A 46,451-nucleotide genomic window follows, 5' to 3' on the forward strand; every position below is an offset into this window, starting at 1 on the left:
CCACTGCGTCAAGCGTTCCCGCGTATTCAGGCATACATGCTCCGCAACGGGGTTTATACGGCGGATTGCGCGTATTTTACGCACGACGGGCAAAGGTTGCGCAGGTTTTGCCCGTGCGCGCCCGCTGACAGACAGCGCGCTTTGCGCTACCATATATAAATGAGCAACACGTTCAGCACTCCCGCAGATATCCAGCGCCATCTGGACAGCCTGGGGCTTTTTCATATGGATATGGGCCTGGGCCGCATGCGCCGGGCCTTGGCCGCCCTTGACCTGACTCGCCCGCCCTTTGTGGTGGCTCAGGTTCTCGGCACCAATGGCAAGGGATCAACATCGTCCTTTCTGGCTTCCCTTGCTCTTGCTCACGGCTGCCGGGTGGGCCTCTACACCTCGCCGCATTTTGTCAGCCCCACAGAGCGCATCCGCATTGGCGGGCCCAATGATGCCGCCTGCGCCCCCTGGCCTGCGGATGATTGGGTTGAGCCAGCCAATCAGGTCATGACTGCCGCGCCCGATCTGACCTACTTTGAATTTCTTACAGTACTGGCCCTGCTGGGTTTTGCCCGCAAGGGCGTGGAGCTGGCCGTGCTTGAGGCTGGCCTTGGCGGCAAACACGATGCCACAACCGCCGTTGCCGCCGACCTCATGTGCTATGCGCCCATCGCTCTTGACCACAAGGACATCCTTGGCCCCACACTTGCCGACATTGCGGCAGACAAGGCCGCAGCCATACGCAGCGCCGCGCCCGTGTGCAGTGTTGCGCAGTTTCCCGAAGCCGCAAAAATCCTAGAGCGCGAGGCCCGCAGCCATAACGCGCCCTTCATCAGGGCTTGTCCCGTTGCCGCCGATACCCGCCTTGGCCTTAGTGGCCCCCACCAGCGCGCCAACGCAGGTCTGGCGCTCACAGCATGGCGCGAGCTTGCCCCCATGCTGGGCAAAAGTGCAGACGACACGAAGGCGCAGGCTCAAGGGCTGGCGCAAGCCTTTATGCCAGGCCGTTTGCAGCGGGTGCCGGGTACAGATCAGTACCCTCCGCTGCTGCTTGACGGCGCCCATAATCCGCACGGCATGGCCGCGCTGATCAAGGCCCTACGCGCCGAAGGCCTGCAACCCGCCGGAGCGGTATTTTCCTGCCTTGCAGACAAAGACTGGCTGCCCGCCGCCCAGATGCTCAAGCACTATCTGGGCGAAGCCCCCATGTTTGTGGTCACGCTGGGCAACCACCGGGCCGCAGCGGCGCAAGACATAGCCGCCGCCTGCAATGCCCTGCCCCCGGCCACGGCGCAGGCCTTGTCCGAAGGCCCTCAAGGCTTGGCAAAGGCGCTTGAACTGGCGCGCGCCCTGCCCGCCGCCACCGAAGCCCGCCCGGTGCTCATGACGGGTTCGCTGTACCTACTTTCAGAATTTTTTACGCAGCACCCCCAATGGCTGCTGCAACCGCAGCTCCAGTAGGCGCAGGCAAGCCCGCCGCTGGCCCTGCTGACGACGCTGCATGGCAGACAAAGCCCAAGCCGCCGTGCTCGCGCATTTTTTATTTTTTGCGGTAACCGCAGTATAAAGGACGCCCATGCAAAATCTTTTTCGCGCCATTCCCGCCGTAGACGCCAGCATTGCCGCACTGCACCGCGCGGATGCCGCACTGGGCGACAGCCAGCAAACACCGCACGCGCTGCTACGCGATCTTGTGGCCGCTTATTGGGACATTCGGCGGGATGACATCCGCGCCGGGCGCTGCACCGCCCCCGAAGACCTGCATCTTGAACGCCAGTTGCCAGGCCTGCTGGCCTTTGTGCAGCGCGGTCTGCGCCCCCGTTTCCGGTCGGCGCTCAACGCCACGGGCGTTGTGGTGCATACCAACATGGGGCGCTCCGTACTTGCCGAAGAAGCCCGAGAGGCCGTGCTGCGGGCAGCTACCGGCTATTGCAATCTGGAACTGAATCTCGCCACGGGCGGCCGGGGCAGCCGCCACGCGCTGGTGGAAGAACTCATCTGCCGCGTCACCGGGGCCGAAGCAGCCCTTGTGGTCAACAACAATGCCGCCGCCGTGCTGCTGGTGCTCGACACCTTCTGCAAAGGCGGCGAGGTTATAGTCTCGCGCGGGGAATTAGTTGAGATTGGCGGCAGCTTCCGCATTCCTGAAGTAATGGAAAAAAGCGGAGCCACCCTGCGCGAGGTGGGGGCCACCAACCGCACGCATCTGCGCGACTACCGCGCCGCCATCAACGAAAATACCCGCGCCCTCATGCGCGTACACACGTCCAACTACCGGATTGTGGGCTTTCATGCCGCCGTGGCACTGCCCGAACTGGCGGAACTGGCGCGCGAGCACAACCTGCCGCTCATTGAAGACCTCGGCAGCGGCAGTCTTATGGATTTTTCTTCCTGCGGCCTTCCCAACGAACCCACCGTGCCGGAAGTGCTTTCGCAGGGCGCGGATATCGCAACTTTTTCGGGTGACAAAGTTCTTGGCGGCCCTCAGGCTGGCATCATCACCGGGCGCAAGAGCATGGTGGAAAAACTCAAAAGCAATCCGCTCACGCGGGCGCTGCGCTGCGACAAGCTCTGTCTCTCCGCTCTTGAGGCCACCCTGCGCCTGTACCTTGACCCGGAAAAAGCCCGCAAGAGCGTGCCAACCCTGCGCATGATCACCTGCCCGGCCGATGAATTGGCCAAGGCAGCCCGCAATCTGGCAAACCGCCTCCGCAAGGGGCTTAATGCAGGCAGTACCCTGTGCGAGATTGGCTTGCGCGAGGATGTGTCACGCGTGGGCGGCGGTGCGTTTCCGCAATACGACCTGCCCACGACCCTTGTACGGCTCAGGCCCACGGCATGCAGCCCCACGGCCCTCAAGGCGTCCCTGCTTGAAACGGTTCCTCCGCTCATTGGGCGGCTGGAAGACGACGCCTTTTGCCTTGACCCGCGCACACTTGATGTCAAAGAATACCCCGAGGTACTGCGCGTACTGCGTCAGGCGCTGAACGCTGCAATCCCTCAACAGGCATAATACGCGAAACATAAAGCGTGAGATAAAAGGAACAGCATCATGGAAAAAAATCTTGCCTACAAGCCCAAAAGCATCTGGGACAACGCCGACGCCAAAACCCGCAAGGAAATGGAAGCTCTGGCCCAGCGCTATATTGACTTTATCACCCACTGCAAGACAGAGCGCGAAACAGTGGAATACGTGCGCCAGCGCCTTGCCGAGCATGGTTACACGGAAGATTTCAGCGGCGACCGCGTTATGCGGTCCCTGCGCGGCAAGGCCATCTTTGCGGCCCGCAAGGGTGCGCTGCCCCTGAGTCAGGGGCTTTCGCTGCTGGCGGCCCACGCCGATACCCCGCGCCTTGATTTCAAGCAGCGCCCGCTTATTGAGCAGCCCGGCGTTGCCCAGGCCAAGACCCACTACTACGGCGGTATCCGCAAATATCAGTGGCTTGCGCGCCCCCTTGCCCTGCACGGCGTTATCGTGCGTGAAAACGGCGAAACCCTCACGGTGACCATTGGCGAAAAGCCCGGCGAGCCAGTGTTCTGCATTGCCGACCTTTTGCCCCATCTGGCCCAGAAGCAGGTTACCCAGCCGGTCAGCGAAGCTTTTGAGGCCGAAAAACTCAATATCATTCTGGCCCACAGCACGCCCAAGGCTGGCAAATCCAGCAAGGACGATGCGCCCAAAGACCCCATCAAAACCCAGCTGCTTGAACTGTTGCACAAAAAATACGGCATCTGCGAAGAAGACTTCATCACTGCCGAGCTTCAGGCTGTGCCCGCTGGCCCGGCCCGCTTTGTGGGCTTTGACAAGGCCATGATCGGCGGCTACGGGCAGGACGACCGCATCTGCGTGTTTACCGCGCTGGAGGCCCTGCTTGAGGCCGAAGCCACAGGCCGCAGCATGGCTGTTATTTTCTGGGACAAAGAAGAAATCGGCTCGGACGGCGCATCTGGCGCAGCCTCGCGCTTTATGCAGTATTGTGTGGAAGACCTCGCCCGTGCGTGGGAAAAGGATGTTCAGCCCTCGCATGTGCTGCTTGAAACCCGCGCCCTTTCTGCCGACGTTTCCGCAGCGCTGGATCCCGATTATCAGGATGTGCACGAGAAACAGAACGCCGCCCTGCTGGGCTACGGCCCGGTATTTTCCAAGTTCACCGGTTCACGCGGCAAGTACGGAGCCAGCGAGGCCGACGCCGAATTTTTCGGCGCGTTGCGCGGGCTTTTCAATGGCAAGGGCATCGCATGGCAGAGCGCCGAGCTTGGCAAGGTCGATCTTGGCGGCGGCGGCACAGTGGCCCTGTTCCTTGCGGCCTACGGCATGCAGGTTATTGACCTTGGCCCTGCCATCCTGTCCATGCACAGCCCCTTTGAACTGGCAAGCAGCGCTGACCTCTTCGCCACCAAGCAGGCCTTCCGCGCATTTCTGGAATCCCAGCTATAGCCGGGCAGGCCTGGGCAGCGGGCATCTGGGCAAAACAGATGCTTCCCGCCCCGGCTGCATAAAGCTACGTAGATAACAGACTGCCCTTGCAGACTGGCGAAAAAATCAGCCAGCCCGCAAGGGCAGTCCCTGTATGGCGATTGGGAATGCGCTCTATTTTTTATGCAGGCTGCGCAGCGCTCTTTTGCAGATGCGCGCGGTCGCCTTGCCCGGATTTTGCGCAAGCCAGGCGTCGCAGAGCGCGCTCACCCACTGCGGTTGCGATTTTGCAGCGTCATTGAGCCAGTTGCCCACGCTGTCCTGCACATAGGTGGAGGGGTCGGCCTGCAAGGGTTCAAGAACAGGCAAGCCCAGAGCAGGATTCTCCTTGAGGATATTCAGATGGGCGCACCACACGCCGCGCGGGCGGGTGCTTTCACTGGCAAAACGGCGCACCCTTTCCGAGGGGTCGGCGGTCCAGCCTGCGAGGTGGCGCAGGGCGTGTTCCGGCTGCTTTGCCAGATGAGGCCGCACGGCCATCCATACCCATTCGCGCACACCAAAATGCGCATCATCCGCAAAAGGACGCACGGCTTCCAACAGATTTTCCAGCGGCTCCGCCGGAGAATGCAGGGCATGCTCGTGCGCCAGAGCATAACATATCCAGCCCCGGACAGTATCCGACCTGTGCGCAGCAAGCCTTGCCAATCCCTGCGCGCCCACGGCCCGGTACACCAGCTCGCCAGCCAGCAGCATGCGCTTTGAAATCCCAAGGGATGCGGCAGCACGCATTTCGTTCAGCAAGGCGGCATCAGCCTGCGGCAAGGCCGCAGCCATGAGGGCGGCAAAATCCACCGCCAAGCCCTCTGCCAGATTTTTTGAAGCGTCCTGCCCGCTGTTGAGCTGGGCCAGACGCGTGGAAGGTATGGTCATGGCACTCCCGGCGACACCATTGCTCAAGGTATGCAAAGACCTGCGTCAAGCTGACGCAGGTCTTTGCATACCAAACTTATTGTTGCAACAACCAACTGTATGATGCAGCCCTGTTGCCCCAAACACATGCTGGCAAAAAACAACTGACCTTAACCCGACATGCACAGGGCTGCTTTGGGGCAGGCCTGCCCCATTCAGTAAAACGATTCATCAGTCTACGCGCTGCGCCCCATGCCCTCAGCCCGGGATACCAGCTTGCCAATGTCCGAAACAATATGTTGCAGCGGGCACTTGTCGGGCGTTCTCGCATAAATGCTGCACACGGCCCCACGGTCTTCATCATAGGGGAGCAAAAACTTCGGGCCGAGGCCTTTTTGCACCCATTCGGGATTGATGCCTTTTTTCTTCAGCAGGCTGAGCAGCCACTTGGACGGGATGGCCAGCCGCTTTTTGGAATCAGAAATACATGATTGCGAGACATCAAAAAACTGCGCAAGTTCCTGTTGGGTTCTGCATTGGGTGACATTCTTGATGCGATCCATAATGGCCATATACTCAAACACTTTTCCACTCATTGGAAGAGCCTCCTCTGTACGCTATAGGCGTGCAAAATGCCCGGAATTATCAACGTCTTGAAACGAAGGAACCGGGTGCGGCGAGCGGATGCTCTGATGCGCGTTTATTGTGCTGGCCTGGAATGGCAAACCCATAAAACGGACGCGAGGATGCTTTTCTGAAAGGGAGCGGTCTGGACAGTGGAACAGGCCAACGGATTGCTGCACAAAGAATAGTGCAACAGCCGGGAGAGCTGACATAGACTCCGTGCAGCCATCACAGTTGCCTAAAAAGCCGTGACAATACGCCAACGCTTCATAGCCCTGCAGGTCGCAACCGGGTTGGTGGGGCAGAAATAAAATTTCAGCCCCGAGGGGGAGAGTAGGGGGAACCCACAAGCGGCTCCCGTACACATTGAGCCAAACCAGCGGAACAAAATTATCGCAACTCTGGAGAGTCTGCCTGTGTACGCTTCAAGAAATACCCACAACATGAGATAAGTCAAGGAGTTTAATTATCAGGTATGCGTGTTTTTGGTCGCGCGCAGGGCTGAGACGTCCGCCAAACAAGCAAGCCTGCGTGTAAAATTAATAAGATATGAAAGAAAAATATCTGACAACAGAACAATAATAATAATACACGGTTTCAAAAATAACCGTGCAGACCAGAAAGACCGAAGCGGCTTTCAACCACTCCGGCCTCATATGCTTCTGAAATTTTCAGCCACGTTCGTCAGTCCGTCAGCCTGCTGCTGACGGTAAAAGGCCTGTTAGTCCTAGCGCACCAGCAGCACCCAGGCAGGGCCTTTGGCGTCCAGATGGCTTGCCACGTAGTTGGCGCGCTGGTCGCCGCCGCAGAAAATATCTATGCGGTTACGCTTGATGGCTCCACCCACGTCCTGGGCAAGGCCGATACCACGCAGGGGCATCTTGCCCTTGGTTTCATCCGGAATATTGACGCCGTAGGCCACGATGGAGCCAAGCGGGATAAAGCCGCGGTCTGTGGCAAGCGTCAGCCAGTCGTCCACCTGATAGCCCATGGCCCCGGTGGGGCCGCGCATGCCGTATTTAAAGAAGACATAGCTCGGGTTATCATTGAGAATTTCGCGCACGCGACCGGGATTGTCTTTGAACCACTCGCGCTGTTCAAAAATATCGCCGCGTTTGAGCAGGCCTTTTTCGCGCATGATGCGGCCAGAGCTTTTGTATTTGTGCCCGTTCTGACCCGCGTAGTTGACATAGGCCTGAGTGCCGTCGTCAAAAATCAGGCGGCCAGACCCTTGGATTTCAAGAAAAAACACATCAACAGGGTCTGCGGCCCAGGCCAGTTCCAGCCCCTTGCCCGCCAGCACCTGCTTTTCTTCGATGGTGCGGCGGTCATAGTACTGACCACGCTTGGCAACCACCTTGTTCAGATCCGGGGGCAGACCATAGATGGCCTGGGTGTACCCCGGTTTGCGGGTACGGCTGGCGGGGACGGCTGGCTCGTAGTAACCGGAATAGTTGATGCCGCCCGTCACTTCCGCCCAGCGGAAGTTGGCCAGCAGCAGTTCCGGTTCTTTGTCCAGTCGGGGCAAAAGTTCCTGTAAACGCTCAAGCGTACGCGACATATCGCCCCACGTCACGGTCAGGCCGGGGCGCTGCACAGCGATGGCGTCCTTGGGCTTGCTGTTGACGTAACGCAACGACTTACGCACACTGGGGGCCATATCCTTCCAGCTTGTCAGATCCTGACCGGCAGGGATGAGATTGCTCACAAAAAATTCCGGGCTTTCAAAGCCCACCGGCGGCAGGGTTCTTTCCACCACTGGCGGCGGGGCCTGCTTGGCGCAGGCAAACAAAGCCATTGTGACCGCCAGCAGTAGCAACAGGCGCAACATGCCGCCTGCACGGTTTGCAAATCCGCTGCAACAACGCCCGGAAAACGCGTAACAAGGAGCCGTTTCGTGCATGACCAATTTCCCACCCCTGATATTTGGATGCCGCACCGCGTGTCGTATGGTGAAACAGACACGATGGGCGTGCTTTATTATGCGGAATATCTGCATCTCTTCGAGCGGGCACGCAGCGAATACATTCGCCGTTGCGGCATGAGCTATGCGGAAGTTGAAAAGAAAGGCCTTATCCTGCCTGTGCGCGAGGCCCAGTGCCGTTACCGCTCATCCGCCCGCTATGATGATCTTGTACTTGTGCGCGCTGGCATTGCCGAATGGGCGCGCGCATCCCTGCGCTTTGTATATGAGATACGGAACGAGGACAAGACGAGACTTTTGGCCACGGGCATGACCCAGCACGCGCTGGTCAATCACGAAGGTCGCCCCGTTCCTGTACCGGACTGGTTCCGTAATCTCACCTTTACGGAGTAACCGCCAGCCCTCTCCCCTGCCTGCGATGATGCCGCGTTATTCCGCCGCATTTGTGCCAGCATGATCTGCCGCCGCAATCACATGCGGCGGCAGAAAAATATTTTTTCTAATGCCTTAGCGATGCCTGCTCCCGGTGGGGCCGGGATTGGCCCGCAGCTGCTTGCGCGCTGCACGGGCATCCTCCAGCCGCCGCAGCCTTTCGAGACGGCCCTCCTCCTCGTCATGCCGCACCACAGGCAGTCGCTTCTGCCGCACAGGTCGCGCGCTGCTGAAACGCCGCGCAAGATGCGGCAATTCAGGCGGCACATCGGCTGCAGGATCCCCCAGAGGACAATACGGGGCGCTGGCGCTCTCACCACCGCCAAGATACACCGCCAGCCTGGCGCTGAGCGCGCGCATGAGCGGCACGAGGTCTGTATATTCCTCATTCAGGCCCAAACCGTTCAGGTGCCACCGCCCACGCCCGTGAACAACCTTGCGCATCCCTTTAAGCTCCCGCTCGCGCATGCTCAGGCTGATGCGCACCTCACCCTCGGGCAAGTGCAGCACAAGGGCCTCGCCCTGCGCTTCGCCCTGTCCCCTGGCTACAGACTCAAGCCGCATGCCGGGTGGATTGCCAGCCAGCCGCAAAAGATCTTCCAACCCGGCGCGGGCTACGCGCAGGTGTTCGCTGGAAGCCATGTTTTTTTGATCTTCCTGAATTTTTTCTTCCATCTGGCGAATGCGCTCAAGGCATTGGGCGCGCTCGTCCTCAAGCGTGGTCAAACCACGCTTCATCAGCCGCACGCAAAAAACCACAGCCGCCAAAAAAACCGCACCAGCGCCGGCCCATTCCCATAGCGCCATGGTCGCTCCCTCCGCCTGCTCCAATATATATCCGACTAACTGTCACAGTGGCGGCCTCTGCTGTCAAGCGTTAAGCCTTACATTAAAAGTCGCGGCCCCTTTCCTTTTTTGCCACAAGCCTGTAACGTGGGAACCAATAGCAGATGGAAGACTTGTTCCTTTCCCTAGTTTCGTTCACCAGGCCGCCAAGGGCGCGCCATATCGCTTACGAAGGGAGAAAACCATGCCTACTCCACTGGAAATGCAACGCACGTTCGCCATCGTCGGAACCGGCGGTTGCGGCAAAACATCCCTGGCAGAGATGCTTCTCTACAAGGCCGGGGCGGTGAATCGCCTGGGGGCTGTAGAAGACGGCACCACATGCCTTGACTACGAACCTGAAGAAACCCGCCGACGCGGCTCCGTTCAACCATCCTGCGCCACATATCTCTGGAATAAAAACCGCCATTTCCTCCTGGATATCCCCGGTGACGGCAACTTTACAGGCGACATGGAATGCCTGCTCAAAGGCGTGGACAGCGTTGTTTTTGTGCTGGACGCCGTGGACGGCGTGCGCCCCCTTGCCAAAAAGTTCTGGAATCTGGTTCGCGCAGCCGGATTGCCCTCCATTATCGTAGTCAACAAGGTTGACCGCGACCGCGCCGATTTTCAGATGGCCCTTGACGGGCTCTCGGGCCTGAACGTCAAGCCCGTTGTGCTGCAATTGCCCATTCGCCAGGGCGAATCCTTTGTGGGTGTTGCCGATGTGCTGACGGGCAAAGCCCGCATGTTTGGCGAAAACGGTGCCGCAGCAGAGGCTGAAATCCCCGCTGCCCTGGCTGACGATGTCAGCCTGCTGCGCGATGTGACCGTAGAAAATATCGCAGAAAGCGATGAAGAACTCATGGAAAAGTATCTGGAAGAAGGTATTCTTTCAGAAGATGACCTCAAAACAGGCCTGCGCTCGGGTGTGCTCAAGGGTGAGCTTACGCCGGTGCTGGCCTGCTCGGCCCTTGAAAACAAGGGCGGCGAATCCGTGCTGGTCGCCATTGAAGCCCTGCTGCCCTCGCCCCTTGATCGCCCGCCCTTTGCGGGCCGCGATGGCGCAGAACGCGCCGCTGCCCCGGATGGGCCGGTGGCCTGCTTTGTTTTCAAAACCTTGGCCGATCCTTTTTCGGGGCAGCTTTCCCTTTTGCGGGTTCTTTCCGGCACCATCAACGGAGACGCCACGCTGAAAAACTCCCGCACGGAAGAAAACGAACGTCTCGGCAACCTGTTGTACATTCAGGGCAAAACGCAGACCCCCTGCAAGGAGCCCATTGGCCCCGGCGCCATCGTGGCCGTTGCCAAGCTCAAGAACACCCGCACGGGCGACACCCTCTGCGATGAAAAAGCCCCCTTTGCCCTGCAAATGCCCACCTTGCCCCCGCAGCTCATCACCTATGCCCTCGCCCCCAAGGAAAAAGGCGAGGAAGACAAGGTCTACGCCGCCATGCAGCGGCTGCTGGACGAAGACATCACCCTTCGTCTGGGGCGCGATGAAGAAACCGGCGACATTCTGCTTTCCGGCATGGGCCAGTTGCATATCGAGCTTTCGGTCGAAAAGGCCAAGCGCCGCTTCAAGGTGGATATCATCCTCAAAACGCCCAAGGTTCCCTACCGCGAAACCGTGCGCGGCAAATGCCAGGTGCAGGGCCGCCACAAAAAACAGTCCGGCGGGCGTGGGCAGTTTGGCGACTGCTGGATCGAGATGGAGGGCCTGCCGCGCGGTTCCGGCTATGTGTTTGAAGACGCCATCGTGGGTGGCGTTATCCCCCGCCAGTATGTTCCCGCCATCGACAAGGGCGTTCAGGAAGCCGCCGCGCGCGGGTTTCTGGCCGGATGCCAGGTGGTGGACTTCCGCGTCAAGGTCTACGATGGCAGCTACCACACGGTAGACTCGTCAGAAATGGCCTTCAAGGTGGCTGGCTCCATTGCTTTCAAAAAAGCCATGGAAGGCCTCAAACCCGTGCTGCTCGAACCCATTGTGCTGCTCACTGTTTCCGTGCCCGATGAAAGCATGGGCGATGTCATCGGCGACCTCTCCTCCCGCCGTGGCAAGGTGCTGGGTTCTGATTCACAGGGCGGCAGCACGGAAATCAAGGCCCATGTACCCATGAGCGAAGTGCTGCGCTACGCGCCCGACCTGCGCTCCATGACCGGCGGGCAGGGATTCTTCACCATGGAATTTGCCCATTATGAAGAAGCTCCGCAACCCGTGGCGGAAAAGGTCATTGCCGAGCACCAGAAGCACAAGGCTGCCGAATAACCACTGAGGTGGGGCAGACCACCTTTTCCTTTTATTATAGATGACAAACCGGCTGTTTTCTGTAAAACAGCCGGTTTGCGCGTCTTTGCCGCAAGCAACGGAATACGGAAAATCATGGAACGCCCGCTCACAATACTCTGCACGCCCTTGCCCGCTGGCTCCAGTAAAGAGCTGGAAGGCTGGCGCTGTGCGCTTGAAGCGGTGCTGGAACCGTGGCTGGACGAGAGGCAGCTTGCCCACGTGCACCGCTTTGGCCGCTCGCCCAACGGGCAGGCCGAGACGCCGGAGACGCAACAGGTCGTGCTGCGGACGGCTCTGTCGCGCCTGTTTGCGCGAGCCCAACTGGTGACGCATGCCGCGCAGCAGACCATGGCGGCAAATTCACCCCTCGCAAGGCCGCTGCCGCAACTGGGCATGGATACTCAGGGCCGCCCCCAGTTCCCCGGTTGGCATGCGGCCTTCAGCCACAGCGGCGAGGCAGCCTTTTGCGCCCTTTGCCCAGCCCCGGCAGGAGCCGCCGTACCCCCTCATGCACTAGATGCGGAGTCGTTGCTTTCCCCGCCGCCAGCCCCCAATGCCTTTGCCCCGGCAGAACTGCCACGGCGCAAAAACGGCCTTTCGCAACAGGGCATCGACCGCGAAGCACTGCGTCGCTGGACAATCAAGGAGGCCCTGCTCAAAGCCTCCGGTCTGGGGCTGGGCATGGATCCCGCCAGGGTTCCCACAGGCGTTTTTGGGCAACGGGCCGGAATCTGGCACGGGCCAATGGATATATTTTACTGGTGCAGCCTGCCCTGCCCCGGCCACTGGCTTTGTCTGGCACAACAGGTGAGCGCAAAAGCAGACTTTCAACCAGAAATTTTACGGCCACTGGTGCTCCGCCAGAGCCCGACCAGCCTGCTGCGCGCCCTTTCCGCCCCACGCCCGCGCGGCTGATCGACCCGACAGACATTTCCTTGCAAGGCGAACGTTTTTACGGCACTCTCCGCCCATGCCGCGTTTTCACCTTGTCACGCTTTTTCCCGAATTTTTCGAGTCGCCCCTGTCCACCGCCCTCATGGGCCGTGCGCGGGAGGCTGGCATTGTGGAATGCAGCCTTCATGATCCCCGGCAGTTCAGCACCGACAAACACCGCCATGTGGACGACCGCCCTTACGGCGGCGGCCCCGGCATGGTCATGCAGGGCGAGCCTCTGGCCCGCGCCCTGCGCTCCATTGAGCGGCCCGGTCGCATGCTGTTCATGGCCCCCGGCGGCCGCCCGCTGACGCAGGACATGGTGCGTGATCTTGCCCGCGAGGATGACCTGACCATTGTTTGCGGCAGGTACGAGGGCATTGACGCGCGGCTGTTGCAGCTTTTTCCGCTTGAACCCGTGAGCGTGGGCGATATTGTACTCAACGGCGGCGAAAGCGCGGCTCTTTCCGTGCTGGAGGCCGTGGCCCGCCTGATGCCCGGTTTTATGGGCAAGGAAGAATCCGGCGACGATGAAAGTTTTTCTCACGGGTTGCTGGAATATCCGCACTACACGCGGCCAGAATCCCTGGAAGGCCTGCCGGTTCCCGAGGTGCTGCAAAGCGGCGACCATGCCCGCATCGCCCAGTGGCGCAGACAGGAATCTGTGCGCGCCACCTTGCGCATGCGCCCGGAAATGTTGAATGAAGCGCCGCTCTACCGCGAAGACGTGCAAACGCTGGCTGAAACCCCGCGTGACAGGCCCGGACGCAACCTTTCGTTCTGCCTTGTTCACTACCCGGTTTCCCTTGGGCCAAAAAAAATCGGCGCTTCCTCTTTGACAAATCTGGACATACACGATATAGCCCGAATTTCCCGCAGCTATGCGATGGGTTCCTTTTATCCGGTGACCCCTCTTCGCGACCAGTTGCGGGTGCTGGAAGAAATTTTGCGTCACTGGACGCGGGGGCCGGGCGGTACAGGAAACGCCGACCGCGCCCAGGCCCTCGGCCTGGTGCAACCCGCGACTTCGCTTGAAGAAGCGGTGGCGCATATGACCGCGCAGCATGGAACGCGACCCAGACTGGTGGCTAGTTCTGCCGTCTGGCCTGCCAAGGGCAAGGCATCCCAACCGGGACGCATGCCCATGACTCCGCGTGACGTGCGGCGCTGGTGCGACCAGGGGCCGGTTATGCTCTGCCTGGGCACGGCGCAAGGGCTTGCGCCGGAGGTCCTCGAACAGTGCGAAGGCACTCTGAGGCCGGTGCGTTTTTTGGGCTACAACCATCTTTCGGTGCGCAGCGCGGCCGCCATTCTGGCCGACAGGATATTAGGCGACTACTACTGACGCAACACGGCGGCCTGAGCGCATCGGCGCCGCTTTGCAACGACGCAACAATCCGCCCGGATTTGCAAGGAGTTCACGATGGACATCATCAGGAAAATTGAACTGGAAAACCAGCGCATGGATCTTCCCGCGTTTCGCTCCGGCGACACGGTGAAAGTGCACCTGCGCATTGTGGAAGGCGAAAAAGAACGTATCCAGGTCTTCCAGGGTAACGTTATCCGCATCAAGCGCGGCACCACCAGCGCCACCTTTACGGTGCGCAAGGTTTCCGACGGCGTGGGCGTGGAACGTATTTTCCCGCTCAACTCGCCCTTTATCGACCGCGTTGAGCTGATCACGCAGGGCCGCGTGCGCCGCAGCCGCCTGTACTACCTGCGTGCCCTCAAGGGCAAAGCCGCGCGCATCAAGCCGCGTGGCCGTTTCTGATCCTTTTTTAGGCATCAGAATCGCAGCGAGCGTTTTTACGGCGCGCCAGGGCATGCAGGCAACTGCAAAATCCCTGGCGCGCTGTTCGCGCGTCTTTAGAACATTTGCATCTGAAATGCTCGCCTACGGCAGGCAAAACCTGCCTGCTCACCTTTCGTGGCAAGTATTTTCGAAAAAATCCTTGCGGAGCAGTCACCTCATTTTATGCGTACACTGGTCTAGACCGACGCGCTGACCATCGCGCATTGACCATTGGGTCGCGGCCCTTGCTGCGCAGCGGAGAGATCATGGGCAGAGAAGCAATGAGCCGCCCGGCAAGGCCGCGCAACCAGCAGACACAAGCGAGCCTTGTCCAGCTGGTGGGCCTCCCGAGCGCCCCGCTGCCTCAGGATGATTCTCCCCTTTTGCAGACAAGCAGCCAGACCGTTCAGCAAATTTATACCGCAGGCATAGACGAAGCTGGCCGAGGCTGTCTGGCCGGGCCGGTAGTAGCCGCTGCGGTCATATTGCCGGAATGCTACGACCTGCCGGGCCTCAACGATTCAAAGGCGTGCAGCGCCAAAACCCGCGAAATGCTCGCCCCGCGCATACGCCAGTGCGCTGTGGCCTGGGGCCTGGGCGTGGTGTGGCCTGCCCGCATTGACGCCATCAATATTTTACAGGCCACCTTTGAAGCCATGAGCAGGGCCGTGCGCTGCCTGCGCTGCGCCCCGGCGCATCTGCTCATTGACGGCAACAAGACTGTGCCCGGCGAGGTATTTGCCTTCCACTGGCGCAAGGGGCATACAGCCCCCCTGCCATCGCAGCGCAGTATTATTGGCGGCGACGCCAGCGAACCTGCCATTTCAGCCGCGTCCATCCTTGCCAAAACATACAGGGACAAACTCATGACCCGGCTGGAAAAACGCTGGCCCGGCTACGGCTTTGAAGCGCACAAAGGCTACGGCACAGAGGATCATTACGACGCCCTGCGACGCCTTGGCCCCTGCCCGCAGCACCGCCTGACCTTTCGTGGCGTTTTGCCCGAAAAGCCAACTCCGCAGCAGGGCAGCCTGTTGTGAAGCCGCGCTGGCTACAAACGCTTTTGGGCGGCAAGGATGAACCAGTCGTCGCCCCGGCCCATCTGAATCTTGGGCGCAAAGGCGAGGAAGCCGCCCGCAAGCTGCTGCAGCGCAGCGGCATGGAACTGCTGGACTGCAACTGGCGCAGCGGCAGGCTTGAACTGGATATTGTCTGCCGCGATGATGACACCATTGTTTTTGTCGAAGTAAAAACCCGCAGCGGTTCAACCTACGGCGGCCCCGCCGCCGCACTGACCCCTGCCAAGCAGCGTACCCTGTGCCGGGCGGCCAGGGCGTGGCTTGCGGCCCACGATGCATGGAGCAGCCCCTGCCGGTTTGATGTGGTCTGCATTGTGCGCGAGGGCGATACCCTGCACCTGGAGCACTGCCGCCATGCCTTTGAATGCGAACCGTCTGTGGATAGTGGCAACGCCACTTGGCAACCCTGGTGATCTTTCGCCCCGAGCGCGCGAGGTGCTGGCCAGCGCCGACCTTGTGCTGGCCGAGGATACCCGCCGCACTGCCCGCCTGTTGCGCGAGTGCGGCATTGAAGCCCGCCGCCTGCTGAGTTTTTACGATCACAACGAGGCCGAACGTCAAGAGGGCGTATTGCGCATGCTGCGTGAAGGCCAGACCGTTGCCCTGGTCTCCGATGCCGGAACGCCGCTCCTGGCTGATCCCGGTTATCGTCTGGTGCGGGCCTGCCGCAAGGAGGGCCTTGCCGTATCCCCCCTGCCGGGGCCTTCGGCTCCCGTGACGGCCCTTTCCGCCGCTGGCATTCCCCCGCTGCCGCACAGTTTTCTGGGTTTTTTGCCGCGCGATGCCGCAGGGCGCGACGCCCTTTTTGCCGCCTTTGCCCATGTGCCGGGCGCACTCATTTTTTTTGAGCGCAAGGATCGTCTCAAGGAAAGCCTCGCTCAGGCCGCGCGCATTCTTGGCCCCCGCGAGGTGGCCGTGTGCCGGGAATTGACCAAGGAACACGAGGAATTTATAGTAGGTCGTCTGGAAGACAGCGAGCTGCTGTCCGATGAACTGCTGGGCGAAATCACCGTGATTGTCGGCCCGCCGGAACATGCGGAGCGCACCCCAAGGGAAGAGGTGCTGCTGCTGGCCCAAAAGGAACTTGCCCAGGGCGGCAAACCCCGTCAGGTTGCCCGCAGAGTGCAAGATGCCGTGCGCGGCTGGTCGGGCAAGGAAATCTACGCTTTGCTGACGGGCACAGAACAGGCGGAGCCGGAAGCTTAGGGGCGGTCAGAGTGGTCGCTGGCAGCCCCGGCAAGACGGCTTTGCATCAGGCCAGCAGTTGCGCACGCTGCGGAATCATTTTGCGGCAGCAGTTCGTGGCTGAGTGATCGTAAGGCGGCGCTTTCCTTTTGAACGCGCCCTCGCCGCAACTGCCAAACCGGCATGCCACGGGGTTGCCATGTATCCCACACGCGTTGTACTTGCCTGCCTGGCGCGCACAGGCTGCATCAATGCAGCAATGACCGCCCGGGGGATGCAGCAGATAGGTCTGGCCTACGTGCTGGAGCCTGCCCTGCGCGAGCTGTATCCCGAGCCGCAGACCTTTGCCCGCGCCATGAGCCGTTATGCGGGGCACAGCAACACCCACCCCTTCATGATTCCCCTTTTTGTGGGCATCCTGCTCTCGCTTGAGCAGGCCATTGCCAAGGGGGCACTGCCGGAAGGCGCGCTGAATTCCGTGCGCGAAACACTGGCCACAACCCTTTCCGCCCTGGGCGACTCATTTTTCAGCGGCACATTGCTGCCCCTGTGGTCGCTGCTCAGCATCAGCCTGCTGCTGGCGGGCTTTACCAACATTGCCATGCTGCTGGCGGTGATCCTGTTTGGTTCCCTGTTGTTGTTCAGGTCCATCTGTTTTGTTTCCGGTCTGCGGTACGGGCTGACCACGCTCGCCCGCCTGCGCAAGCTCAACCTTATCAACTGGGTGGACAGGCTCAAGATGGTCAATGCGGCGCTGGCGGCACTGGTTATCTGGCATCTGCCCATCAGCACCATGAAGCCCTTTCCCTGGACTGCCTATGCCATGGGCGCCGCAGCGGTGCTTGCCGCCGCATGGCTCGTGGGGCGAATGCGCCTGCCAAGGCTGCTGCTTTGGATTGTGACAACAGGAGCCCTTATTCTCGTGGACTTGGGCTTCATAGGCATGTAGAATATACGTGTTTTTCGGTAGTGGACACGCTTTGTCCCCCTTTGGCCGATAAAACGCTCATAAGGTAGGATGATGGAAGAAGCCATAGAACAAACGCCGCGAGGGCTGGCGCTAAGGGTATGCATTGGCCTGCGCAACGGCCTGCACGCCCGACCGGCGGCCCGGCTGGCGCAAGAGGCGCAGCGCTATGCCTCTGACATACAACTTGTCAGCGACACAGGCGAGGTAGACGCCAAAAGCATGCTCGACATACTTTCTCTTGCGCCCCCCGCCAATGCGGAACTGACCCTGGTGGCTCAGGGTGACGATGCCCGCGAGGCCCTTTGCGGTCTGGCACAATTTTTAACCAATTTACAGGACTGACATGGCCCGCGCGGTACTTTTCGGCACACCTGTTTCGCCTGGCATAGCCATAGGCAGGGTGCGCTTCATGCACAAGGCACGGCAGGATGACGAGCGCCGCATCTCTGCCGCCGAAGTGGCTGCGGAGCAGGAGACCCTGCGCGCCGCCGCTGAAAGCGTGCGCGCCTCGCTGGCCGCGACCATGGAAAATGTGCCGGAAGACCTTTCGGAATACCGCGACGTTATTGCCGCCCAGATGGAAATGGCCCGCGACCCCAAGCTGCTCAAAGCCGCGCTGGCCCGCATAGAAAGCAACCTTGTGTGCGCCTCGTGGGCCCTCAAGCTCACGGTGGATGAACTGTGCGCGCTGTTCAGAAGCATGGACGACGCCTACCTGCGTGACCGCGCCCAGGATATTCGCGCCGTGGGCCTGCGCCTGCGCGAGCATCTGGCGGCAGACCCGGCCCACAGGGGCGAGGATGAAACCCCCGGCGTGCTTGTGGCAGAAGACCTCTCCCCCGCCGACGTCATGGAACTCAACCTTGACCGGGTGCTGGGCATTCTGACCGCAGAAGGCGGCCCCACCTCCCACACGGCCATTTTGTCGCGCGGGCTGCACATTCCCTGCCTTGCGGGCGTTACCGGGCTTATGGACATTGCCCGCGAAAACGAGACGCTGGTTGTGGACGGACTCGGCGGCAGCGTGCTGCTGAGCCCCGATGAGGCTGACGAAGCCCGTTTCGCGGCCCGGCGCGAGGAATATACGGCGTGGGAAGACCTCACGCTCAAATCTGCCCGCTGGCCCGCAGAAATGTGCGACGGCGTGCGCGTGGAAGTGCAGGCCAACCTTGAAGGCACCAATGAACTGTCGGCCCTTGCCCAATGCGGAGCCGACGGAGTGGGCCTGTACCGCACCGAATTTGCCTATTTTACCGACCGCCTGCCGTCGGAAGAAGACCTGCTGGCAGAATACGCGGCGGTGGCCCAACGGGCCGCGCCGGACCGTGTGGTTTTTCGCACGCTTGATGTGGGCGCGGACAAAATGCTCCACGCGCAGGCAGTGCTCAAGGAGCCAAACCCGGCGCTGGGGTTGCGCGGCATTCGCTTTTGCCTGCGTCATCAGGGCATTTTTCGCACGCAGTTGCGGGCGCTCATGCGCGCCGGGGCCATGGGCAACGTAGCCATCATGCTGCCCATGATTTCCTGCCTGGATGAAGTGCAGCAGGTGCGCCGCATCATGCAGGAGCTGCATCAGGAGCTTGCGGCGCAAAATCTGCCCCATGCCCCCCTGCTGCCCCTTGGCGTCATGGTTGAAACCCCGGCTGCGGCCCTTATTTGCGACGCCCTGGCGCGGGAATGCGACTTTTTCAGCATCGGCACCAATGACCTTATCCACTACATAATGGGCATTGACCGCAACAACCGCCATGTGGCCTACCTCAACGAGCCGCTGCATCCGGCTATCGTGCGCTCGCTCAAGCACATCATTGACGCCGCCCACCGCGAGGGCATAGGTGTTTCCGTCTGCGGCGAGCTTGCTTCTGATCCCTTTGGCCTGGCCCTGCTGCTGGGCATGGGCGTGGACACTGTGTCCGCCGCCCCCCGATTTGTACCGGGCATGAAGCACCTTATACGCCAGTTCAACGCCCAGACCTGCATGGATCTGGCCAACAGCGTGCTGCTCAGCACCGATGTGGCCGCTTCCAAGCGCATGGTGCGCGAAGCGTTGCAACAGTCACTGGGACAGGAACTGGCCTTTCACACCACAAGCCTTTTCACATACAGTCACCCATGAGCCAGAAAACACCCCCATCCACTGTGGCCCTGAACAAAAAGGCCCGCCACCTCTATGAACTTTCCGAGTTCACCGAGGCGGGCATTGTACTGACCGGCCCGGAAGTCAAAAGCATCCGCGCGGGCAAGGTCAACTTTATCGACAGCTACGTAGACTTTCGCCAGGGAGAAGCCTGGCTTGTTTCGCTGCACATCGCGCCCTACGCCAACGCGGGCTACGTGTCGCAGGAGCCAGACCGCGCGCGCAAACTGCTGCTGCACGAGCGGGAAATTTCCAAATTCGCGGGGCTGGTGGCCCAGCAGGGCCTGACGGTTGTGCCCGTGCGCCTCTACTTCAAGAGGGGCAAGATCAAGGTAGAAATTGCCCTCGGCAAGGGCAAAAAACTGCACGACCACCGCGAAACACTCAAACGAAGGGCGGAGGAACGGGATATGGCCCGGGAGCTGTCCTAGGGGCTGCTTCTAAATAATTCTTTTGGCCGATCACTGCGTCATCCAGCATTTTTTACTCCAGTCATGGACAGAAAAAGTCCACTCCTGTCGTAAAAAATACTGTTTTCCTTGTCCTTGGCGCAAAATTTTTTATTTAGAAACAGCCCCTAGATGCAAATTTCCTTCGAAAATGTGCATTTTCAAAGTTTGCAAGACACCCGCTTCGGCGTTTAGCAGCGCAGATAAACTGCGATTGCGTGAGCAGGTGCTCTTGCTGCAAGGGCGCGACACCTCACATCTCTCCCAAGGCTCTTCATGCGGCACCCTCCATTGCAAGCCCCCCTGCTCTGGCAGACGTATCTGGGCTTCTGGATAGCGGGCATTACCGCGGCCCCCTGGCCCCTGCCCTCGCTTTGCTGCGCCGTGCTGCTGTTTTTTGCGGATGCCCGCCTGTGGCGCGCCGCGCGCACGGCTCTGGCCTCCTTGTGCCTTTTGGCGGGATTTCTGACAGGATACTGGCAGCTCTATGGCTGCCCGTGGCAAACACTGCTCACAACAGAGGAGCAGGCAAGGCAAACGGGCCAGCCGCTCCAATGGCTGCACGAATCTGCCCAGCCGCCGCGCGTGTGCGGCATTGTGCGCGATATGCAGGGCCTGCCCGACAATCGCCTGCGCCTGCTGCTGAGCGATGTGCGCCCCGCATATGCAGACGGCAGAGGCAGCCTGACCGCTGCCTCTGATGCTGCCGCAATACCGCCAGACGCCGCAAATCCAACGGTTCGCCCCCTGCCCGGCAAACTGGCCTGGACATGGGAAGCCCCCGCTGCCTCCATAGCCCTTTCTCCTCCGCTCCCCGGCCAGGCAGTCTGCCTGACGCGCCGCCCCATGCCCGCGCAGGGCTTTGCCAACGAAGGCCAGACCGACTGGGGCCTGTGGCTGGCGGCTCAAGGTGTGCGCTGGCGCATGTGGACTCTGGGCAATCAGGGAGAGCCGCGTATTTCCGGCCAGCCGTCCCTCTCCGCCCGCTGGCGCGAATCCTTGCGGCAGGATTTTGTGCACGCGCTGTTTCCGGCCCAGAAGGCGGCACAGCCCCATGTGGGAGGGCCAGACGAAACCATAGCGGCTGGCGCTTCCCCTCCGCCATCCCATAACAAACCCACGCCGTACAAGCTTTCGCAGGGCAAGGCCATCCTGCTGGCTCTGCTCTTTGGCGACAGGCAATACCTGAACCAGCAGACACTGAACAATTTTGCCTCGGCCACGCTTGTGCACAGTCTCGCCCTTTCCGGCCAGCACCTTACCGTGGCGGGCCTTGTGGGCCTGCTCTGCGTACTTGCCGCCGCGCGGGTTCGCCCCGGCATCTACCTGCGCCGCCCCCGCGCCGTCTGGGCGCTACTGGCAACACTGCCGCCAGCACTGGCCTACCTGTGGCTGGGCGATGCCCCGGCGTCATTGCTGCGGGCTGCCGTCATGCTGCTGCTTCTTGCCGTCTATTTTTTGCGCGGGCGGCCCCACACAACACTTGATGTGCTCTGCGCCGCCCTGCTCTGCATCAGCGTGGTCTCCCCGCTGAGCATGCTGGACACAGGCCTGCAACTTTCCGTGCTGTGCGTGGCGGTTATCGGCATGAGCCTGCCCTGGCTGCGGGTGCTGGCCCCGGAACCGGATACGGCTGCGCAAATGCGGCAAACCGGTGGTTTTGGCAGACATGTGAATCAGAGGCTCCGGCGGGGAACCTGGGTATTAACGCGAATATTTCTGGTTTCCCTGGGCATCCAGATTGCCCTGCTGCCTCTGAACATGCTGCTGTTCAACAATATGGGGCACTGGTTCTGGCTCAATGTGCTCTGGCTGCCAGTAGCCGACATGCTGGTGTTGCCCGCCTCGGTGCTTGGCCTGTTTCTGTCCGCGCTAGGCCTTGACCTTGCGGCGCGGGCAGTGCTGGACATGGCGGCTCTGCCCTGCCAATGGCTTACAGACTGCCTTGCGTGGCTGGCTGGCGCAAACCTGTTGCTGCCCCCGGCCCTGCTGCGTCCGCACTGGACAGCCCTGCCGGCTTTTGCGGCCTTGCTTGGGGCGCTGGCGCTGAAGGCGGGGCGCGCAGACCTGCCCCGCGCGGCGCAACGTCTGCTGCTGGCCGGGGCGCTGCTGTTATGCGTTGGCCCTATCCTGCGCACTGTAGAGCGCCTGTCAGACCACATTCGCCTTGATGTGCTGGATGTTGGCCAGAGTCAGGCCCTGTTGCTGCGTCTGCCGGGGCATGTGCGTCTGCTGCTGGACGGCGGGGGCAGCGCCTCGCCGCGTTTTGATCCGGGGCAGGCGCTGGTGGCCCCGGCCCTGACCTATAATGACGCGCCGCACATGGCCGCCGTGCTCAACACCCACCCAGACCTTGACCACATGGGCGGATTACTGCACATACTGCGCGTTTTTCGCGTGGATCACCTGCTGGACAATGGGCGCGAAGGCAAGGGCAGCTGGGGCGAACAGTGGCGTGCGGCACGCACGGACCACCACAGCCGCGGCCTTGTGCGTGGGGATGTTCTGATACTGGGCAAACCGTCTCTGGGGCTGCGCCTGGAAGTTTTGCACCCGCCAATGAACGAGTGGGACGCATGGCAAGGCAACGATGCCTCGGTGGTGGCCCGGCTGACCCAGCATGGCCGTGGTCTGGCCCTGTTTCTGGGCGATGCGGAACGCCCGGTGCTGCGCCGTCTGATTGATAATGGCGATGACCTGCGCGCCGAGGTTGTTGTTGCGCCGCACCATGGTTCTGCCACAGGGTTTCTGCCGGAATTTTATGAGGCGGTGCAGCCCGGCGTCGTGGTCGCCTCATGCGGATTTGAAAACCGCTACGGCTACCCTTCGCAATCGCTGCGCGCGTGGTGCGCTGCCGCGAGCGCCCCGCTATATTACACAGGACGTGACGGCGCAGTGCGGATTATCTGGCCCTCGCGGGGCGACAGCCTTGGCCCGCCAGCCGTACATTCCGCACGCCCCTGAACGCATACACCCCGGCGGCCTTTGCAGGCAACCGGGGTGCATCAGGAGGAACAACAGCGCCTCTTGCAGGTATCGATTATTTTTTAAGCCAGGCTTCTACCATCTGGGGATTTTCCTTTATAAAGCGGCGGGCGTTTTCCAGAGGATCTGCGCCCTTTTCCTGATTCCAGTTCATGAGCCTCTGGAGCTGGCTTGGATCTTCGTACCGGAAGTTGGTCAAAAAGGCCCAGGCATCAGGATGATCCTTTTTCAGCCCTTTGCGGCCAACCTTGAAGATGCCTTCTTCCTTGCCCAGGCTGCCCAGCGGATCATCCAGATAATGCATCTGCCAGCGGCCAAACATCCAGTGGGGCGACCATGCCGTCACCACAATCCACTCCTGCTTGCGGATGGCCTCAGCCAAGCTGGAGGTCATGATGGTTCCACTGCCCTCCACAAGCTGCAACTGCTTTATATCATAATCTTTCAGAGCTTTTTCCGTAAGCTGCATCAGGCCGGAACCCGGATCAATGCCCACAATGCGCCCCTTGAACTTGTCCGCATTGGCGTCCAGTTCATCAATGGACTTGAGCGGCACATAGTCCGGCACGGCCAGCCCCAGACGCGCGCCGCCCACAAGCTTGCCCAGCATTTCCACCTGATTTTTCACCTTGCCGTACATGGCGGCGTGGGTGTCGGGCAGCCATGCCGTCACCATGGCATCGGCATCGCCGGTAGCAATACTTGTCCATAATATTGGCTGGGTAACGGGCAGCAATTCCACCTTGTAACCGAGCTTGTCTTCCAGCACGGCCTTGGCAAGATTGCTGGAGGCAGTGGCGCAATCCCATTCTACATAGACAATTTTAAGGGTTTTGTTTTGCTTGCTGCTGGCAGCGGCCTGAGCAGGCCACGCCCACAAAACCATGATGGCAAGAACCATTATAAAAAGTCTGCGTGTCATTGCGTCCTCCCGTCTAGTTTTGTCCGGCGCATTTTTGCGCCAACGCACGAAAGAGGCGATCAAGTGTGATTGCCACGATAACAATTCCAAGCCCGGCTTCAAAGCCATTTCCTATCTGCAATCTCTGGATTGCTTTCCAGACTTCGCCGCCAAGACCGCGCGCGCCGATCATGGCGGCAATGACCGCCATGGAAAGTGCCAGCATGATCGTCTGGTTCACGCCTGCCACAATGGTGGGCATGGCAAGGGGCAGCTCAAGCTTGCGCAGGCGCTGCACACGCGTGAGGCCAAAGGCCTCGGCGCATTCCACAAGATCAGCAGGAATCTGCCGGATGCCCAGACAGGTTAGGCGAATGGCTGGCGGCACGGAAAAGACCACCGTTGCCACAACGGCGCTTACCTTGCCGATGCCGAAAAAGGGAATGGCGGGGATAAGATACACAAATGCGGGCATGGTCTGCATAACATCCAGCACGGGCATGATGATCTGCCTGCCCCAGCGCGACACAGCCGCCAGAATGCCGCAGGGAACCCCCAGCAACACGGAAAGCAAGGTTGCGGAAAGCACCAGGGCAAGCGTGCTCATGGTCGGTTCCCACAAGCCAAGATTCCACAGCAGGGCAAAGCCCAGCATGGAAAAGGCGGGCAGCTTGATGCTGCGCGTAGCCCACCAGCACACAAGGCCCAGCAGGAGGATGAAAAGCCAGGGCTGGGGCAGCATGAGCAGGTTTTCAAACCCGTCCAGCAGCGTGCCCATTGCCGCAGAACCAGCGCGGGTAAAATCCGAGCAGGTTTCCACCAGAAAATCTACGGAGGCGTCAATGCTTTCGGCCAGGGGGATTCTAGGCAGCATTTTGACCTCCCGCTTCCATGCCCTCCACCATTGCCGCCAGCAGCAGGCCGCGCACGATGACGCCCTGGAGCCTCTGTCGTTCGTCAACAACGGCCAGCGGATAAGGAAGTTCAGCCATGATGGGCATTACGTCTGAAATGGGTGTCGAGGGCGCGACGGTTGTTATGTCGCGCTGGGTGATGGCGGCAATGTCCGTCTTACCTTCGGCCACCATGCGCTCGGCATCGGCGGCATACAGAATGCCTGCAAATCGCCGCTGCCCATCAATGACAAAAAGGGAGCTTATGGAATGCGCGGCCATCTTGCGCAAAACGGAATGCGGCCCGTCAAGGCCCAGCACGGCCCAGTCTTCTGACCTTTTCATGATGCCGCCCGCCGTGAGTACATGGGTGACGTCGGCGGAGGCCACAAAACGGGCCACATGATTGTTGGCAGGCGATTGCAGTATCTGCTCCGGCGTGCCGGTCTGCACCACCGCGCCGTCCTGCAACAGCACTATGCGGTCGCCAAGCCGGAAGGCCTCGTTCAGATCATGGGTAATAAAAATGATTGTCTTGCGGATATCCTGCTGGAGCGTCAGGAGCTCCTCCTGCATTTCCTGGCGGATAAGCGGATCAAGCGCGCTGAAAGCCTCGTCCATCAACAGCACTTCCGGCTCCATTGCCAGGGCGCGGGCAAGGCCCACACGCTGTTTCATGCCGCCGGAAAGCTGCCGGGGATAGGCGTTTGCCCATTGGGAAAGGCCAACGCGCTCAAGCACCTCGCCGCTTTTTTTCAGGCGCAGAGCCTCGTCCATGCCCATGGCCTCAAGGCCGAAGGCCGCATTTTGCAGCACTGTGCGATGTGGAAAAAGGGCAAAATTCTGAAAAACCATGCCAAAGCAGCGTTGCCGCACGCGGCGCAGCTCGCGCAGTTTCATCTGCATGATGTCCTGATCATCCACCAGCACGGAACCAGCCGTGGGCATGATGAGGCCGTTAAGGCAACGCAGCAGTGTAGACTTGCCGCTGCCGGAAAGCCCCATGACCACAAGCAGCTCGCTCTCTGCAATATTGAGGGAAACATCACGCAAGGCAATGGTGGAGCGTGTCTGCCGCAAAATATCTTCGCGGGAACGCCCCTTGGATGCCAGTTGAAGGGCATGTTCCGGGTTTGGCCCAAAGACCTTGAACAGATTCTTGACGGAAATCTTCGCCATATACTCTCCTTCTGCCGCAGCAGAAAACCGCCGCGGGTGTAGCCCCTGGGGAGGGACGAGTATATGGAAGCACGGCCCCAATATGGCCGTCAAAACGAACGGGCTGGAGTCATCAGCGCAGACAACACCAGCTCTTGAACGCCTCCTCGGTTACTACCGAACTTCCATAATGTTAGGACAAAATCGTTAAACAGCCACAACAGAAAAAATCACAACTCTACACATAGCATGTCATAACAAGAGTCCATGATATTTGTAATTTCTGCACCAATGATGATACCGTACTATAAACTAGAACTTTGTGCAAATCCTGGATCTTGCTGCGATGTAATACAAAATAAATAATGTGTTGCATCATAAATTTATGCAAAATATGCAAAGCGCAAACAGCACTTGCACCATGACGAGCAGATACACTCAAGGGGCGGGAAATTGAAGAGTGAGGGGGAAAAGGCGTTTTCAGCAGCGGGCAAGCGGGAGCTCATCCCAGCAGGTTGTGAGGCGGGGGGAGCGGTGTTCCTGCCGCATATGCCAGGGAGCATCGCCCATGCCCTGCGCGCCAAAAATAACGGTATCGCGGCCAAAACGGTTATTGATGTTGTCCAGTGAGCGCATGAGGCTCTGCCGCCGCCCGTCGCCGCCGGATTCAAGCCCGGCCGCAAGGGCCAGCAGACTGCCTTGCACAGCATCAGCCCGCTCAAGGCCGTAAAGCATCACCCCGGCCTTGGCATAGGCAAAACCGGGCAAAAATATGCGCTCCAAACCATCCAGCGCCGTGCGGATGAACATCTGGCTATCAGCCGTAGGCATGGGCAGGGGGCACTGGGCTGACTGGTCGTAGAGCCGCTCCCCCGCTGCCGCCTGACCGGGCCGCGCCGTGCGGATATGAACGCCAAGCCCGCTGGCCACAAGGCCCTCGCGCCGCAGCCGCGTGGCCGCCCGCACGGCAAAGGTGGAAAGCGCCTGTGCCAGCATGGCCTTGTCGTGGATGCGCTGCGCAAAAGAACGCGTGGACATGAGTGTTTTGCGCGCCACAGGAGCAGTCTCGTTGCCGAGGCAGGGAACGCCGCGCAATTCCAGAGCCGTGCGCCAGCCCGTCACGGTGAGCAGACGGCGCAGCATGATGTCGTCAGCATTTTTCAGATGCAGGGCCGTGCAGATGCCCTCGGCCCACAAGCGCCGCGCCTGCCGCCGCCCCACGCCCCAAACATCCTCAACGGGCGTACCGGCAAGTATGCGGTCGATGTCGCGCTCTTGCCGTGCCAGGGAAAACACGCCCCCGTAGGACGGATGCTTTTTGGCCACATGTGTGGCAATCTTGGCAAGGGTGCGCGTTGCTCCAACCCCGACGGAAACCGTGATTCCCGTCCAGCGCTGGATGCGTTGACGCACATCGCGGCAGAATTCGGGCAGATTGGCCCGCTGGGGGGCCTCAAGCCGCAAAAAGGATTCATCAATGGAATACGGCTCCACCAGAGAGCAGCACTGCTCAAGGATGCTGATTACCCGTGCGGAAATATCGCCGTAAAGAGCGTAATTGGAGGAGAATACTGCCACGTTCAGCGCGCGCAACTGGGAACGCAGCTTGAATTCCGGCGCGCCCATAGGAATGCCCAGAGCCTTGACCTCAGCCGAGCGCGACACAATGCAGCCATCGTTGTTGGAGAGCACCACCACAGGGCGGTCGGCAAGATCAGGCCGGAACAGTTTTTCGCACGAGGCGTAAAAATTGTTGCAGTCCACAAGCGCCCACAAAGACGCTGGCGAATCAGAGCTTGTGGACGACATAGGTCACAACGCCCCAGATATGCACGAATTCGCTTTCTGTGATATCGATGGGGTCAAACTGGGGGTTCTCGGGGGCAAGCAAGACGCGCCCTTCGCGGCGCAGCAGACGCTTGACGGTCAGCTCCCCTTCCAGCGCGGCGATAACCACCTTGCGGTGCCCGGCCTCTACCGAGCGGTCAACCACCAGCAGGTCTCCGTCATGGATACCCGCCCCCAGCATGGATTCCCCATGCGCGCGCAAAAAGAAGGTGGCAGCCTCATTGCGCACCATGTACCTGTGCAGATCCAGCTTGCAGTCGAGGTAATCCTCCGCCGGAGAAGGAAAACCCGCCTCCACGGGCGCAAGATACAGGGGCAGCCCCGCCCTGTGGTCAGAAATGACCGCTGCCGGAGCCAGCAGTTCCAGCGAAGACGAAATGAAAGCCATACCGCCTCCTGTGGATCGGTTCACCGCAGCCCGATGGGTGCGGATGGCAAAATCTGCAAAAATGCGGACAAAACCGCGCGACCATCAGCTTTTAGCTTATTTTATCCTTGCAAGCAACGCCTGAGATTGATACCCTGAATGAAAAGTTGAAACAACCCCGCCGAAAGCGTGTGCGGCAATCACCCATTCGCGCGGAAGCGAGGAACGCCATGCCTGAAAAATCAGACTTCAAAGAAACATTGCAAAGGCTTATGCAGGCCCTCAGCGTGGTCAGCGATGCGGAACTGGCAAGATCGCTGGGCATCACCCCGCAATCCGTGAGCGGAGCGCGCAAGCGCGGCGAAGTGCCGCCTGCGTGGATTCAGACCTGCGCCGCCCAGACAGGCGTAAACGCCCACTGGCTTTTTTTTGGCAGCGGCCCCATGCGGCTGCCGGAAGCGGCAGATGGCGAACTGCCCAGCATTCAGGCGGATTTCGAAACCGATCTCATCAGTGTGCCGCTGGCAGAAGCGCGGCTCTCTGCCGGAACGGGCAGTCTTGAGGTCAACAGTCACAGCCAGGGCAGCTATGCCTTCAGGGGCGACTTTTTACGCCGCAAGGGCAACCCCCGGCGCATGGTGCTCATGCGTGTTTCTGGCGACAGCATGGTGCCGGAAATTTTTGACAACGATCTGGTGCTGCTGGATCGGGGCCAGACGGAAATCAGCCCTGGGCGGCTTTATGCCGTTGGCTTTGAAGACGCCATCTATATAAAACGCATAGACAAGCTGCCCGGCAAGATTGTGCTGAACAGCGTCAACCCGGCCTATCCGCCTGTGAGCCTTGACCTGCGCGGCGACTGCGCCGAGCAGTTCAGGGTTATTGGCCGCGTGCTGTGGTCTGGAAGGGAATACAGGTAAGAATGCTTGCGCACGGCACCCGGCGCGCGTACACTTTCAACATATCAGGTTTTTTCGCCAAGGAGTCTGGGATGTCGTCTGCTCGTCTATCCTTTGCAACGTTCTTTGCCAATTTTGCCGCATTCAGTGTGCTCTGCGCCGTGCTGCTTGTTGCCCACCCCGCCCTTGCCGCAGAGGCTGCGCCGCAAGCTGCGCCCCCGGCGCAGCAGGATGCCAGCGCCACTGCTGCCGCCGACAGCCCGGATCAGCAAGACTCCGCCCTTCCGGTGGAGAATCTGTTCAGCCAGACCTATCAGGCCTGCATGGACGAAGCTGCGGGGGTGACAACTGGCATGCAGGACTGCATGAATGCGGAACAGGAGCGCCTTGAAACCCGCCTGAACGCGCAACGTGCACGCGTTGCCGCCACCCTTACTCCAGAACGCTCCAAGGCTTTTAATGACGCCCTGAGCGCGTGGGACACTCTGCGCAAAAGCGGTTCCCTTGCCATGTTTGACCCCAACGGCGGCACCCTTTCGCCACTTATGGCATCGCTCTGGTACCTGGAACAAACCGCCCGCATGACGCGCTGGGTTGATGTTTTGCAGGAAAGCGCCGAGCAGTAGCGAACAAAATCCGGCATCACGGCTGGTGCAAATCAATGACAGCAAAGGCGCATCCTTGGGGGTGCGCTTTTTTTGTACCCTGACCTCTCGCGCGGCTGGCAAAGCAAAAGGCTCCATAGGCAATGCGCACTGCCAGGCCCCTCGAAACAGCCCACCGACTTATTGATATTACTATTTTAGCAAGTTATCATATTTCAATTTACCGTCTCGCGCAGTCATGATCGTCTCAATTAATGACGGAGAACAAACTTTTTACAAAGAATGATGTCATGGATTCCAGCCAGGCGCTTTCCCAAGTTGAAAAATCTATTGTTGAGGGGCTTGCAAACCTTTCAGAGGCAATTAAACTCCATATTCCATTTGGTGTTACAAAAGATGGAAAGTTTATAAAATATATTCCTGAGCGCTGTCTGACCACGTATTTGCGAACACGCTTATAAACAATGGATTCGTTGTATTTAACGAGCACAGTTACAAAAAAATAACTGACGAAGCTGGGACAGCAAAGCTTGATCTTCTTGCCAGAAAAATTAGTCCGGTAAAGGATGAAGCAATCCAGCTTATGGTCGAGGCAAAAGGGAATCAGGATGCAGGCTACGAATCAATTGTTGCTGATATTGCAAGAATGAAAGAGAGGCATCTTGATCCTGAAATTGGTTCAGGATTTAAATCCAATAAACCGGAAGAAGAGTTCGGGCACAGGTTCAACATTGTGCTGACAACTGACTGGGGTTACAAAGAATTTTCAACATGGTGGCTTGATAATGAAGATGCCCCGAGCATCAAGAACCATGATGGAAACACGGCAAAGACACGAAAGGTTGATTGCTGGAAGCCCCTGAAGGATGAACTGAGGCATGCCAGGCGGAGAGTTCATCACCTGTTGACAAACACTGAATATAACTACTCTGGTAATGCGCTGTATGCCATTTTTTCAAAGTAACAAATGCAGCCTGCAAAGCATGTTATGATGCCGAGCGATTTGCCGCATACAGCAAAAAGACCGCCAGATGGAACTCCTCTTATTCTGTAAAAGCATGCTTCTCGGCCTGGCCGTGGCAGCTCCCCTTGGCCCCATCGGCGTATTGTGCATAAGCCGCGCGCTTGAACGCGGCTTTTGGGCCGGGGTAGCCGGGGGGCTGGGAACAGCTCTGGCCGATGCCATCTACGCGTGCCTTGCAGCAATCGGTTTTTCAGCTTTAACGACAACACTGGCGACGCTTGCCCCGTGGCTCAAGCTTGCAGGCGGTCTGTTCATGCTTTGGCTTGGCTGGAAAAGCCTGCGGCCAAATCCTCATCGGCCGTCAACACATGCCCGCACCAATGATTTCAGGGGACTCTCCGGCACTATCGCCTCCACATTCCTTCTTACGCTCACCAACCCGGTGACCATCTTCTCCTTTGCGGCACTGTTCGCTGGCCTCGGATTGACCGACGCGCCGGGGACAGCCAATGCCCTTGCCGTTGTTGCGGGAGTATTTCTGGGGTCGTTATTGTGGTGGCTCTTGTTGAGCGGCGGGGTTGCCCTGGCTCAGCGGCGCTTGCCCGAAGGATTTTCCCTTTGCGTATCAAGAATGTCCGGGGTAGTTCTTATGGGTTTCGGCTTTTATGCGCTTGGCTCTCTGCTCTACACGATAATTCGGCAACCTTGAGAGTAGCCGCTATCGGAGCTTTCCCCGCATAGCGGCTCGTGGTGCAAATATAAACATGCCGCGCCTCACCACTTCCAGCAATAATCAAAGGTATCACAAAAGGGCCGCAGGAACATATATCGTCCCTGCGGCCCTTTGCATAACAGCATTCTGGGTACGTAAACTAAACCGCGTCAGAATTCCCTTTCAACGCTCTGTAGTCAGTTTTGCCGCTGCCCAGCAGGGGGATGGCCTCCACCTTCACAATGCGCTTTATCGCATACAGGGATGAAAGCCCCGCCCCACGCAGGGCGGCATTCACTTCCGGCAGGGAGAGCGCCATCGGGGTGAAGAGCATAATTGCCGAGCCGTTTTCTTCCGCAGTGGCTTCCACCGCCAGCGCAGGCCCTTGCTCCGGCGCATCGCCCCGTTTGCCGAATATTTCAAGCAGCACGGATTCGATCTGCGGCAGAGAAATCATTTCTCCGCCAATCTTCACAAAGCGCTTGAGCCGCCCCTGGAAGGTCAGGCGGCCAGTTTCATCCATTCGCACAAGGTCGCCGGTGCGGTACCATGTATGGCCTTCAAACTCTACAAAAGGCGAGGGCGCATCACTCAGGTAGCCGCCAAAGATGCTGGGGCCGCGCACCAGAAGCATGCCGGTCTGCCCCTCCGCCACGCGCCCGCAGATATTGCCGCCCTCTTCGCGCACAAGGGCCAGCGTTACCGAGGGCATGGCGTGTCCTATGGTTCCGCACACAATGTTGCCCGGCCTGTTGACGGAAACCACCGGGGAGCATTCCGTAACGCCATAGCCCTCGCAAAGCGCCGCTTGCGGACATTGCGCGGCAAAAGCGTGGTAGACGTGATCCTGGCATTTCTCCGCCCCCACAAAGGCGCAGCGCAGGCTTGCCAGATTCTCTGTCCCTGCTGCCCGGTCAAGCACTGCCCCAAGAAATGTAGGCGGCGCGGCCATGAGCGTAAGCCTGTAATCGCGCACCATAGCCGCCAGCGGGCCGGGCTCAGTGGGGTTGGGATGAAAGGCGGCCCGGATGCCCAGCGACAGGGGCAATACAATATTCACCATGAGGCCGAAGGAATGGAAGGGCGGCAGCATGGCAAGCACGCTGTTGTCCGGCTCCAGGTGCAGCACCTCCACAATATCGCGGGCATTGGCAAGCAGATTGGCGTGGCTCAGGGGCACGGCCTTGGGCAGGGATTCCGAGCCGGATGTAAAGAGCACAGCCGCTATTTCCGGCACCGCGTATTTTTTCAGATTGCGCAGCAGGCGGGCTTTGAATGCGCCGCAGAATTTTTCCCGGATGGTCAATGATGTTGCCAACTTGTCCAACAGCACCCACTGAACAGGCAGGGAGGCAAGGCCCAGCCCCTGGCGTTCCAGCCTATCCTGCAAGGCCGTTGCGCTGAGAATATGGCTGACCCCGGTTATAGTAATGCAGTGGCGGAGGTTGGCTTGCCCCACCGTCCAGTTGAACAGCACAGGCGTCTTGCCTGCCAGCAGTGCGGCAAGCCACACCGTAACCACTGCTGGCGCGGCGGGCAGCATGATGCCAAGGCGTTCGTCGGGCAGCGCCCGCAAGCGCGAAGACAGAATCAATGCGCCCATCAGGATGTCCCTCCGGTTGCGCAGGCTTGCACGGTCTGCCAGCAATGGCTGGGCAGGGGCTGAACGTACTTGGGTCAGAAAAGCGTCGGCTATGGTTGCGGCATGTTCCGGTATGGCGAGCTTGTGCCCGGCGGCAGGCGCAAACCAGCCAGCGGGCGCGGGAGCGTCCGCATTGTTCTCGCCAAGCTGACCGCTTGCCGCCAGCAGGCAATCACGCACAGTAACCAGAAGCTCCAGATTCGCTACGGTTGCTCCCTGCGCACCTTCAAGACTGAGGGACAGATCCATGAGGGCCAGGCTGTCCAACCCCAGATCGCCGCCAAGGGTCATGTCGTCCGAGAGCGGCTGATTTTCCGGCAGGCCCGCCGCCTCACGCAGGGCCGCATACACAGCGGCGCGCACTTCCGCAGGGATATCCGCCTCCTCTGCCGTTCGGTTTTGCGGCACGGCATCCAGAATCCGGGCCTCGCTTCCCTGCCAAAAAAAACGGGGAAATTCCTGCGCCGGGCGCTCCGCCTGATTATAAAACTGCTCCAGCCAGGGGTTGAGCGCACGTTTGTCGCCTGTGCGGGGCAGATCATCAGCCTCCACAAACTCCACCGTCACAGGGCGACGCGGGGTGAAGAACAGCAGGTTGGCAACTACCGCCAGCGCGCCACGCAACAGCACCTTGCCGAAATGCGGCGCTTTGCCTGTGGCACCGTAGCCGAAAACGCTGCCCCACAATCCGGTTGTGCGCACCAGCACCACGCGCAGGTCGGGCATTTTTTGCAGAATAAGAGCTGCCCCGGAGTTGCCGCCGAGGCTCTCCCTGGCCGAGCGATAAATCCTCCCTGCCGGGTATAGCAAAACATTGTCCCCAGCCTGCAAGGCATCCAGCACGGCCTGCATGCCAGCCTCAACGCCTTGCCGGGCCTTGGCCCCATCCTTCATGGCGTCGGGAATAAGCACGGCGCGCAGGGCCTTTGCTGCCAGCCGCCCGAGCGGGCCTTCCATCTGGCGCTCGTCTGCGAGGGGGCGCGGCGCATGATTCGCCAGCAACGAGTAGACAATAATGGGGTCAATCAGCGCGGGGTGATTGGGCATAAACAGGATTGGGCCGTGGCCGGATATGGTTTCCAGCCCGGTCGCAGTCACGCGGTAGCGCAGGCCCAGCAGCAGGCGCAAACACAGCCCCGCAAGGCTGAAACGCTTGCCGCAAGAAAACATGCGGGTAATTCGCACTGCGGCCCAGCTGATGAAAACCAGCGCCGCAAGACCGCTACCAGCCAAAAGCCAGGCTGGCGGCACCTTGCCCAGCCATGCGAAAATCAAACCGGAAAGAAGGATGCCGCTGAAGCACGAAAAGTTGGAAATCCCCAGTGTTTTTCCTTTCTCCGTGGCGGCTGGCTTTACCTGAATAAAGCTCACAAGTGGTATGAGGTACAATCCACCGCAAACACCGGAAAACGTCAGCAACAAGAAAAGCCATACAAATTGCAGCGCCTCCGGCAGCAAGGGGGCAAGGCCCGCAAGCACGAGGCCAAGGCCAAGCCCTGCGCCAGCCGGAACCATAATGCGCCGCCAGCTTGTGGCCTCGTACCGGCCAGCCAGAACGGAACCCACGCATATGCCAATCATCATCGCCACAGAAAGCAGGCTCGTAACGGTAAGCGAAAAGCCCAGCTGGATGATGCCGAGATTATTGATGCACAGCAGGGCAAAGGACGAGAGGCAGTAGAAAAAAGCTTCCCCTGCAAGTGTAAGGAACAGATGCGGGTCACGCCTGCGGCACTCCAGCGCGTGGAGCACGGAATGCACAGGCCCCAACAGGGGAAAGGGAGCGATCGCCCCGGCAGAAACAATGCTTTTGCCAATACCAAAGGCGGACGCCAGCCCGATAGCAGCGATAAATACAGCCACCGCCCCCACTGCCATTCGGCCAAAACCGTGATCCCCCTGCGGGATGAATGCGGTAAATGCAGAAAATTCGGGCAGATCCAGCACAACGCCCCCGGCGGCGATACCCAGCAGAATAGTTGCCGTGGTTGCCAGTTTGAGCAGGGCATTGACCCGTGGCACTTCCTGCGGAGGAAAGCTTTCCGGTATGGCTCCGTTAAGGGCGGGGCTGAAAATTGTGGATTGCAGACCCATCAAGAAGACCACCGCCACCATGCCCGCCCAGTTCATATCCACGAGCGCCCAAACGCCATAGAGCATGGCCGCCAGCTCCATAAATTTTGACCAGATGACCATTCTATTTTTAGGCATGCGGTCTGCCAGCCACCCTGCCCAGGCAGAACAGGCCACAAACGGCAGGGCGAACATGGCGGAGGCAATGCCCTGAATGGACTCAAGCCCCGCACTGGCGGCAAGCAACAGAGCGGCCTGTTTGAAAAAGTTGTCGTTGAATGTGCCCATGGCATAGGTGGTGCCCATGCTCAGCAGGATTTTTTTTCCATTGGCTGCCGGGAGTGATTCTGGCGACTGGCTCATGCGTTTGTTCCCTTTTCAGCTTGGGGCCGCGCGGCAGCCCCTTCTTGCAGGTCTTCTTCAATAAAGAGACGAAGTTTTTCCAGAGAATCCAGCACAATATGGTGGCATACAGAATACAGGGCCTGCCTGCCTTCGCGCCGCACGGTGAGGATTCCGGCTTTTTCCAGCACTGCCAGATGGTGCACAATGGTGGAACGGCCAAAATCAAATTCTGCGGCAATATCCTTGATGGAAAGCTCCTCGCCGGGCTCGAACAAAAGCAGGATGCGCTGGCGGGTGGTATCCCCCATCGCGGCAAATACTGCGGCTACGGGCTGCCAATGTTCAGGGAGGGTATTAAGGTACGTTGTTCTCATAACTATATAACTAGTTTTTTAGTTATAATATGTCAAAGGAAATTTTTTACTCAATTATACCTAATAATTGCCTTGGATAAGCAGCAAAAAGGGCAACAGAGGCATCACTGGTCAGGGGGACAAATCCCTCGGTGAAATACTCCCTATTTCCCGGTCAGTATTGTCCGCAATGTGCGCAGGATTCGTAACGCGCGCTGCCCCTAGCCGCCAGCGCGCGGCGCAGCAGTTGATGTGCGCGTAATGAGCTTATGGCTGTATTCCACGCGGGTGATATTTCGGTCAGAGGCCGCACCGCTGATTTTATTGTGCAAAATTTCCAGCGCGTTGCGGCCTTTGTCGCGCATATAATGCTCAACCGTGGTCAGTGCCACGCCCGCAAAGCCTGAGGGAAAGATATTGTCAAAGCCGCAAACGCTGTAGTCGCCGGGAATGGTAAAGCCTGCTCCGCGCACGGCATCTATCACGCCGTAGGCCACCATGTCGTTCACCGCCACAAAGGCGGTAATTTTTTTGTCGTCAAGGCATTTGCGCGCCAGTTCAAGCCCCACAATGTGTTCGATCTGCAAATTCTCCAGCTCTGTCTCGGGGGTGATATCCCGGCTTTTTACCAACACCGTGCCTTGGGGGCACAGCTGTGCAAAGGTGTCGCGCAGACCCTGCAATCGCTGCATGCGGATGGGGTTGGCCTGATCCAGCGTGGTGGAAATGTAGGCCAGATGCCGATGCCCCAGATCGTGCATATGCCGGGCAATGAGGCTGCCTGCGTCGTAATTGTTCAATTCCACGGTATCCACGTTAAGATCCTGCCGCCTGTCGCCAATAACAACCATGGGCAACTTGCGGTCTGCCTTTTCAAGCACTTCTTCCGGATGGGCCAGCATGGCAAAAATAATGCCCGCCATGCCCATATTGCGCGCAAGGCGCAGGGCCGCCAGCTCGCTCTCAAGGCTGCGGTAGGTGGTATAGATGCTGGTGGCATAGCCCTTGAGCGCGGCGGCCTGCTGCATGGCCTGAATAACGGTGGAATAATATGGGTTGGTGACGTTGGGGGCCACCACAAGCACTGAGGGAACATTTGCACAACCTGTTGCCCTTCTTGCTCCTCGATAGCCCAGGCTTTCCGCCGCCGCAAAAACTGCTGCAATGGTTTCGTCCGCAAACGAAACACCTTCGCGCCCATTGAGCACCATTGAAACCGTAGCCTGGGAAACTCCGGCAGCCTTTGCCACATGGGCAAGCGTAACTTTTTTTGCGGCGGTATGCCTGACGCGGCTCTTGTTGCTTGTTTCTGCCGTCATGGCAGCCTCCTGTTCAGTCATGGGCGATCCCACACGGCGACGCATGGAAACCAGGCCTAAGGCTTTATTCAGATTTTTAAGTATCAAAAGAATTATTTTTTATTTAATAAATATTCAATTGACACAAATTTTTTCAGCGTGATATCAAACCCTAAATTTAGCCATATTCAACATTATTTTTGAAGTGGAGGCAATTAAAAAATTTTATATTAAAATTTTATTCCACCGCATGATTAAAATTCAATTAAAATTTTAATTGCACCCGCAAAAGAATTGCGGTGCTGACAGCCCACACGGAGGGTGTCTGTATGGACGACAGCTCACAGCAAAAATACGTTCCTTCCAAAAAAGAAATGCGCAAGGTCGTAATTGCCAGCCTGCTTGGCGCAACCATTGAATGGTACGACTTTTTCCTCTACGGCGTGGTGGCGGGTATTGTGTTCAACAAGCTCTACTTCCCCACCGCCGACCCCTTCATCGGCACCATCATGGCCTACAGCACCTTTGCCATCGGCTATCTTGCACGCCCCCTTGGCGGCTTTATCTTCGGCCATTACGGCGACAAGCTCGGCCGCAAGCGCATGCTCATTCTCACCATGCTCATCATGGGCATTGCCACAATGGGTATTGGCCTTGTACCCACCTATGCCTCCATTGGCATTGCCGCGCCCATCATCCTGCAAACGCTGCGCCTGTGTCAGGGCCTTGGCCTTGGCGGTGAATGGGGCGGCGCAGTGCTCATGACCTATGAGTACGCCAGTGATCGGCAAAAAGCCTTTTACGCCAGTATTCCCCAGATGGGCCTTGCCACCGGTCTGTGCCTTTCTTCCGGCATGGTCGCCCTGCTCTCCTGGCTGCTGGACAACGAGCAGTTCCTGGAATGGGGCTGGCGCTTTGCCTTCCTCGTGAGCGTGGTGCTCATCGCCATTGCCCTCTATGTGCGCACGCATATTCTGGAAACCCCAGAATTCCGCAAGGCCGAAGCCAAGGGCGATACCAGCAAGAAGACCCTGCCCATCGTGACCGTTTGCAAGAACTATCCCGGCAATATTGCCCTGGGCGTTGGCGCACGGTGGATTGACGGCGTGTTCTTCAACGTGCTGGCCGTGTTTTCCATCACCTATCTGGTGCAGCAGATCCATACCTCGCGCACTGAGGCACTTACGGCGGTCATGTTTGCAGCCCTGCTCATGTGCCCCTTTATCCTGATCGCCGGCCGCCTGGCCGACCGCTTTGGCCGAGGCCGCATTTACGGCCTTGCCAGCCTTGCCTGCGGCATTTCCGTCTTCCCCTCGTTCTGGCTTATGCAGAGCAGCGGCGGCAACATGTTTCTGGTTGGCCTTGCCATCGCCATCCCGCTGAGCATCTTTTACGCTGGTGTTTTTGGGCCTGAGGCCGCGTTGTTCTCTGACCTCTTCCCGGCTGAAGTGCGCTACACGGGTATTTCCATCGTGTACCAGTTCCCGGGCTTTCTGGTTGCGGGCATAGTGCCCGGCGTGTGCACCGCCCTGATCCAGTGGAACGACGGCGATCCTTTCTACATCTGCATCTTCGTACTCGTAGCCGCAGCAACCAGCGCGTTCTCTGCCTTTACCATCCAGGCGCGGCATAACAGACTGGCTGCGCAGGCTGCGGGAACCGCTCAGGGTTAGCATCATGCGTATATTGCAACTTTCAGACACGCACCTGCGGGGCGACCACAGCCTGTCTTTCAGGGTGGTAGATACCCGGCGTTGCCTGGACGAAGCCGTGGCTCACGTGAAAAGCCTGACGCAACAGCCGGATCTTATTATCATCACAGGCGATCTTGCCGACAGCGGAGACCTTAACGCATATCACATCCTGCACGACGAACTCTCCCCCATTGGGGTGCCCGTGTACGCCGTGCCCGGCAACCACGACAGGCGCGACCGCCTGCGCGAGGTGATGCCCCACTGGTGCCCGGCCAAGGAAGATATTGCGCCCTACCTCTGCTATACGGTGGAAGAGGAAAACCTGCGGCTGATCATGATGGACAGCATGAGCCCCGGCTCCCATTCCGGCCACTTCCCCGCCGAAACAGGCGACTGGCTGGAGCGTGAACTGGCAAAGCGCCCGGATACGCCAACCATGTTCTTTATGCACCACCCGCCGTTTGTTACGGGCATGGGTGCCATGGACGAACCTTTTGAAAATATGGAGCGTTTCGCAGCAATTGTTGAGCGCAACCCGCAGATGCGGCTGAGTTTCGGCCACATGCACCGCCCCATCGTCACCGAGTGGCATGGGCGGATCGCCATGACGGCGCCTGCGGTTTCCATGCAGATAGACCTTGATCTCTCCCCCGAGGGCGGAGACACCTTCCGTATGGAGACGCCGGGTTATCTGCTCCACCACTTTGACAACGGCGTGTGGAATTCCCACATCTGCCAGATTGCAGTGCAGGCTACGTTTGCCGGGCCGTATCCCTTTGCTGGCTCGGTGAATCCTACCCAATAGTGTTTCCCGACATGAAACACCCGCGCAAGCGGGCCGGGGCTGCCGACATCGGGTTGGCAGCCCCGGCACCCTCTTGAAATCAAGCCGTCATACCTGCATCCCCCTCCTTATTTTCTGCCCTGCTTCTGCCAAATCCGCTTATTTTGAACTAGCTTTCCGCATTTGCGTACAGGCTTCAGCCTCTAGCCTCCACTTGCTATCCAAGCATCCACTCCAGTTCACATTGCCCGCGCCAAGTTGATAAAAAACTGCGCGCAGCAGATATTGACATCACTATCCGACCGGTCTAATTTTTAGCCATGAAAGAAAGCGCACGAGAAAAAATCATTGCTGTAGGTGTTGAAATAGTCGCTGTTTCCGGCTTCAACGCCACAGGCATAGACGCCATACTCAAGGCGGCGGGCGTGCCGAAAGGCTCGTTCTACCACCATTTTGGCACCAAGGAAAATTTCGGCATCGAGGTCATCAACCTCTTTGCTGAAAACTATACAAAAAAATTGCACGGCTACCTTGATGCCGAAACGATGCCCCCGCTCCAGCGCATCCGTAGGTATCTGGAAGAAAGCATTGAACGTACAGTGCAGGACAACTTCAGCAAGGGTTGCCTCATCGGGAATCTGGGACAGGAGCTAGCCGCCCAGAGCGAACGGTTCAGATGCCGATTGGAAGAAGTCTTCCACGACTGGCTTGGACTTTTTGCCAAGTGCCTGCACGAAGCACAGGCGGCTGGCGAACTGAATCCGGGGCTTGACGCCCAATCGCTTGCAGGCTTTCTTCTCTCTGGTTGGGAGGGAGCCATCTTGCGGGCAAAGGTCATGCGCTCGCCCGAGCCGCTGAAACAATTTGTGAATGTGCTGTTCACAAGGGTTTTAACAGCAAAGTAATTTTACGCCGCAACAAAAAAACGGCAGGCTCAAAGTCAGCCAGAATCTGCGGCATTCCAACCAACACCGCACATATAACAGCGAGCATTCTTATGAACGCGCAGAAAAAAATACTCATGGTTACGACCAGCGCCGATGCCCTGACCAACGGCAGAAAAACAGGCGTGTGGCTTGAAGAAATCGCGGTTCCCTATCTTGCGCTGGCAAAGGCAGGCCTCTCCATAACCGTTGCCAGCCCCAAGGGCGGCGCGGTGCCAGTTGATCCCCACAGCCTTGATGATGCCTCTGTTGCCAAATGGCCCGACATCATTGAACTGCTGAAAAATTCTGCGCCTCTCAAGGAGATTCAGGCCGAAGGCTTTGACGCCATCTTTCTGCCTGGCGGGCACGGCACCATGATGGATTTTGCCACCGATGCCGAACTGAAACGCCTGCTCAACGATTTTGCCAAAGCAGACAAGATAATTGCGGCTGTGTGCCACGGCCCGGCCGGGCTGGTAGGTGCCAAAAAGTCTGACGGCTCCCCCCTTGTGGCGGGCAAAACCATAACGGCCTTTACCGATGATGAAGAAATTGCCATGCAGCTGGAAAAGGCAGTTCCTTTTATGCTCGAAACAACGTTGCGCAGCGAAGGCGCGAACTTTGTGGTCGGCCCCATGTGGGCGCCGCATGTGGAAGTGGACGGCAAGCTTATAACCGGGCAAAACCCGGCGTCCAGCGAACCCATTGCCCAGGCGGTTCTTGAACGCCTGCGGTAAGTTATCTCGTACAAAAGCATCAACGCCCGGTTCCCCATTGCTCAGGGGAACCGGGCGTTTGTCGTTGATTTTGGTCTGGCTTCGACAGCAAGTGCGGAAGCCAGGCCAAAAGTTATTTCACGTAGTGGATGCGCTCTGCATTAAACCTGTCCTGCTGCGTTTTTTGCTCCGCAGGATAGCCTATGGGGAAAATGGCAAAGGCCCTCTGCCCTGCTGCCACAGGCAGAATTTTTTCCACCTTTTCCATTCGGTCTTCGTCAGGGGCAACACCAAGCCATACGCCGCCCAGCCCCAGCGAATCCACCGCCAGCCAAAGGTTTTGCATAGCTATGGCAAGATCAATCTGCGCATATTGGGGGAAACGGCAGCCCTCTTGCCGATAGGCAGCCACAATGGCCAGGGGGGCATTTGCGGCGCACCCGGCATAAGGGCTGACCTGAGCAAGCGCGTGCAGCTTTTCCCTGGATGTCACCACATAAAAATCCCACGGCTGCTGATTGCCCGCAGAGGGTGCGGCCATGGCGGCACGCAAAATCTGCTCGACCTTGTCACTTTCAACGGCGCGGTCTTCAAACTTGCGCACGCTGACCCTGTGGAAAATTTCCTTCATGGGAACCCCCTTGGTTATTGTGCTGCCAAATTCAACTTATTGCAGAATGTACGCGCTGACAATTTCGCCATAATAGGCGATGTGCGCATCCCGGTTTGCTCCAACTGCGGAGCCGTCAACATCCTGAGGGTAAAACTTTGACTGGTATTCGGTGATCAGGCTGGGGAGATCCTGCTTCTGCTTGTACACGATCTTGCACTCAAGGGTGAGGGGCAGCTCCTTAATGGCGGGCACAGAAACAAGCTCTGAATCCACCAGAGTCAGGCCTGCTTCAGAAATCTTGTCCAGGTTGCGTCCGCATTTGGAGCCGCAAATGCCGAGAATTTTTTTGCTGTATTCGCCAAAAGGCACGTTGACGGTGAACTCGGGATTTTTATCCAGCAATTCGCGTGTAAAGCGGTGCTCGCGCACATAGGCCACAAATACCGGGCTGGACCAGTCAATGCCAAGGGTTCCCCAGCCAATGGTCATGCTGTTTACCCGGCCATCCGCTTTTGAAGTAAGCAATATGCCCTTGGGCAGAGCTTCAAGAATATTTTTGGCGTATTCGGCAACGATGATCTTTTTCCTTTCCATAGTTCTATCCTCTTTTAGGGTGATATATTGGGGCCTTAAAAGCCCTTTGGCTGATTTTTGGGGGCAGCCTGAACGGGCTTGGGGGCATGGATGATTCTCGCGCATAGGGCTTGCAATCACTTGCAAGAAATTTGGCTGCTTCCCAAGTCGCAAGGCGATTATTAGACCGGTCGTATAATAAGTCAAGCAGATTTATTTGTATGGGCCGCGCGGGGCATATCCGGCAGCATAACCATCAGCCCAGATTATGATTTTGGAGAATAAGGCAAATAAACAGGAGAATCGTGCTAGCGACTTCCCCTTTGGCAGGGGTATGAAAATTTCGGGATTATAGCCTGCCCGCTCTTGGCAGCCCCATGCCGCAGGCAGTATTCTCCTCATGGCAGCCCGCGCCCAAGAAAGTGGGAAACAAAAAAATTGCAACCGCTCACAAGTTGCTGCTCTTTTGGACTCCGCTCAATTGTGCAATGCAATCTTTCCGGTTCATACAGCTAAACGCAAAGGTGAATATTTATGGAAAAAGCAAAGGTGTATTTTACAGATTTTCGCACCAAGGCTTTTGGCGATGGCTTGCCCACCAAGCTGAAGAAAATGATCAAAAAGGCTGGCATCGGCCATATTGATATGAAGGGCCGCTTTGTTGCCATCAAACTGCACTTTGGGGAGCTTGGCAACATCAGCTACCTGCGCCCCAACTATGCGCGCGCCGTTGTTGACACGGTCAAGGATTTTGGCGGCAAACCTTTTTTGACCGACTGCAACACCATGTATCCCGGCAGCCGCAAAAATGCCCTGGAACATCTGGAATGCGCCTGGCAGAACGGTTTTACGCCCCTTACGGTGAATTGTCCCATCATCATTGGCGACGGACTCAAAGGCACGGACGAAGCCCTTGTACCTGTGGTGGGCGGCGAATATGTCAAGGAAGCCAAGATTGGCCGCGCCGTTATGGATGCCGATATTTTCATCAGCCTCACCCACTTTAAGGGGCATGAAATGACCGGCTTTGGCGGAGCCATCAAGAACATCGGCATGGGTTGCGGATCGCGCGCCGGTAAAACGGAGCAACACAGCAACGGCCAGGCCAATATCAACGAATCGCTGTGCGTTGGCTGCAAGGCCTGCATCAGGCAATGCGCCAATGACGCCCTGCACTACTCTGCCGAAACCAAGAAAACCACGGTCGATCACAATAATTGCGTTGGCTGTGGCCGGTGCCTGGGCGCGTGTAATTTTGACGCCATTTCTTTTGCCCATGATGCCGCCATTGAAATGCTCAACTACAAAATGGCCGAATACACCAAGGCCGTGCTGGACGGTCGCCCGCACTTTCATATTTCGCTGATTGTGGATGTTTCGCCCAACTGCGATTGCCATGGCGAAAATGACGCTCCCATTCTGCCCAATATCGGTATGTTTGCCTCATTTGATCCGCTGGCGCTTGATCAGGCCTGTGTGGATGCCTGCATGAAGGCAAAGCCCCTACCTGGCAGTCAGCTTGCGGAAAATCTTGCGAAAAAAGGATTTGTGGATCACCACGACCACTTTAAAAATTCTGGCCCTGAATCCGAGTGGCGTGCCTGCCTGGAGCATGCCGAAAAAATCGGCCTTGGCACACGCGAATATGATCTGATTGTGGTGAAGTAAGCATATTATTCCAGATGTGAAAAAGGCCGGGGCAACCCGGCCTTTCTTGCGTAATGCCGCATGAGCCAGAGGTCTTAATCGGCAAAGGGCAAAACACGGGCAAGCACTATGGCAATATAACCAGCATTAATGGAACGAACATTTAAAATTGCAAGAAATCAGTCATCCAGCGCGACCATATGGATGCGGTTTCCATGCGACTCAACAGAACGGCAAAGGTCGTCAAAAGAAATCCAGACGGTTGCCGTATTGTCATTGGGATGAACGCCAAGGCAGGGATTACCCTCAAGGGCAGTATCAAATACAAGCTCAACTTCGCAGCCCTCGTCATTGAGAATGCCAAAAGGAGTTACTTCCCCTTGGGCCAAATCCAGATACTTGGCGAGGCGCTCTTGCGAGGCAAAGCTTAGCCGGGAAGTACCCAGTTTTTGCTGCAAGACCTTCAAGGGTGCGGCTTTATCATTGGACATGGTCACGAGAAAATGCCGCTTCCCAGCGGAATCTCGCAAAAAAAGATTTTTGCAGACGTCACCTTTAAGATTAATCTTCAGGGCCTTCATTTCATCAATTGAGAAAACGGCCGGATGCTCCGTCACTGTGTACTTCACTCCAAGCCGCTTCAAGTAGTCATAGACTTTTTGTCGTTTCTCAAGATTAGACATTGCATCTCCATAGCAGCATATCAAAAAATACGTGTTCTCAGAGACTGGCATACACGTTTAAATATTGCCCATACGTCATATAGGATCATACAGAAAATTAGTTTAAATCCAAGCTGCTGCTGATGCAAGGAAGAGCATTTTCTCCTGCAGAGAACGCGTGTAGTGCGCACCGTCTGCTTTGCTTAGCACATCATACTTTTCTCATTGCTTTTCAGCACGGGATCACGCCCAATGGCGGAGTTTGGTCGCCTGAGTGGTGTGCAATTTCTGCTCATCGCAGAGTTTAAGTATTTTGCTGCCCTTCGGGCACTTGATTCCGCATCCTGTAGCGCGCTTTCACCTCAACGGCCTGGGATTTACCTCTCAGTTGAGGCGAACCTTTAGATTTTGTTGCCCTTCGGGCACTTGATTCCCATCCTGTAGCACGCTTTCACCTCAACGGCCTGGGATTCGGCTCTCGGCTGCGATGATCTATTTAATATTAGCTGCCCTTCGGGCATGGGATTCCGCCGTCCGGCGGAGTTTGGGACGCCTGTGCGGCGCGCAGCAAGGCGGGGCCGGTTATGGGGCTATGCCCCCTTCTCGGCCCCCCTTGCATCCCCCCCGAAGCACCCCGAAGAGGGACTACCAATTACCCCAGCATGGCGAGGGCAACGCGGCTGAAGCTCCGGGAGCTTCCTTCACTCGCTTCGCTCGGTCAGGCGATCTCCCTCCGCGCCGCGTAAATGCCAGATCGCGCATTTGCTTTGGATAAAGTCCGTTTTAGCCAACTACCCTGATAACAATTATACTGTTAAAACTGGCCGTTGGCTCAAGCTACCCTCACAGCAATAATTGTTGCATTGCAAAAAATCTGGCTTCGCTATGGCCATCATCACGGGCAAGACGTGTTGCTTACTCTCCTAGTCACCTCGAAGCGAAAGCCCCACGGCTAAAGAAGCCAATGGCGAGTCGTTAACATCATCTGTCTTTTGCAGTCAGTAATTAAAGAAAGGTTGCGGAGTCACTTTCAGCACATGCGGGCGAACAGTTACAATGAACAAGTGTCTCCTCATGCTGCCTGAGTCCCTAGATTGTTTGCGGACAAGACCTGAAGCAAGCCGAGAGTCGCTTTCCTCTAGTTCTAACATCCACCGGTCTTTCAACGGTCATGGTCAGGAGATTGCTGAAGCGCCATATTCCATCCTGCCTTTTGCAGGCAGTAATTAAAGAAAGGTTGCGGAGTCACATTGCATCACCTTTTGAATGCGCAGAGTTGCAATGAAATTACAAAGCACTTGGCGCAAAGGTGCCCTGCCTTTCAGCGGGAATGATGTGAAATGGTTGTGGTGCCGCCTTCTATCTTGCCTTTTGCAGGTCGTGATCAAAAGGTGGTTGTGGCGTTGCCTTCCTTAGACTCGCCGGAGCGGAGGCGGAGGCGATGTGCGGGTGTTGGTCGAATTTGCAAAATACGCATTTTGCGACCTGAAAAGGAAGCGCCGGGATTTTGAGCGCAGCGTACTCAAGTACGTGAGCATCAAAATTTCGGTGCTGACGCATTCAGGGCGTAAAAGACGGGTTTGCGTAAATGCGGCTGACAGGCTCTGGCAGAACTGCAAGCGATGAGGTTCAAGGGATTTCGGGCAGAGGGAGGCTGTGAAGCAAGAAGGAGAAGGAGGAAGAAGAAGAAGAAGAAGAAGGCCGCGCCCAAGGTGGCGTTGCGGTAAAGCGGAGGGATGTTGGCAGGCAGGAAGGCCGCGAGGAAGGAAGTATGCGAAGGGGGGATAAACGACAAAGCCCCTTGCGCTAGTAGCAGCAAGGGGCTTTGGAGCA

Annotated in this window: 42 protein-coding genes; 26 read left to right on the forward strand and 16 right to left on the reverse strand. The window is 58.3% G+C overall.

Annotated elements, in window-relative coordinates:
• The first annotated feature begins 159 nt into the window (after nucleotides 1-159).
• The 3 genes from QZ383_RS09595 to QZ383_RS09605 all read left to right on the forward strand — a co-directional run bounded on the left by QZ383_RS09595 (nucleotide 160) and on the right by QZ383_RS09605 (nucleotide 4,429).
• Nucleotides 160-1,452, forward strand: coding sequence for a cyanophycin synthetase (locus QZ383_RS09595; RefSeq protein ID WP_291444973.1), 1,293 nt, complete (start codon nucleotides 160-162; stop codon nucleotides 1,450-1,452).
• 115 nt (nucleotides 1,453-1,567) lie between these two features.
• Nucleotides 1,568-3,004, forward strand: coding sequence for an L-seryl-tRNA(Sec) selenium transferase (selA, locus tag QZ383_RS09600; protein WP_291444975.1), 1,437 nt, complete (start codon nucleotides 1,568-1,570; stop codon nucleotides 3,002-3,004).
• A 39-nt stretch (nucleotides 3,005-3,043) separates the two neighbouring features.
• A complete protein-coding gene (locus QZ383_RS09605; protein WP_291444977.1) occupies nucleotides 3,044-4,429 on the forward strand; it encodes an aminopeptidase in 1,386 nt (461 codons plus the stop codon).
• A gap of 153 nt (nucleotides 4,430-4,582) precedes the next feature.
• Here QZ383_RS09605 and QZ383_RS09610 read toward each other — a convergent pair whose 3' ends face one another.
• The 3 genes from QZ383_RS09610 to QZ383_RS09620 form a co-directional block, all read right to left on the reverse strand.
• Nucleotides 4,583-5,341: a DNA alkylation repair protein gene (locus QZ383_RS09610; protein WP_291444979.1), complete on the reverse strand. Its 759-nt coding sequence runs from the start codon at nucleotides 5,339-5,341 to the stop codon at nucleotides 4,583-4,585.
• 215 nt (nucleotides 5,342-5,556) lie between these two features.
• A complete protein-coding gene (locus QZ383_RS09615) occupies nucleotides 5,557-5,916 on the reverse strand; it encodes a helix-turn-helix domain-containing protein (protein ID WP_291444981.1) in 360 nt (119 codons plus the stop codon).
• A gap of 755 nt (nucleotides 5,917-6,671) precedes the next feature.
• Entirely contained in the window at nucleotides 6,672-7,775 is a 1,104-nt protein-coding gene (locus tag QZ383_RS09620; protein ID WP_291444983.1) for an MltA domain-containing protein, read from the reverse strand.
• Nucleotides 7,776-7,874: 99 nt separating this feature from the next.
• Here QZ383_RS09620 and QZ383_RS09625 point away from each other — a divergent pair, with 99 nt between their 5' ends.
• Entirely contained in the window at nucleotides 7,875-8,261 is a 387-nt protein-coding gene (locus QZ383_RS09625) for a thioesterase family protein (protein ID WP_192113898.1), read from the forward strand.
• 114 nt (nucleotides 8,262-8,375) lie between these two features.
• Here QZ383_RS09625 and QZ383_RS09630 read toward each other — a convergent pair whose 3' ends face one another.
• The gene (locus tag QZ383_RS09630) at nucleotides 8,376-9,107 is read right to left on the reverse strand and encodes a hypothetical protein (protein ID WP_291444985.1); all 732 of its coding nucleotides are present in this window, start codon (nucleotides 9,105-9,107) and stop codon (nucleotides 8,376-8,378) included.
• 223 nt (nucleotides 9,108-9,330) lie between these two features.
• Between QZ383_RS09630 and QZ383_RS09635 the strand changes: the two genes are divergently transcribed.
• The 12 genes from QZ383_RS09635 to QZ383_RS09690 all read left to right on the forward strand — a co-directional run bounded on the left by QZ383_RS09635 (nucleotide 9,331) and on the right by QZ383_RS09690 (nucleotide 22,924).
• Nucleotides 9,331-11,394: an elongation factor G gene (locus tag QZ383_RS09635; protein ID WP_291444987.1), complete on the forward strand. Its 2,064-nt coding sequence runs from the start codon at nucleotides 9,331-9,333 to the stop codon at nucleotides 11,392-11,394.
• 114 nt (nucleotides 11,395-11,508) lie between these two features.
• Complete coding sequence (locus QZ383_RS09640) at nucleotides 11,509-12,330, forward strand: 4'-phosphopantetheinyl transferase family protein (protein ID WP_291444989.1); 822 nt, start codon at nucleotides 11,509-11,511, stop codon at nucleotides 12,328-12,330.
• A gap of 55 nt (nucleotides 12,331-12,385) precedes the next feature.
• Nucleotides 12,386-13,693, forward strand: a complete 1,308-nt coding sequence (trmD, locus tag QZ383_RS09645; RefSeq protein WP_291444991.1) for a tRNA (guanosine(37)-N1)-methyltransferase TrmD — start codon at nucleotides 12,386-12,388, stop codon at nucleotides 13,691-13,693.
• 78 nt (nucleotides 13,694-13,771) lie between these two features.
• Nucleotides 13,772-14,119: a 50S ribosomal protein L19 gene (rplS, locus tag QZ383_RS09650; protein ID WP_022658201.1), complete on the forward strand. Its 348-nt coding sequence runs from the start codon at nucleotides 13,772-13,774 to the stop codon at nucleotides 14,117-14,119.
• A gap of 287 nt (nucleotides 14,120-14,406) precedes the next feature.
• Nucleotides 14,407-15,180, forward strand: a complete 774-nt coding sequence (locus QZ383_RS09655; RefSeq protein WP_291444993.1) for a ribonuclease HII — start codon at nucleotides 14,407-14,409, stop codon at nucleotides 15,178-15,180.
• A gap of 62 nt (nucleotides 15,181-15,242) precedes the next feature.
• Nucleotides 15,243-15,632, forward strand: a complete 390-nt coding sequence (locus tag QZ383_RS09660; protein ID WP_291445049.1) for a YraN family protein — start codon at nucleotides 15,243-15,245, stop codon at nucleotides 15,630-15,632.
• Nucleotides 15,574-16,425 (forward strand): 16S rRNA (cytidine(1402)-2'-O)-methyltransferase, encoded by an 852-nt coding sequence (rsmI, locus tag QZ383_RS09665; protein WP_291444995.1) that lies wholly within the window; start codon nucleotides 15,574-15,576, stop codon nucleotides 16,423-16,425. The genes QZ383_RS09660 and rsmI overlap by 59 nt, the downstream gene beginning before the upstream one ends.
• Before the next feature lie 178 nt (nucleotides 16,426-16,603).
• Nucleotides 16,604-17,353: a PTS system mannose/fructose/sorbose family transporter subunit IID gene (locus QZ383_RS09670; RefSeq protein ID WP_291444997.1), complete on the forward strand. Its 750-nt coding sequence runs from the start codon at nucleotides 16,604-16,606 to the stop codon at nucleotides 17,351-17,353.
• A gap of 72 nt (nucleotides 17,354-17,425) precedes the next feature.
• On the forward strand, nucleotides 17,426-17,716 hold the full coding sequence (locus QZ383_RS09675; RefSeq protein ID WP_291444999.1) for an HPr family phosphocarrier protein: 291 nt from the start codon (nucleotides 17,426-17,428) through the stop codon (nucleotides 17,714-17,716).
• Between the two features lies 1 nt (nucleotide 17,717).
• Complete coding sequence (gene ptsP / locus QZ383_RS09680) at nucleotides 17,718-19,490, forward strand: phosphoenolpyruvate--protein phosphotransferase (RefSeq protein WP_291445001.1); 1,773 nt, start codon at nucleotides 17,718-17,720, stop codon at nucleotides 19,488-19,490.
• Complete coding sequence (smpB, locus tag QZ383_RS09685; RefSeq protein WP_192113878.1) at nucleotides 19,487-19,942, forward strand: SsrA-binding protein SmpB; 456 nt, start codon at nucleotides 19,487-19,489, stop codon at nucleotides 19,940-19,942. Before ptsP ends, smpB begins: the two co-directional genes overlap by 4 nt.
• 294 nt (nucleotides 19,943-20,236) lie before the next feature.
• Entirely contained in the window at nucleotides 20,237-22,924 is a 2,688-nt protein-coding gene (locus tag QZ383_RS09690) for a ComEC/Rec2 family competence protein (RefSeq protein ID WP_291445003.1), read from the forward strand.
• Nucleotides 22,925-23,000: 76 nt separating this feature from the next.
• Here the strand turns inward: QZ383_RS09690 and QZ383_RS09695 are convergent, their stop codons facing one another.
• The 5 genes from QZ383_RS09695 to umuD all read right to left on the reverse strand — a co-directional run bounded on the left by QZ383_RS09695 (nucleotide 23,001) and on the right by umuD (nucleotide 28,133).
• On the reverse strand, nucleotides 23,001-23,867 hold the full coding sequence (locus QZ383_RS09695; protein WP_291445005.1) for a glycine betaine ABC transporter substrate-binding protein: 867 nt from the start codon (nucleotides 23,865-23,867) through the stop codon (nucleotides 23,001-23,003).
• Nucleotides 23,868-23,880: 13 nt separating this feature from the next.
• The gene (locus QZ383_RS09700) at nucleotides 23,881-24,720 is read right to left on the reverse strand and encodes a proline/glycine betaine ABC transporter permease (protein ID WP_291445007.1); all 840 of its coding nucleotides are present in this window, start codon (nucleotides 24,718-24,720) and stop codon (nucleotides 23,881-23,883) included.
• Complete coding sequence (locus QZ383_RS09705) at nucleotides 24,710-25,918, reverse strand: glycine betaine/L-proline ABC transporter ATP-binding protein (RefSeq protein ID WP_291445008.1); 1,209 nt, start codon at nucleotides 25,916-25,918, stop codon at nucleotides 24,710-24,712. Before QZ383_RS09705 ends, QZ383_RS09700 begins: the two co-directional genes overlap by 11 nt.
• A gap of 459 nt (nucleotides 25,919-26,377) precedes the next feature.
• Nucleotides 26,378-27,706, reverse strand: a complete 1,329-nt coding sequence (locus QZ383_RS09710; RefSeq protein ID WP_291445010.1) for a Y-family DNA polymerase — start codon at nucleotides 27,704-27,706, stop codon at nucleotides 26,378-26,380.
• Nucleotides 27,687-28,133, reverse strand: a complete 447-nt coding sequence (gene umuD / locus QZ383_RS09715; protein WP_291445011.1) for a translesion error-prone DNA polymerase V autoproteolytic subunit — start codon at nucleotides 28,131-28,133, stop codon at nucleotides 27,687-27,689. Before umuD ends, QZ383_RS09710 begins: the two co-directional genes overlap by 20 nt.
• 209 nt (nucleotides 28,134-28,342) lie before the next feature.
• Here umuD and QZ383_RS09720 point away from each other — a divergent pair, with 209 nt between their 5' ends.
• The 5 genes from QZ383_RS09720 (at nucleotide 28,343) to QZ383_RS09740 (ending at nucleotide 31,289) form a co-directional block, all read left to right on the forward strand.
• Nucleotides 28,343-29,032 carry a helix-turn-helix transcriptional regulator gene (locus QZ383_RS09720; protein WP_291445013.1) on the forward strand — a complete coding sequence of 230 codons (690 nt, stop codon included), beginning with the start codon at nucleotides 28,343-28,345 and terminating at the stop codon, nucleotides 29,030-29,032.
• Between the two features lie 71 nt (nucleotides 29,033-29,103).
• A complete protein-coding gene (locus tag QZ383_RS09725) occupies nucleotides 29,104-29,637 on the forward strand; it encodes a lysozyme inhibitor LprI family protein (protein ID WP_291445014.1) in 534 nt (177 codons plus the stop codon).
• 269 nt (nucleotides 29,638-29,906) lie between these two features.
• Nucleotides 29,907-30,077, forward strand: a complete 171-nt coding sequence (locus QZ383_RS09730; RefSeq protein WP_291445016.1) for a hypothetical protein — start codon at nucleotides 29,907-29,909, stop codon at nucleotides 30,075-30,077.
• Nucleotides 30,078-30,199: 122 nt separating this feature from the next.
• Complete coding sequence (locus QZ383_RS09735; RefSeq protein ID WP_291445018.1) at nucleotides 30,200-30,580, forward strand: hypothetical protein; 381 nt, start codon at nucleotides 30,200-30,202, stop codon at nucleotides 30,578-30,580.
• A 94-nt stretch (nucleotides 30,581-30,674) separates the two neighbouring features.
• Nucleotides 30,675-31,289, forward strand: coding sequence for a LysE family transporter (locus QZ383_RS09740; protein WP_291445019.1), 615 nt, complete (start codon nucleotides 30,675-30,677; stop codon nucleotides 31,287-31,289).
• A gap of 163 nt (nucleotides 31,290-31,452) precedes the next feature.
• Here the strand turns inward: QZ383_RS09740 and QZ383_RS09745 are convergent, their stop codons facing one another.
• From QZ383_RS09745 to QZ383_RS09755, 3 genes are all read right to left on the reverse strand, one after another.
• Nucleotides 31,453-35,370 carry an MFS transporter gene (locus QZ383_RS09745; RefSeq protein WP_291445020.1) on the reverse strand — a complete coding sequence of 1,306 codons (3,918 nt, stop codon included), beginning with the start codon at nucleotides 35,368-35,370 and terminating at the stop codon, nucleotides 31,453-31,455.
• Nucleotides 35,367-35,726: a metalloregulator ArsR/SmtB family transcription factor gene (locus tag QZ383_RS09750; RefSeq protein WP_291445022.1), complete on the reverse strand. Its 360-nt coding sequence runs from the start codon at nucleotides 35,724-35,726 to the stop codon at nucleotides 35,367-35,369. Before QZ383_RS09750 ends, QZ383_RS09745 begins: the two co-directional genes overlap by 4 nt.
• A 200-nt stretch (nucleotides 35,727-35,926) precedes the next feature.
• Nucleotides 35,927-37,024, reverse strand: coding sequence for a LacI family DNA-binding transcriptional regulator (locus tag QZ383_RS09755; RefSeq protein ID WP_291445023.1), 1,098 nt, complete (start codon nucleotides 37,022-37,024; stop codon nucleotides 35,927-35,929).
• A 308-nt stretch (nucleotides 37,025-37,332) separates the two neighbouring features.
• On the opposite strand from QZ383_RS09755, the gene QZ383_RS09760 reads away from it, so the two are divergent.
• The 4 genes from QZ383_RS09760 (at nucleotide 37,333) to QZ383_RS09775 (ending at nucleotide 41,144) form a co-directional block, all read left to right on the forward strand.
• Nucleotides 37,333-38,676: an MFS transporter gene (locus QZ383_RS09760; RefSeq protein WP_291445025.1), complete on the forward strand. Its 1,344-nt coding sequence runs from the start codon at nucleotides 37,333-37,335 to the stop codon at nucleotides 38,674-38,676.
• Nucleotides 38,677-38,680: 4 nt separating this feature from the next.
• Nucleotides 38,681-39,502 carry a phosphodiesterase gene (locus QZ383_RS09765; protein ID WP_291445027.1) on the forward strand — a complete coding sequence of 274 codons (822 nt, stop codon included), beginning with the start codon at nucleotides 38,681-38,683 and terminating at the stop codon, nucleotides 39,500-39,502.
• Nucleotides 39,503-39,801: 299 nt separating this feature from the next.
• Entirely contained in the window at nucleotides 39,802-40,386 is a 585-nt protein-coding gene (locus tag QZ383_RS09770; protein ID WP_291445029.1) for a TetR/AcrR family transcriptional regulator, read from the forward strand.
• Between the two features lie 92 nt (nucleotides 40,387-40,478).
• A complete protein-coding gene (locus QZ383_RS09775) occupies nucleotides 40,479-41,144 on the forward strand; it encodes a type 1 glutamine amidotransferase domain-containing protein (protein WP_291445031.1) in 666 nt (221 codons plus the stop codon).
• Between the two features lie 112 nt (nucleotides 41,145-41,256).
• Here QZ383_RS09775 and QZ383_RS09780 read toward each other — a convergent pair whose 3' ends face one another.
• Both QZ383_RS09780 and QZ383_RS09785 read right to left on the reverse strand, forming a co-directional pair.
• The gene (locus tag QZ383_RS09780; RefSeq protein ID WP_291445033.1) at nucleotides 41,257-41,754 is read right to left on the reverse strand and encodes a nitroreductase family protein; all 498 of its coding nucleotides are present in this window, start codon (nucleotides 41,752-41,754) and stop codon (nucleotides 41,257-41,259) included.
• A 36-nt stretch (nucleotides 41,755-41,790) separates the two neighbouring features.
• Nucleotides 41,791-42,330 (reverse strand): flavin reductase family protein, encoded by a 540-nt coding sequence (locus QZ383_RS09785; RefSeq protein WP_291445035.1) that lies wholly within the window; start codon nucleotides 42,328-42,330, stop codon nucleotides 41,791-41,793.
• Nucleotides 42,331-42,843: 513 nt separating this feature from the next.
• Here QZ383_RS09785 and QZ383_RS09790 point away from each other — a divergent pair.
• Nucleotides 42,844-43,977 (forward strand): DUF362 domain-containing protein, encoded by a 1,134-nt coding sequence (locus QZ383_RS09790; protein WP_291445037.1) that lies wholly within the window; start codon nucleotides 42,844-42,846, stop codon nucleotides 43,975-43,977.
• A 158-nt stretch (nucleotides 43,978-44,135) separates the two neighbouring features.
• Here QZ383_RS09790 and QZ383_RS09795 read toward each other — a convergent pair whose 3' ends face one another.
• Nucleotides 44,136-44,639: a prolyl-tRNA synthetase associated domain-containing protein gene (locus QZ383_RS09795; protein WP_291445039.1), complete on the reverse strand. Its 504-nt coding sequence runs from the start codon at nucleotides 44,637-44,639 to the stop codon at nucleotides 44,136-44,138.
• Nucleotides 44,640-46,155: 1,516 nt separating this feature from the next.
• A partial coding sequence (locus tag QZ383_RS09800) for a hypothetical protein (RefSeq protein ID WP_291445041.1) occupies nucleotides 46,156-46,451 on the reverse strand: 296 nt, incomplete at its 5' end.

This window comes from Desulfovibrio sp. (assembly GCF_019422935.1).
Lineage (GTDB): Bacteria > Desulfobacterota > Desulfovibrionia > Desulfovibrionales > Desulfovibrionaceae > Desulfovibrio.

Coding starts and splice junctions, on each gene's coding strand:
- QZ383_RS09595 (WP_291444973.1), top strand. CDS start 160: ATGAGCAACACGTTCAGCACTCCCGCAGATATCCAGCGCCATCTGGAC.
- selA (WP_291444975.1), top strand. CDS start 1,568: ATGCAAAATCTTTTTCGCGCCATTCCCGCCGTAGACGCCAGCATTGCC.
- QZ383_RS09605 (WP_291444977.1), top strand. CDS start 3,044: ATGGAAAAAAATCTTGCCTACAAGCCCAAAAGCATCTGGGACAACGCC.
- QZ383_RS09610 (WP_291444979.1), bottom strand. CDS start 5,341: ATGACCATACCTTCCACGCGTCTGGCCCAGCTCAACAGCGGGCAGGAC.
- QZ383_RS09615 (WP_291444981.1), bottom strand. CDS start 5,916: ATGAGTGGAAAAGTGTTTGAGTATATGGCCATTATGGATCGCATCAAG.
- QZ383_RS09620 (WP_291444983.1), bottom strand. CDS start 7,775: ATGTTGCGCCTGTTGCTACTGCTGGCGGTCACAATGGCTTTGTTTGCC.
- QZ383_RS09625 (WP_192113898.1), top strand. CDS start 7,875: ATGCCGCACCGCGTGTCGTATGGTGAAACAGACACGATGGGCGTGCTT.
- QZ383_RS09630 (WP_291444985.1), bottom strand. CDS start 9,107: ATGGCGCTATGGGAATGGGCCGGCGCTGGTGCGGTTTTTTTGGCGGCT.
- QZ383_RS09635 (WP_291444987.1), top strand. CDS start 9,331: ATGCCTACTCCACTGGAAATGCAACGCACGTTCGCCATCGTCGGAACC.
- QZ383_RS09640 (WP_291444989.1), top strand. CDS start 11,509: ATGGAACGCCCGCTCACAATACTCTGCACGCCCTTGCCCGCTGGCTCC.
- trmD (WP_291444991.1), top strand. CDS start 12,386: ATGCCGCGTTTTCACCTTGTCACGCTTTTTCCCGAATTTTTCGAGTCG.
- rplS (WP_022658201.1), top strand. CDS start 13,772: ATGGACATCATCAGGAAAATTGAACTGGAAAACCAGCGCATGGATCTT.
- QZ383_RS09655 (WP_291444993.1), top strand. CDS start 14,407: ATGGGCAGAGAAGCAATGAGCCGCCCGGCAAGGCCGCGCAACCAGCAG.
- rsmI (WP_291444995.1), top strand. CDS start 15,574: ATGCCTTTGAATGCGAACCGTCTGTGGATAGTGGCAACGCCACTTGGC.
- QZ383_RS09670 (WP_291444997.1), top strand. CDS start 16,604: ATGTATCCCACACGCGTTGTACTTGCCTGCCTGGCGCGCACAGGCTGC.
- QZ383_RS09675 (WP_291444999.1), top strand. CDS start 17,426: ATGGAAGAAGCCATAGAACAAACGCCGCGAGGGCTGGCGCTAAGGGTA.
- ptsP (WP_291445001.1), top strand. CDS start 17,718: ATGGCCCGCGCGGTACTTTTCGGCACACCTGTTTCGCCTGGCATAGCC.
- smpB (WP_192113878.1), top strand. CDS start 19,487: ATGAGCCAGAAAACACCCCCATCCACTGTGGCCCTGAACAAAAAGGCC.
- QZ383_RS09690 (WP_291445003.1), top strand. CDS start 20,237: ATGCGGCACCCTCCATTGCAAGCCCCCCTGCTCTGGCAGACGTATCTG.
- QZ383_RS09695 (WP_291445005.1), bottom strand. CDS start 23,867: ATGACACGCAGACTTTTTATAATGGTTCTTGCCATCATGGTTTTGTGG.
- QZ383_RS09700 (WP_291445007.1), bottom strand. CDS start 24,720: ATGCTGCCTAGAATCCCCCTGGCCGAAAGCATTGACGCCTCCGTAGAT.
- QZ383_RS09705 (WP_291445008.1), bottom strand. CDS start 25,918: ATGGCGAAGATTTCCGTCAAGAATCTGTTCAAGGTCTTTGGGCCAAAC.
- QZ383_RS09710 (WP_291445010.1), bottom strand. CDS start 27,706: ATGTCGTCCACAAGCTCTGATTCGCCAGCGTCTTTGTGGGCGCTTGTG.
- umuD (WP_291445011.1), bottom strand. CDS start 28,133: ATGGCTTTCATTTCGTCTTCGCTGGAACTGCTGGCTCCGGCAGCGGTC.
- QZ383_RS09720 (WP_291445013.1), top strand. CDS start 28,343: ATGCCTGAAAAATCAGACTTCAAAGAAACATTGCAAAGGCTTATGCAG.
- QZ383_RS09725 (WP_291445014.1), top strand. CDS start 29,104: ATGTCGTCTGCTCGTCTATCCTTTGCAACGTTCTTTGCCAATTTTGCC.
- QZ383_RS09730 (WP_291445016.1), top strand. CDS start 29,907: ATGGATTCCAGCCAGGCGCTTTCCCAAGTTGAAAAATCTATTGTTGAG.
- QZ383_RS09735 (WP_291445018.1), top strand. CDS start 30,200: ATGGTCGAGGCAAAAGGGAATCAGGATGCAGGCTACGAATCAATTGTT.
- QZ383_RS09740 (WP_291445019.1), top strand. CDS start 30,675: ATGCTTCTCGGCCTGGCCGTGGCAGCTCCCCTTGGCCCCATCGGCGTA.
- QZ383_RS09745 (WP_291445020.1), bottom strand. CDS start 35,370: ATGAGCCAGTCGCCAGAATCACTCCCGGCAGCCAATGGAAAAAAAATC.
- QZ383_RS09750 (WP_291445022.1), bottom strand. CDS start 35,726: ATGAGAACAACGTACCTTAATACCCTCCCTGAACATTGGCAGCCCGTA.
- QZ383_RS09755 (WP_291445023.1), bottom strand. CDS start 37,024: ATGACGGCAGAAACAAGCAACAAGAGCCGCGTCAGGCATACCGCCGCA.
- QZ383_RS09760 (WP_291445025.1), top strand. CDS start 37,333: ATGGACGACAGCTCACAGCAAAAATACGTTCCTTCCAAAAAAGAAATG.
- QZ383_RS09765 (WP_291445027.1), top strand. CDS start 38,681: ATGCGTATATTGCAACTTTCAGACACGCACCTGCGGGGCGACCACAGC.
- QZ383_RS09770 (WP_291445029.1), top strand. CDS start 39,802: ATGAAAGAAAGCGCACGAGAAAAAATCATTGCTGTAGGTGTTGAAATA.
- QZ383_RS09775 (WP_291445031.1), top strand. CDS start 40,479: ATGAACGCGCAGAAAAAAATACTCATGGTTACGACCAGCGCCGATGCC.
- QZ383_RS09780 (WP_291445033.1), bottom strand. CDS start 41,754: ATGAAGGAAATTTTCCACAGGGTCAGCGTGCGCAAGTTTGAAGACCGC.
- QZ383_RS09785 (WP_291445035.1), bottom strand. CDS start 42,330: ATGGAAAGGAAAAAGATCATCGTTGCCGAATACGCCAAAAATATTCTT.
- QZ383_RS09790 (WP_291445037.1), top strand. CDS start 42,844: ATGGAAAAAGCAAAGGTGTATTTTACAGATTTTCGCACCAAGGCTTTT.
- QZ383_RS09795 (WP_291445039.1), bottom strand. CDS start 44,639: ATGTCTAATCTTGAGAAACGACAAAAAGTCTATGACTACTTGAAGCGG.